47 protein-coding genes and 1 tRNA gene (1 of these 48 cut by a window edge) are annotated in these 53717 nt (G+C 70.0%); 28 read left to right on the top strand and 20 right to left on the bottom strand.

Annotated features, from left to right (window positions below; translation table 11 throughout):
- The 8 genes from IBL26_RS08975 to IBL26_RS08940 form a co-directional block, all read right to left on the bottom strand.
- Window positions 1–195 (bottom strand): hypothetical protein (locus tag IBL26_RS08975; protein WP_206684176.1); only part of this gene is annotated, 195 nt, incomplete at its 3' end.
- Between the two features lie 588 nt (window positions 196–783).
- A complete protein-coding gene (gene gpmI, locus IBL26_RS08970; protein ID WP_187784132.1) occupies window positions 784–2340 on the bottom strand; it encodes a 2,3-bisphosphoglycerate-independent phosphoglycerate mutase in 1557 nt (518 codons plus the stop codon).
- A gap of 255 nt (window positions 2341–2595) precedes the next feature.
- Window positions 2596–3408 (bottom strand): EAL domain-containing protein, encoded by an 813-nt coding sequence (locus IBL26_RS08965; protein WP_187784131.1) that lies wholly within the window; start codon window positions 3406–3408, stop codon window positions 2596–2598.
- Window positions 3409–3763: 355 nt separating this feature from the next.
- The gene (locus tag IBL26_RS08960; RefSeq protein ID WP_187784130.1) at window positions 3764–4129 is read right to left on the bottom strand and encodes a hypothetical protein; all 366 of its coding nucleotides are present in this window, start codon (window positions 4127–4129) and stop codon (window positions 3764–3766) included.
- Window positions 4130–4191: 62 nt separating this feature from the next.
- A complete protein-coding gene (gene ybaK, locus IBL26_RS08955) occupies window positions 4192–4665 on the bottom strand; it encodes a Cys-tRNA(Pro) deacylase (RefSeq protein ID WP_187784129.1) in 474 nt (157 codons plus the stop codon).
- 409 nt (window positions 4666–5074) lie between these two features.
- Window positions 5075–5905, bottom strand: a complete 831-nt coding sequence (locus tag IBL26_RS08950) for an ABC transporter permease (RefSeq protein WP_187784128.1) — start codon at window positions 5903–5905, stop codon at window positions 5075–5077.
- Between the two features lie 130 nt (window positions 5906–6035).
- Window positions 6036–6968 (bottom strand): ABC transporter permease, encoded by a 933-nt coding sequence (locus IBL26_RS08945; RefSeq protein WP_187784127.1) that lies wholly within the window; start codon window positions 6966–6968, stop codon window positions 6036–6038.
- A 363-nt stretch (window positions 6969–7331) separates the two neighbouring features.
- Complete coding sequence (locus IBL26_RS08940; protein ID WP_187784126.1) at window positions 7332–8996, bottom strand: peptide ABC transporter substrate-binding protein; 1665 nt, start codon at window positions 8994–8996, stop codon at window positions 7332–7334.
- Window positions 8997–9169: 173 nt separating this feature from the next.
- On the opposite strand from IBL26_RS08940, the gene IBL26_RS08935 reads away from it, so the two are divergent.
- A complete protein-coding gene (locus tag IBL26_RS08935; RefSeq protein ID WP_187784125.1) occupies window positions 9170–9751 on the top strand; it encodes a hypothetical protein in 582 nt (193 codons plus the stop codon).
- Window positions 9752–10055: 304 nt separating this feature from the next.
- On the opposite strand, the gene IBL26_RS08930 is transcribed toward IBL26_RS08935, so the two are convergent.
- Complete coding sequence (locus tag IBL26_RS08930; RefSeq protein ID WP_187784124.1) at window positions 10056–11564, bottom strand: lyase family protein; 1509 nt, start codon at window positions 11562–11564, stop codon at window positions 10056–10058.
- Window positions 11565–11851: 287 nt separating this feature from the next.
- Window positions 11852–12676, bottom strand: coding sequence for a sugar phosphate isomerase/epimerase family protein (locus IBL26_RS08925; RefSeq protein ID WP_187784123.1), 825 nt, complete (start codon window positions 12674–12676; stop codon window positions 11852–11854).
- 288 nt (window positions 12677–12964) lie between these two features.
- On the opposite strand from IBL26_RS08925, the gene IBL26_RS08920 reads away from it, so the two are divergent.
- Window positions 12965–14242, top strand: coding sequence for an MFS transporter (locus IBL26_RS08920; protein ID WP_187784122.1), 1278 nt, complete (start codon window positions 12965–12967; stop codon window positions 14240–14242).
- A gap of 311 nt (window positions 14243–14553) precedes the next feature.
- Here IBL26_RS08920 and IBL26_RS08915 read toward each other — a convergent pair whose 3' ends face one another.
- From IBL26_RS08915 to IBL26_RS08905, 3 genes are all read right to left on the bottom strand, one after another.
- On the bottom strand, window positions 14554–15627 hold the full coding sequence (locus IBL26_RS08915; RefSeq protein WP_187784121.1) for a tartrate dehydrogenase: 1074 nt from the start codon (window positions 15625–15627) through the stop codon (window positions 14554–14556).
- Window positions 15628–15699: 72 nt separating this feature from the next.
- Window positions 15700–17601, bottom strand: a complete 1902-nt coding sequence (locus tag IBL26_RS25885; RefSeq protein WP_187784120.1) for a DUF4214 domain-containing protein — start codon at window positions 17599–17601, stop codon at window positions 15700–15702.
- Between the two features lie 86 nt (window positions 17602–17687).
- A complete protein-coding gene (locus IBL26_RS08905) occupies window positions 17688–18626 on the bottom strand; it encodes a mitochondrial fission ELM1 family protein (RefSeq protein WP_187784119.1) in 939 nt (312 codons plus the stop codon).
- A gap of 54 nt (window positions 18627–18680) precedes the next feature.
- Between IBL26_RS08905 and IBL26_RS08900 the strand changes: the two genes are divergently transcribed.
- A complete protein-coding gene (locus tag IBL26_RS08900; protein ID WP_187784118.1) occupies window positions 18681–19406 on the top strand; it encodes an orotate phosphoribosyltransferase in 726 nt (241 codons plus the stop codon).
- 186 nt (window positions 19407–19592) lie between these two features.
- A complete protein-coding gene (locus IBL26_RS08895; protein ID WP_187784117.1) occupies window positions 19593–20945 on the top strand; it encodes an Nramp family divalent metal transporter in 1353 nt (450 codons plus the stop codon).
- Window positions 20946–21406: 461 nt separating this feature from the next.
- On the opposite strand, the gene IBL26_RS08890 is transcribed toward IBL26_RS08895, so the two are convergent.
- Window positions 21407–22405 (bottom strand): hypothetical protein, encoded by a 999-nt coding sequence (locus tag IBL26_RS08890; RefSeq protein ID WP_187784116.1) that lies wholly within the window; start codon window positions 22403–22405, stop codon window positions 21407–21409.
- A gap of 142 nt (window positions 22406–22547) precedes the next feature.
- Complete coding sequence (locus IBL26_RS08885) at window positions 22548–23063, bottom strand: adenine phosphoribosyltransferase (protein WP_187784140.1); 516 nt, start codon at window positions 23061–23063, stop codon at window positions 22548–22550.
- A 277-nt stretch (window positions 23064–23340) separates the two neighbouring features.
- On the opposite strand from IBL26_RS08885, the gene IBL26_RS08880 reads away from it, so the two are divergent.
- On the top strand, window positions 23341–23535 hold the full coding sequence (locus IBL26_RS08880) for a DUF2842 domain-containing protein (RefSeq protein WP_187784115.1): 195 nt from the start codon (window positions 23341–23343) through the stop codon (window positions 23533–23535).
- Between the two features lie 56 nt (window positions 23536–23591).
- On the opposite strand, the gene IBL26_RS08875 is transcribed toward IBL26_RS08880, so the two are convergent.
- Complete coding sequence (locus IBL26_RS08875) at window positions 23592–24350, bottom strand: TorF family putative porin (protein WP_187784114.1); 759 nt, start codon at window positions 24348–24350, stop codon at window positions 23592–23594.
- A gap of 192 nt (window positions 24351–24542) precedes the next feature.
- Window positions 24543–24619, bottom strand: a tRNA-Pro gene (locus tag IBL26_RS08870).
- Window positions 24620–24905: 286 nt separating this feature from the next.
- Here IBL26_RS08870 and IBL26_RS08865 point away from each other — a divergent pair.
- From IBL26_RS08865 to IBL26_RS08815, 11 genes are all read left to right on the top strand, one after another.
- Window positions 24906–26072, top strand: a complete 1167-nt coding sequence (locus IBL26_RS08865; RefSeq protein ID WP_187784113.1) for a LysM peptidoglycan-binding domain-containing protein — start codon at window positions 24906–24908, stop codon at window positions 26070–26072.
- Between the two features lie 55 nt (window positions 26073–26127).
- Window positions 26128–26838 carry a phosphatidylserine decarboxylase gene (locus IBL26_RS08860; RefSeq protein WP_187784112.1) on the top strand — a complete coding sequence of 237 codons (711 nt, stop codon included), beginning with the start codon at window positions 26128–26130 and terminating at the stop codon, window positions 26836–26838.
- Window positions 26838–27707, top strand: coding sequence for a CDP-alcohol phosphatidyltransferase family protein (locus IBL26_RS08855; RefSeq protein WP_187784111.1), 870 nt, complete (start codon window positions 26838–26840; stop codon window positions 27705–27707). Before IBL26_RS08860 ends, IBL26_RS08855 begins: the two co-directional genes overlap by 1 nt.
- Before the next feature lie 8 nt (window positions 27708–27715).
- On the top strand, window positions 27716–28114 hold the full coding sequence (locus IBL26_RS08850) for a protein-tyrosine phosphatase family protein (RefSeq protein ID WP_187784110.1): 399 nt from the start codon (window positions 27716–27718) through the stop codon (window positions 28112–28114).
- Between the two features lie 900 nt (window positions 28115–29014).
- On the top strand, window positions 29015–30919 hold the full coding sequence (locus tag IBL26_RS08845) for a proton-conducting transporter transmembrane domain-containing protein (RefSeq protein ID WP_187784109.1): 1905 nt from the start codon (window positions 29015–29017) through the stop codon (window positions 30917–30919).
- Entirely contained in the window at window positions 30916–31872 is a 957-nt protein-coding gene (locus IBL26_RS08840) for a formate hydrogenlyase (protein ID WP_187784108.1), read from the top strand. Before IBL26_RS08845 ends, IBL26_RS08840 begins: the two co-directional genes overlap by 4 nt.
- Window positions 31869–32516, top strand: a complete 648-nt coding sequence (locus IBL26_RS08835) for a hydrogenase-4 component E (protein WP_187784107.1) — start codon at window positions 31869–31871, stop codon at window positions 32514–32516. Before IBL26_RS08840 ends, IBL26_RS08835 begins: the two co-directional genes overlap by 4 nt.
- 10 nt (window positions 32517–32526) lie before the next feature.
- A complete protein-coding gene (locus IBL26_RS08830; protein WP_187784106.1) occupies window positions 32527–34413 on the top strand; it encodes a proton-conducting transporter transmembrane domain-containing protein in 1887 nt (628 codons plus the stop codon).
- Complete coding sequence (locus tag IBL26_RS08825; protein WP_187784105.1) at window positions 34410–35939, top strand: hydrogenase large subunit; 1530 nt, start codon at window positions 34410–34412, stop codon at window positions 35937–35939. Before IBL26_RS08830 ends, IBL26_RS08825 begins: the two co-directional genes overlap by 4 nt.
- Before the next feature lie 185 nt (window positions 35940–36124).
- On the top strand, window positions 36125–36652 hold the full coding sequence (locus IBL26_RS08820) for an NADH-quinone oxidoreductase subunit B family protein (protein ID WP_187784104.1): 528 nt from the start codon (window positions 36125–36127) through the stop codon (window positions 36650–36652).
- Between the two features lie 232 nt (window positions 36653–36884).
- The gene (locus IBL26_RS08815; protein ID WP_187784103.1) at window positions 36885–37865 is read left to right on the top strand and encodes a hypothetical protein; all 981 of its coding nucleotides are present in this window, start codon (window positions 36885–36887) and stop codon (window positions 37863–37865) included.
- Between the two features lie 490 nt (window positions 37866–38355).
- On the opposite strand, the gene ypfJ is transcribed toward IBL26_RS08815, so the two are convergent.
- On the bottom strand, window positions 38356–39240 hold the full coding sequence (ypfJ, locus tag IBL26_RS08810; protein WP_187784102.1) for a KPN_02809 family neutral zinc metallopeptidase: 885 nt from the start codon (window positions 39238–39240) through the stop codon (window positions 38356–38358).
- A gap of 793 nt (window positions 39241–40033) precedes the next feature.
- Window positions 40034–40498: a DUF1489 family protein gene (locus IBL26_RS08805; protein WP_367615396.1), complete on the bottom strand. Its 465-nt coding sequence runs from the start codon at window positions 40496–40498 to the stop codon at window positions 40034–40036.
- 55 nt (window positions 40499–40553) lie between these two features.
- Between IBL26_RS08805 and IBL26_RS08800 the strand changes: the two genes are divergently transcribed.
- The 7 genes from IBL26_RS08800 (at window position 40554) to IBL26_RS08770 (ending at window position 48307) form a co-directional block, all read left to right on the top strand.
- On the top strand, window positions 40554–42872 hold the full coding sequence (locus IBL26_RS08800) for a methyl-accepting chemotaxis protein (protein ID WP_187784101.1): 2319 nt from the start codon (window positions 40554–40556) through the stop codon (window positions 42870–42872).
- A 131-nt stretch (window positions 42873–43003) separates the two neighbouring features.
- Window positions 43004–44035: an aspartate-semialdehyde dehydrogenase gene (locus tag IBL26_RS08795; RefSeq protein WP_187784100.1), complete on the top strand. Its 1032-nt coding sequence runs from the start codon at window positions 43004–43006 to the stop codon at window positions 44033–44035.
- Between the two features lie 150 nt (window positions 44036–44185).
- The gene (locus IBL26_RS08790; protein WP_187784099.1) at window positions 44186–44518 is read left to right on the top strand and encodes a hypothetical protein; all 333 of its coding nucleotides are present in this window, start codon (window positions 44186–44188) and stop codon (window positions 44516–44518) included.
- Window positions 44519–44734: 216 nt separating this feature from the next.
- Window positions 44735–45178 carry a succinate dehydrogenase, cytochrome b556 subunit gene (gene sdhC / locus IBL26_RS08785; protein ID WP_187784098.1) on the top strand — a complete coding sequence of 148 codons (444 nt, stop codon included), beginning with the start codon at window positions 44735–44737 and terminating at the stop codon, window positions 45176–45178.
- 13 nt (window positions 45179–45191) lie between these two features.
- Window positions 45192–45587, top strand: a complete 396-nt coding sequence (gene sdhD, locus IBL26_RS08780; protein WP_187784097.1) for a succinate dehydrogenase, hydrophobic membrane anchor protein — start codon at window positions 45192–45194, stop codon at window positions 45585–45587.
- A gap of 107 nt (window positions 45588–45694) precedes the next feature.
- Window positions 45695–47506, top strand: a complete 1812-nt coding sequence (gene sdhA, locus IBL26_RS08775; protein ID WP_187784096.1) for a succinate dehydrogenase flavoprotein subunit — start codon at window positions 45695–45697, stop codon at window positions 47504–47506.
- Between the two features lie 15 nt (window positions 47507–47521).
- Complete coding sequence (locus IBL26_RS08770; protein ID WP_187784095.1) at window positions 47522–48307, top strand: succinate dehydrogenase iron-sulfur subunit; 786 nt, start codon at window positions 47522–47524, stop codon at window positions 48305–48307.
- Window positions 48308–48529: 222 nt separating this feature from the next.
- Here the strand turns inward: IBL26_RS08770 and IBL26_RS08765 are convergent, their stop codons facing one another.
- Window positions 48530–48793: a DUF2171 domain-containing protein gene (locus IBL26_RS08765; RefSeq protein ID WP_187784094.1), complete on the bottom strand. Its 264-nt coding sequence runs from the start codon at window positions 48791–48793 to the stop codon at window positions 48530–48532.
- A gap of 168 nt (window positions 48794–48961) precedes the next feature.
- Between IBL26_RS08765 and zapE the strand changes: the two genes are divergently transcribed.
- The 5 genes from zapE to sucD form a co-directional block, all read left to right on the top strand.
- Complete coding sequence (gene zapE / locus IBL26_RS08760) at window positions 48962–50149, top strand: cell division protein ZapE (RefSeq protein WP_187784093.1); 1188 nt, start codon at window positions 48962–48964, stop codon at window positions 50147–50149.
- A gap of 71 nt (window positions 50150–50220) precedes the next feature.
- Window positions 50221–50709 (top strand): hypothetical protein, encoded by a 489-nt coding sequence (locus tag IBL26_RS08755; RefSeq protein WP_187784092.1) that lies wholly within the window; start codon window positions 50221–50223, stop codon window positions 50707–50709.
- 450 nt (window positions 50710–51159) lie between these two features.
- Window positions 51160–52113: a malate dehydrogenase gene (gene mdh / locus IBL26_RS08750; protein WP_187784091.1), complete on the top strand. Its 954-nt coding sequence runs from the start codon at window positions 51160–51162 to the stop codon at window positions 52111–52113.
- A 93-nt stretch (window positions 52114–52206) separates the two neighbouring features.
- On the top strand, window positions 52207–53403 hold the full coding sequence (gene sucC, locus IBL26_RS08745) for an ADP-forming succinate--CoA ligase subunit beta (protein WP_187784090.1): 1197 nt from the start codon (window positions 52207–52209) through the stop codon (window positions 53401–53403).
- A 1-nt stretch (window position 53404) separates the two neighbouring features.
- On the top strand, window positions 53405–53717 hold the beginning of the coding sequence (gene sucD, locus IBL26_RS08740) for a succinate--CoA ligase subunit alpha (RefSeq protein WP_187784089.1). The gene runs 578 nt beyond the window's last position; only the first 313 of its 891 coding nucleotides appear in the window; it begins with the start codon at window positions 53405–53407; the stop codon falls past the right edge of the window.

The raw sequence follows: 53717 nt of genomic DNA, 5'->3' as shown, positions 1-53717 counted from the left end.
GGCCTCGGCGGCCACGGCCCGGCGGCCGGCCTGGGCGCGCTGTTCCGCCAGGGCCTCCTCGGCCGCCTGGGCCGCACGGGTGGCCTCCCGCGCCGCATCGGCGGCGGCCTGCGCCTCCCGCGCGATCCGCTCGGCATCGCGCAGGGTGCGCTGGGTGGGCTGGGCCTGCAGCGGCGCGGCAATGGCGGGGGCCAAAGCCAGGAGTGCTGCCAGGAGCAGGGCTTTTTGTTGGCTCAAGGGAAGGGAGGTCGGGGGAAGGAATTTCCCCACACCCCCTCCTTTCTTTGCGGCGTTTTGGGGGTGCGCGGGACGGGGAGGGCGCCTTCGGGGCGATGCGGGGTGGGGCTGACGGAGGCCCGCTGCGCGGAGGGTGACTGAAAGACTGGTCCAGACATCCGCTGGCTGGAGGCGCGGTCGGAATGTCTCGTGCCAGCCCGGAGGCGGCGCAGGTTCGATGCAGGGATATTTGGCCAATCCGCCGGCAAAACTGGCGCGGAAAGGGCCGCTGCGCCCAACCCGGCAGATTTTTGAAGCAATCCCAGAGAGAGGGTTGTGGAGGGCGGCCGGCTGAGGGCGTGGCAGGAACCTCCCCTGCCAGTGCGGCGCCAGCGCCGGTCCCGTGCCGGGAGGCCGGACCAAGCCGGTGCGGACATCGACGCCCCAGCCAACCCCACAGCGTCCCGAGACCACGTCTGGCTGAACAAAAAGCGAAGAAGAGGGGGTCTAGGGGAGAAGTCATTCTCCCCCGGCCTGAACCTCACCCGTCGAGGCCCCCCCCTCATCTCAAACGGCAGCCCCGATGAGGCTGCGCCCGGTCATCGCCGCCGGTTGCGGCAGGCCCATCAGCGCCAGCAGCGTCGGCGCCACGTCGGCCAGGCGGCCATCGTGCAAAGGCGCGCCGGCGGGGCCGCCCACCAGCACTACCGGCACCGGGTTGGTGGTATGGGCGGTGTGCGGGCCGCCGGTCACCGGGTCGCGCATCAGCTCGGCATTGCCGTGGTCGGCGGTGAACAGCAGGGCGCCACCCTGCGCCTGGATGGCCGCGACGATGCGCGCCAGCCCGGCATCCACTGCTTCGCACGCCTTGATGGCGGCCTGCAGGCTGCCGGTATGGCCAACCATGTCGGCATTGGCGAAGTTCAGGATGATCAGGTCGTACCGGGCCGAATCGATGGCATCCACCGCCTTCTGCGTCAGCTCGGGCGCCGACATCTCCGGCTGTAGGTCATAGGTGGCGACCTTGGGGGAGGGCACCATGACGCGGTCCTCGCCCGGGTAGGGCACTTCCTCGCCGCCGTTGAAGAAGTAGGTGACGTGCGGGTACTTCTCCGTCTCCGCCATCCGCAGCTGCGTCTTGCCGGCGCGGGAGACGACCTCGCCCAGGATGTCCCGCATCGATTGCGGCGCGAACAGCGTGGTCAGGAAGGGATCCAGCGCTGTCGAGTACTGCGTCATGCCGGCGGCGCCGACGAGCTTGGGCATGCCGGCGGAGCCGGCCAGACCTTTGCCGTCGCCACGGTCGAAGCCGGTGAAGGCGGGGTCCAGCAACGCGGCCAGCACCTGCCGCACGCGGTCCGCCCGGAAGTTGAAGCACAGCAGCGCATCGCCGTCCTTCATGCCCGCGTAGTCGCCGATGACGGCGGCGGGGATGAACTCATCCGTCTTGCCGGCGGCGTGCGCGGCCGTGATGGCGGCGGTCGCGGTGGCGGCGTGCTGGCCCTCGGCGCGCACCATCGCGTCCCAGGCCTGCTTCACGCGTTCCCAACGGTTGTCGCGGTCCATGGCGAAGTAGCGGCCGCAGACGGTGGCGATGCGCGCCTGGGGCGGCAGCGCCGGCTCGAACTGCGCCAGGAAGCCCAGGCTGGTGTCGGGACCGGTGTCGCGCCCATCGGTCCAGGCATGGATGGCGACGGGGATACCCGCGGCCGCGAAGATCTTCGCGAGGGCCAGTCCGTGGCGCTGGTGGCTGTGCACGCCGCCACCGGAGAGCAGGCCCATCAGGTGCAGCGTACCGCCGCTGGCCTTCAACTGGCCGATCAGCGCCTGCACCTGCGGGATGGTGGCGAGCGAGCCATCGGCCACCGCCGTGTCGATGCGCGGCAGGTCCTGCATCACCACGCGCCCGGCGCCGAGATTGAGGTGGCCGACTTCCGAATTGCCCATCTGCCCGTCCGGCAGGCCCACATCGTGGCCGCTGGTATGCAGGAAGGCGCGTGGCCCGGCGGCCCACAGCCGGTCGAAACAGGGGGTATTGGCCTGGCGTACCGCGTTGTCCGCCACTTCCTCCCGCCAGCCCCAGCCATCGAGGACGACGAACATGACGGGCTTCGGAACAGGCATGGCGGACTCTCCGGGCGGTGGTGCGTGCGCCAGGGATTAAACCCTGGGGGGCGGGTTTGGCCAGGGGAGGGGGCGTTTTGCGGCCTCGCCGCTCACGCCCGCCACCTTCACAGGGAGCCGGAGAAAGCAGCCTGCCGGCGGACGGGACCGGGATGGACACGGGCAACGAGCCCGAAGCGGCGGGGGCATTCTCGTGCAGTGGGCCTGCTCGGCGCTCCTGCGGCCGCCATGGCCCGGCGGCTGCCCTTCCCCCTGTCAGCCAGGCGGCAGCGCCGCCTTCGGCAGGTGCTCGAACCCCGGGCGGGCCAGCAGGTAGCCCTGGAACAATTCCACTCCGGCCTGTTGCAGCACGCGCAGTTCCGCCAGCGTCTCCACCCCCTCGGCCACCACGGCGATGCCGAGTTCCCGGCACATGGCTGCGGTGTGGCGCAGCATGGTGGCGCGGGCGGGCCGGGTATCGGCATCCCGTACCAGTCCCATATCCAGCTTCACCACGTCCGGCTGGAATTCCGCCAGCAGGCCGAGGCCGGAATAGCCCGCGCCGAAATCGTCGATGGCGGTGCGGAAGCCCATCTGCCGGTAGCTGTTGAGGATGTGCAGCAGGTGCGCCGGGTCCTCCACCCGCTCATTCTCCGTCACTTCGAACATCAGGGCGCCGGTGGGGAACTGGCTGCGGGCGGCGGCCGCCAGGGTGGCCCGGATGCAGGCGCGCGGCTCATACACCGCGTTGGGCAGGAAGTTGATGGACAGCAGCGCCCCCGTCCCCGGCAGGCCGAGCGAGGATGCCAGCTCGATCGCCTTGACGCGGCAGGCCTGGTCGAAGGCATAGCGGTTCTTGGCATTGACCTGCGCCAGCACGCTGCCGGCGCCTTCGCCTTCCGGGCCCCGCACCAGCGCCTCATAGGCGAACACGCCGGGCGCGCCGCCGCCTGGCAGGTGCAGGATTGGCTGGAACGCCATTGAGATCGGGATGCCGGACCCTTCGCCCTGGCGGCAGCCCTGGCACTGCCGGGGCGGGGTGGTCGGTGGCAAGGCGGGACGGCTGTCGAGCGGGCGAACGGAACTCATGCCGTAACAATGCTGCCGCGAAGGTTAAAGCTGCCATAGCAGACACTTTTCTTGCGCTGTCCTGCCGCGCTGTGTCCGCCGTGCCACATTCCGGCCACGGCGTTTCGCCAGCCGATCCTTCTGGAGGGAAGGCTTGGCGATAATGGGACCGAAACGGTGGGCGGCCCGCAATCCAGCAGACTCGGTCTCGCTGGTTGGCACCGTGCTTCAGGGCAGGACCACGAGGCTGGCGAACATCCTGTGGGCGCGGCGCGCCTGGGCGCTACCCGATCCACATCAATCATCTCGACAGTGGGGCCGGGGGATACTTTTTCCCCCGGCGCGCATCTCCCGCCGTCCGGCAGGTCCTCAATCCTCAGGCCTGCTCCGGCCTCTCGGTCAGCCGCATGGCTTGCCAGGTGGCCCAAAGGCCGAGCACCAGCATCAGGCTGAGGATGACGCTGTAGAAGACGCCGCCGGTCTTGGGGATGCCGTGGATCACGAAATCCAGGTTGATCATCAGCAGCAGCAGGTTCACCCCGCTGAACACGCCCCAACTGGCCACCAGCACCGCCGGCCCATGGTCCCGTGCCCGCCAGGCGGCCCAGAACAGCAGGGCGGCGACCGCCAGGTCATCCAACGCCAGCGGGATGAAATGCGCATCTCCCCAGCGCCGCGCGATCTCGCCGCTGGCTACCAGGAAGCCGATCATCACGGCCAGGACTTGCAGCAAGCCTTTCATGCGGGTCGCCTCTCGGACGGAATCGGACACAGCGTCAGCGCAGCGTAGGTCATGCCGTCACGTCACGCCATCACCGGGCCGGTGAGGGCGCGGAGGAACTGCCGCGCATCCTCCGGCCGCAGCGCCAGCAGCAGGCCGCGCTGGCCGGCATTGATGTAGACCCTCTCCTCCGCCATCGCGGTTTCCTCGATCGCGGTAGGAACGGCGCGCTTCTGGCCGAAGGGGCTGATGCCGCCGACATGGTAGCCGGTCAGCCGCTCGGCGGCGTCCGGCTTCATCATCTGCGCGTGCTTGGCGCCGAACAACGCCGCCAGCCGCTTCATGCTGACATCGTGGTTCGCCGGCAGCACGACGCAGACCGGCTTGCCGTCCGCCTCCGCCATCAGCGTCTTCAGCATGACCTGGGGCGCGATGCCCAGCGCGGCGGCGGCGGCCATGCCGATGCTCTCCGCGGCCGGGTCGTAGTCATAGGGATGCAGGGTGAAGGCGATGCCGGCCTTCTGCAGCGCCAGGGTGGCGCGTGTGGTCTTGGACATGGGCTACTCCGCCTCCACCAGACTTCGGCGCCGCGTTGCCGTCAATCCCGTGCGGAAGGGACGCGTGTTCAATACACCCTGGCGAGCCGGATGCGCCCTGCTGGGGTGGCGTTGGCTTGCGAGGAGCCTGCTCTTGGGCGGATCAGGAGTTAGTTGGCTTGGTAAGATCGAGGGGGCGCTGCCCCCTCAAACTCCCCCGGCAGGGGATACGATCCCCTGCACCCGCGATAGTTCGAGGCGGGGCGACGCAGGCCGGGCGGCCGCAATTACGATAAGGATTGTTTACGGTGTCTATCTTCGTCTGGCGCTTCCCCAAACCCGGGTTTCCAAAGGCCTCAGGCCTTTGGCGGGGAGAGTTTGAGAGGGGCAGCGCCCCTCTCAAGGCCACCGAAGCGAACGCCAGCGTCATCTAATCGCCCGACCGCCGGGCAATGCCATCCGCCACCAGCCCGCAGGCGGCCACCGCCAGCAGGATGGCCAGGCCCGGCCACACCGCCGCCATCGGTGCCGCGAACACCGCTTCCTGCGCGTTGGCCAGCATGTTGCCCCAGGACGGCGCCGGTGGCTGGATACCGAGGCCGAGGAAGCTCAGCACGCTCTCCGCCAGGATCGCCCCGGCCACGGCCAGCGAGGTCGCCACGGCAACCGGCGCGGCGATGCCAGGCAGCACGTGCCGGCGTAGCAGCCACAGCTCGGTCACGCCCAGGGCCCGGGCGGCCCGGACATAGTCGGTCGCCAGGACGGAGAGCGTGGCGGCGCGCGCCAGCCGCGCCACGCCGGCCCAGCCGAACACCACCAGGATGACGGTGATGCGCAGCATGTCCGTCCAGGCCTCGCCGCGTGGCAGGCCCAGCTTCGCGGGATCGACGGCCGCCAGCAGCACCAGCAGGGGCAGGGCGGGCAGCGCCAGCAGGCCATCGGCCAGCCGCATCAGCACCGCATCCACCCAGCCGCCGCGCCAGGCGGCCCACATGCCCAGCGCCGTGCCCAGTGCACTGGCCGCCAGCGCCGCCGCCAGGCCCACGGCCAGCGAGACCCGCGCGCCGTATAGCAGCCGCAGCAGGATATCCCGCCCCAGCTCATCCGCCCCCAGCGGGTGGGTGGCGGAGGGCGGCTCGTAACGCGTGAAGAGGTCGGGCTGGAACGGGTCCAGGCCCATCCAGTGTTGCGCCAGCGGCGCGGCCAGCGCGGCCAGTGCCAGCAGGGCGAGGAGGACGAGGCCGATGCGAAGGCGCGTCATGGGTGAAGGCCGGAGGGCTTAAGGCCGCGCCGGCTCCCGGTTGCCCGACGGGTGTGCCGCCCGGCGCGCGAAAGCGGGCCGCCAGCGTCACGCGCGTCGTGCGTCCGCAGGGCCACGGTCCGCACCCGCCTCATCCATCCCCCAGGCGTGGGTCCAGCCAGTGCTGTGCCATGTCGGCGGCCAGGGTGGCCAGCATGGTCACCAGCGCCACCAGCAGCAGCGCCAGCAGGGCGAGGTTGTAGTCATTGCCCATCACCGCATCGAACAGCAGCTTGCCCATGCCGGGCCGGGCGAACACCGTCTCCGTCACCAGCGCGCCGGAGACGAGGCTGCCTGCATCCAGTGCCAGCAGGGTCAGCAGCGGTACCCCGGCATTGGGCAGCGCGTGGCGGAACATCACCTGGCGTTCGGACGCCCCGCGCGCACGGGCGGAGCGGGCCCAGGGCTGGCGCAGGGCCTCGCTGAGCGCGGCGGCGGAATGGCGCGCATAGGCGGCCATCTGCCCGAAAGCGATGGTGGCGACTGGCAGCAGCAGGAAGCTGAGGGCGGATTGCCCTTCCCCCGGCAGGCCACCGGCAGGCAGCCAGCCCAGCTGCACGGCGAACAGGATGATCAGCAGGATGCCCAGCCAGAAGGAAGGCGTGGCCTGCGCCAGCAGCGCCAGCGCATCGACCAGCCGGCCCGCGCGCGGCCGCGCCGCCGCCAGCGCACCCAGCGCTACGCCGGCCACCGCCGCCAGCCCGACCGCCAGTCCGACCAGCACCAGGGTGGAACGCAGCGCTGGCCACAGCACGGCGGTAGCGGGCTGTGCGAACAGGCGGGAATAGCCGAACTCGCCCCGTGCCAGCCCCAGGGCCCAGGCGAGGTATCGCTGCATCAACGGCTGGTCCAACCCGTGCAGCGCGCGCAGGCGGGCCACGTCCTCCGGCGTCAGCCGCGGGTCGGACATCAGGGCGAGGGAGGCCGGGTCCCCCGGCATCAGCCCGATGGCCAGCCACGCAGCCAGCGAGAGCAGCGCCAGGGTCATGACGATCTGTGGCAGCCGGGCCAGCGCCAGCCTCATGCCGGCCGCCGCCCACGCTGGCGGGGGATGCCGTCGGGAACCAGTCCACGAATCCGGTGGCCAAGGAAGCGACCCGTTTTCCGCGCAGCGGCGCGACCTGGGTCTGTGGCTGAGGCTCCCAGCCGGGAAAACGGGGCGCGCGTCTGCGGCAGCCTCTCGGCCACCGGCCAGCCGCCATAGGGCGCGAGAGCGCGATGGCCTGAGGCGGGATCACCGAAAGCCTGAATCATACGACCAGCCAAAGACATGGAGCATTCGGTGTGAACGACTGTGGACGCATCGTGCTCTGGCCTGCCGGGGGCACCCCGCGCCGGGTCCACCCTCCGCTGGCGGCGCCCTGCCTGGCTGCTCATTCCCGCGCCCTCACGGCGCCACCCGCCACTCCGTCACCCACAGGGAAGAATAGTTCTGGTGGCCGGTGGGGCGGACGCCCTGCAGCCAGCGCGGCCAGACATGCGAATCAGCGCGGTGCCACAGCGGCAGGGCGGGCAACTCGGTCGCCACCAGCCGTTGCAACTGGGACCACAGCGGGCGGCGCCTGGCGGGGTCCAGCTCGATCGGCAGTTCCTCGATCAGCCGATCCGCCTCGGCATTGACGAAGCCAGGGTAGTTCTGGCCGGACCAGTTGCGCGCGGCGGTCGGGATCTCGTCACTGTGGAACAGCGTGCGCGGCACGTTTTCCGGGCTGCTGACCCAGGCGAACATCGCCATGCCTGTGAAGCGGCGCTGGCTGACCGTCTCGCCGAAGAAGACGCGGGCGGGCTCGTTGCGGATGCGCGCCTCGGCGCCGATGGCGCGCCACTGCCCGGCCAGGATCTGCTGCACCTGTTCCCGCGCCCGGTTGCCGGCGGTGGTCATCAGGTCGAAGGACAGGCGCTCCCCGGCCGCGTTGCGGCGGATGCCGTCCGGGCCGGGGCGCCAGCCGGCTTCCTCCAGCAAGGCCTTGGCGCGGGCGGGGTCGTAGGGCCAGGCGGGTGCTTCGGCGTCATACATCGGGTCGTCCGGATGCACGTTGCCCAGCGCCACCGGCTGCCGCCCGTCATACAGCCGGGCGACGATCTGCGCCCGGTCCGCCCCCATCAGCAGCGCCTGGCGCACGCGGCGGTCGGCCAGCACCGGGTTGTCCAGCCGCAGGTCGATATGCTCGTAGGTCAGGCCGGGGCGGTAGTTGAAGCGGAAGCGCTCGCCCGTGCGCTTCTCCAGCGCCACCGCCTGTTCCAGCGGCAGGCCCATCTCGCCGGCCACCATGTCCACCTGTCCGGCCAGCAACTGGGCCTCCATGGCGGCGGTGTTCTCCACCGTGCGGATGTTGATGCGGTTGAAGGCGGGGGCGGGGCCGGCCCAGTGCGCGTTGCGCTCCAGCGTCACGCCCGCGCCGGGCTGGGTGGCGGCGATGCGGTAGGGGCCGTTGTACAGCGCCGGGTTCGTCGTCCCCGTCTCATAGGTGCTGCGGTTCCGGTAATTGGCGCGGTCGGCTTCCCAGATCGGCCGTTCGATGCGCGCGGGCAGCGGCTGGAACTGGCCGAGCCCGGCGAAATCGAAGGTCACCTTGTCGAAGCGGATGGTGAAGCGCCGCGCATCCTCGGCGATGAACTCGTAGGCGGAGCGATAGGTCTCCGCCGGGCCGAAGCCGGTCTCGAAGGCGCGGCCGGCTTCCCAGGCGAAGCGCATGTCCTCCGCTGTCACAGGGGTGCCGTCGCCCCAGGCGAGGCCTTCCCGCAGCGTCCAGGTGATGCGGATGCCGGGCTTTCCGTCCGGCGTGTTCTCCAGCACCGCCTGGCCGTTCTCCAGGCTCGGCAGCTCGGTGCAGGAGAGGCAGGTGAGCTTCCAGGCATCGTCATAGGCGGTGACGGGCCGAAGCGCGAAGCCGAGGATATAGGCCTTGGCGGCCATGTTCTCGATATTCGGGTGGAAGTTGCCCGGGTACTGAGTGATGCCGATGGTCAGGCTGTCCCGCCCGCCCGCATTCTGCGCGGCGGCGGGAAGGGCAAGGAGCGAGAGGATGGCGGCGAGGACAGCATGGCGCATGCCGCGGATGATGCCGGTCCGCGGCGCGGCGCGGTAGGGCGAAAGCCACGCCTCACGCCGTTTCGCGCGCGGGTCAGCCTGTCCTGCCGGCACGGAGGATTGAAGGGCGAGGGGCGGTGCCCCTGGCTAGGCTCGGGCCTTCTCGCTCCCGCCTTCACAGGATGACTTGCCGCATGCGCCTTTTCTCCCGCCGCCTCGCACCCCTCCTGGTGGCCCTGGCCTGGCTGACGCTGGGCCCTGGCCTGATGGCGCAGCCGCTGCCGCAGCAGCTGGGCAGCTTCCAGAGCACCGGCGAGTTCACCGATTTCGAGCAGCAGCCAGGCGGCGCGGGCCTCGGCGTCTCCATGGGCTACGCCCGCAAGGACGGTGCCCGCGCCACGCTGTACCTGTACGACCGGGGCCGCCGCCGCGCGCCGGAAGGCGGCCAGAACCCGGACCTGCCGGCCGAACTGGCGCAAACGGTGCGGGAACTGACCGCCGCCATCAACCAGGGCTACTACACCGCCGTGACGCCGGCGGAGACCAACCTGCTGATCACCGGCAACGGCAACTACCCCGGCATCCGGTGCAGTAATTTCCGCCTGACGCGCAATGACGGCCGCCAGACCGGGGAGAGCGTCTGCGTCACGGTTCTGGCGGGCCGCTTCGTGAAGGCGCGCGTCAGCCTGCGCCAGTCCGACGACGTGCAGCAGGCGACCTTCGCGGCCATCGAGCTGATGGTGGAAATGCAACTCCGCGCTGCCCGCGGCGGGTGATGGTCGGCACGGCTGGTCGCGCCAGCCTTTCGCGGCAGATCGTCGTTGTAGATTGAGTGAGGAAAGGCCGGGGAAGAATTCCCCAGGCCCCTTCTTCTTCTTGTAATTTGGGGGTGCTCTGGGTGGCGTGCCACCGGCTTTGTAAGCAAGCTCGGCACAGTGGCCTTCGGCTGATGGTTCAGCCCGCGTAGCCCCTGAACATCATCAAGTCGCCGACTTTCCCCGTCTGGCACAAACCCAAAACCGCAGAAAAAAGATGGGGTCCAGGGAATTCCTTCCCCTGGCCTTGTCTTCCCATCGTCCTTTAGTTCGCCGCCGGCAGCAGCTTGCGGAAATCCGCGTCCAGCGAGGCCAGTGCGGTGGCGATGCGCGCGCGGTGTTCGCTGACCCAGCCGTTCTGCTGCGCCACGGCCGCGTCCGCCGCCGCCAGCATCCGCTGCATCTCGGCCGGCTGCGGCCCGCCGCTGGTGGCGCGGGCGCGGATGATGGCCACCGGGTCCAGCGCCGCGCGGAACTCGGCTTCGCTGATGGGCAGCGGGCCGCCTTCCACTTTCATCTCCTGTAATGTCTGGGCGTAGATTCGCTGCGCCTCGGCATAGGGGAAGTCGGTGGGGCGGATGTCGTGGTCCTTGGCGTAGTCGACGATCTCGGAGGCGAAGTGGTGGCCGACGCGGAAGGGCAGGCGGTACTGGCGCATCAGCAGGTCGGCCAGTTCCTGCGACGCCGTCCAGTCGCTGTTCAGCTCTTCCAGCGCCCGCTCGGGGCTGACGACCAGCGCGCCGAGGATCTTGTCCCAGTTCTGCAGCATGCGGAGGGTGGCGGTCACCATCGCCGTGTTGTCCCGCACGCTCTTGGGGTCGGACATGCCGGGGGTGATATTGTGCGCCTGCAGGACACGGCCGGTGGCCAGGGTGATGACGGTGGAGGCCTGGCTGCGCGTGTCGTTCAGCAGGCCCGGGTTGCGCTTCTGCGGCATGGCGCTGGAGACATAGGTGTTGCCGCCGCCTTCCTGCAGCAGCATCCATGGCCGTGGTTGCGCATACTGCGTCATGATGTCCTGGATGAAGGCGCCGGCATGCAGGGCGATGCTGGTGACGACGGCGCCCACTTCCACCGGCTGCTCGGCCGAGGAGATCTGCCCGGCGTCATAGGCATTGTCGACCAATGCGGCGAAGCCGAGATACTGCGCCATGCGCTGCCGGTTCAGCGGCCAGCTGGTGCCGTTCAGCACCGTGGTGCCCATGGGGGAGCGGTCGACGCGCGCGAAGGTCTCGCGGATACGGTCCGCATCCCGCTGCAGGCCAGCGGCGTGGCCCAGCAGGTAATGGCCGAAGCTGTTGGGCTGCGCGGCGACGCCATTGGTGTAGTTGGGCACGATGGTGCCTTCATGCTGCCGGGCCAGCCGCAGCAGCGTGGCGGTGGTCCTGTTCAGCTGGTCGGCCAGCGTCAGCAGATCATCGCGGATGATGGCGGCGCGGTAGGTGGCGTGCATGTCCTGGCTGGAACGGCCGGCATGCAACAGCGTGGCCTCCACGCCTGCGGCCTGGATCAACAGCGGCTCGAAGGTGATGACGGTGGAGGGGCGGCGCCCGCCCGGCTGGGCGCCGGCGCGCAGCACAGTGTCCAGCCCCGCGGCGATGCGCGGTGCCATGCCGCGCTCCAGCAGGCCTTCATCGGTGTTGATGACCGCCGTGGCCTTGTTGATCTCGCCCAGCCAGAAGAACTCGTCCCGCAGTGGTGCCGGCTGGGCCAGGGCGGGCAGGGCACAGGCGGAGAGGATGAGCGCGCCGATTCCGGCCTTGATTCGGGACATGGTTCCTCCGTTTGTCGCAGTTCCTGCCGGGGAGGATAGGCGCCGGGCGGCATATCTGGCCATCCGGCGGCGGAGATGCGGGCGGTGTTCGTGTGGTCGCCGGGGCATGCATACACGGAAGGGGGCCAGCTGCCCGCCGCCATGGCGTGCCGCGCGCGGCCTGAAGCACACGGGACCCGTGCCTTGCCTGGCAGCGCCGCCCCGCCCTGCCGGAGGCGCCCGGGCCCTACGAAAAAGGCCGGGGAATGATCCCCGGCCCTCGCTTCCGCCAAGCGCTGGAGAAAGACTTATTCCGCCAGGCCGAGCTGCTCCAGGAAGGCGGTGCCCTTCCGCAGCGTCGTCGCGTCCCGTACTTCCAGGATCAGGCGCGGGTTGGAGCCGAGGCGGGACAGGGCGGCGAAGACCGCCTGCCAGCGGATGGTGCCCTCGCCCGGGTTCCAGTGCCGGTCGGCATAGCCGTCCGCGTCCTGCAGGTGCACGTGGTTCAGCGCGTCGCCGGCCGCATGGACGTAGTAGTCCACCGGCGGCGCCGCCAGGCTGCCATGGGCGTAGTGGGCGTGGCCGGTATCGATGGAGACCTTCACCGCCGGGCTGTTGAAGGACGCCGCCAGGGCGACGCGCGCATGCGGGTCCCGGTCCTCGATATTCTCGATCACCAGCACCACGCCGCTTTCCGCCGCGCGGGTGACGGCGTCGCGCAGCGTCTGGTGCGTGCGCTCCAGCAACTCGTCCCGGCCGTGGCGGCTGTTGTCCAGGTTGTTGTAGTCCCAGGCGGTGTAGGGGGAGTGGATGACCATCTGCGTGGCACCCAGCGCGGCGCAGGCATCCAGCCCCTGCAGCAGCCGGCGGGTAACGATGGCGCGGATGGCCGGGTCATGCGAATCCAGCTTGAAGCCCCAGAAGGGGCCATGCAGGCCCAGCCGGCCGGTATGGCCATCCAGCAGCTTCCGCGTCTCCTCCACCAGCGGGCGCCAGTCGCCCTCCAGCGTCTCGGCGGTGTGGAAATCCTGCAATTCCAGGTCGCGCTGCTTCTCCAGCAGCCAGTCGCGGTGCTGGCGGATGCCGGCCAGCTTCAGCGCGGCACCCAGGATGGGGCGGTAGGTTTGGGACATGCGTGTCTCCTCCAGGCCGGGCGGCGGGAGGCAGCCCCGGGCGGCGGAGGGCTTAAGGCAGGGATGCTGCGGTTCTGTTGCAGGCTGGCGAACAAGCCGTGACGGGGCGCTGCCGCAACGACCGGCTTGATGCGGCGGCGCTGTGCGGGCAACCCTGGGTGCGCAAAATGCCACGCTTCGGCCGCGGCCGTAGCATCGTGGCGCGGCAGCATGGCACCCCGGTGTCGCCGCAGCAGAGAGACACCGCCCGATGCCCCGCTCGACCCACGCCATCCAACCGCCGGCCGCATGATGCGGAACGCCTTCTTCGGCTGGCACGTCGTCGGCGCCGCCTTCGTCATCGCGGTGTTCGCCTGGGGCATCGGCTTCTATGGGCCGCCGATCTTCCTGAAGACGTTGCATGCCACGCGGGGCTGGCCGGTCTCGCTGGTCTCGGCCGCCATCACCGCGCATTTCCTGCTGGGGGCGGTGGTGGTCGCCAACCTGGCCGCGTTGCACCGGCGCTTTGGCCTGGCGAGGGTCACGCAGGCGGGGGCGGTGCTCACCGCGCTCGGCCTGCTGGGCTGGGCCTTCGCCAGCCAGCCCTGGCAGTTGTTCCTGGCTACGCCCTTCAGCGCCACCGGCTGGGCACTCACCAGCGGTGCGGCACTGAATGCCATGGTCTCCCCCTGGTTCCACCGCCGGCGGCCGGCGGCGCTCGGCATGGCCTTCAACGGGGCCAGCCTGGGCGGCGTGGTGTTCTCCCCGCTCTGGGTCGCGCTCATCGCGGCGCTGGGCTTCGGTGGCGCGGCGCTGCTGGTCGCCGCCATCGTGACGGTGGCGGTCTGGCTGCTCGCCGCCCGCTACCTGCGGCAGACCCCCGCGCTGCTCGGCCTGGCGCCGGATGGCGAGGCCGCGCCCAGCCCCTCCAACCCCGCCCGCCCGGCCGCTGCCGCTGCCGCTGCCCACCCGCTGGCCTCCCCCTGGCGGGACCGTCGCTTCCTCACCCTGGCCGGCGCGGCCACGCTGGGGCTCTTCGCACAGATCGGCCTGGTGGCTCACCTGTTCTCACTGCTCGCCCCCCGCCTGGGCGAGGCCGGCGCCGGCCTCACCATGGGCGCCGCCACCGCCTGCGCCATCGCCGGGCGCAGCATCGTCGCCCGGCTGATGCCGCCCGGCACGGACCGCCGCAGCGTCGCCGCCGCCAATGTCGGCCTGCAGGCCGCCGGCTCCCTCGTGCTGCTGTTCGCCGGTCCGTCCGTGCCCATGCTGCTGCTGGGCTGCGGCCTGTTCGGTCTGGGGTTGGGCAACGTCACTTCCCTGCCGCCGTTGATCGCCCAGGCGGAATTCCGGCCCGCCGATGTCGGCCGCGTCGTCGCCCTGGTCACCGCCATCAGCCAGGCCGGCTACGCCTTCGCCCCCGCCGCTTTCGGCCTGTTGCGCGAACCCTTCCTCGCCACGCTGATGCCTGGCCCGGGGCCGGCGCCGCTGGTGTTCCTGGCGGCATTCGTGACGCAGGTGGCAGCGGCCTGCGTGGTGCTGGCTGGCCGGCGCGTCAGGGGGCGGGTGCTGGTGGCGCCGGGTTGAGGGCGGACGGTTCCGGGGGCGCCGGCCGAGGAAGAAAGGCCGGGGAAGGAATTCCCCGGACCTCTTCTTTTCTTTCTGCGAGTTCAGCGTCGTGCCTCAGGACTGAGAGCGGGCGCTGCTTGATGATTTAAATATGAGGACACACGGGCTGAACCGTCAGTCGCCCGAGGTCATGGACCTCTGGCGCACCCATCCGTCCTTCAGGCCCAACCCCTCAACAGCCACAGCCGGAAAACTCGAAAAGATAAAAGAAGGGGCCCGGGGATTCCTTCCCCGGCCTTCCTCTATTTTCCGAGTAACAGACGCCCCTCTCAGGCTCCGTTCGCCACCGCCTCAGCCAAGGCACGTCCCACATCCTCGGTCCCCGCCTGGCCGCCTAGGTCGCGGGTACGCGGGCCGCCTTCCGCCAGGTGGGTTTCGATGGCGCGCAGGATGGCGTCGGCGGCGTCCTTCTCGCCCAGGTGTTCCAGCATCATCGCGCCGGACCAGATCTGGCCGATCGGGTTGCAGATGAACTTGCCGGCGATGTCGGGCGCCGAGCCGTGCACCGGCTCGAACATGCTCGGATACACCTTCTCCGGGTTGATGTTGGCGGAGGGGGCGATGCCGATGGAGCCGGCCACGGCCGGGCCGAGGTCGGAAAGGATGTCCCCGAACAGGTTGGAGCCGACGACGACGTCGAACCAATCCGGATGCTGCACGAAGTGGGCGCAGAGGATGTCGATATGGAACTGGTCCGTGGTGATGCCCGGGTAGTTCTTGGCCATCTCGGCGAAGCGCTCGTCCCAATACGGCATGGTGAAGGTGATGCCGTTGGACTTGGTGGCGCTGGTGACCTTCTTGCGCGGGCGCGTCTGCGCCAGCTCGAACGCATACTTCATCACGCGGTCGACGCCGTGGCGGGTGAAGACGCTGTCCTGCGTGACGAACTCACGCGGCGTGCCCGGGAACATGCGGCCGCCGGAGGAGGAGTATTCACCCTCCGTATTCTCCCGCACCACGTAGAAGTCGATGTCCTTCGGGCCACGGTTCGCGAGCGGCGAGGTGGTGCCCGGCATCAGCTTGCACGGGCGCAGGCTGATATACTGGTCGAAGCTGCGCCGGATGGGGATCAACAGGCCCCACAGGGAGATGTGGTCCGGCACGCCGGGCCAGCCGACGGCGCCGAGGAAGATGCTGTCGCTCTTGGCCAGCTGGTCCAGGCCATCCTCCGGCATCATGCGGCCGGTCTGGGCATAGGTTTCGCAGGACCAGTCGTAATGGTCCAGCTGCAGGTCGAAGCCGAAGCGCCGTGCGGCCGCGTCCAGCACGCGCAGGCCCTCGGGCACCGTTTCCTTGCCGATGCCGTCCCCGGGTACGACGGCGATGCGATGGGTGCGGGACATGCGGAGCTTTCCTTCCTGCCTTGGGGCTTGCCCTGTCTGGCCTCAGGCGGCCGGAAGGGCAAGCCCGCCGCTTCAGACCAGCTCGGCCGCGAACTGGATGCCGTAGCGGGATGGGTCGTCGTTGTTGATCCAGCTTTGGGTCAGCAGCAGGTGCTCCCGGCTCTCGGAGATGCCGCTGACCACCGTCATCACCGACTCCGGGGTGTCGGCGGCGAGGATGCCGGTCCAGAAGGCCAGCCCGTCGGCATCGGCCTGGCGGCCCAGCGCCTGCTGGTAGAGCAGCTCCACGATCTGGTCGGGTTCCGGACCCTCATCGCCGAAGCGCTGCAGGATTTCCGGGGAGGTGAGCATGGAGTTGCCAATCTGGCCGAGCTCCATCCCCGCCGCTTTCTGCTGGCCCCAGAACATCATGCCGTCCACATCCGGCCGGCGGCCCAGCACGGTGTCGTAAAGCCGGGCGATCTGCGCCGCGCCCTCGTCCAGCGTCCAGATACCGGCGGCGACGGTGTCCGCGGTCGCTACGCGCTGCTCGGCGCTGTCGGCGAAGTAGAGCAGCACGGTGGGCCGATCCATTCCGGCGTCGAGCTGGCCGGTCCAGAACTGCTGTTCCTCCACCGAGGCGGCGGTGCCGCGCATATTGGCGTAGAGCAGATCGACGAAGGCGGCGTTGCTGGTGTCGCCGCCGAGGGAAGCGGTGAACTCCCGGCTCTGGACAAACAGGAAAGCGGCCTCGATGGCGTCCATGCCGCCGTTCAGCGCCTGGATCCAGAATTGCTGGCCGGAGCCTTCGGCGGCGCGGCCGAACGCGGCGTCATAGAGCCGCAGCGTCACCGCCGCGTTGCTGTCCGCCGTGAAGTCCAGCGAGCCATCGGCCAGCCAGATCCGCTCGATGCTGATGAGGTCGGCTTCCGCCAGGCCGCGTACCGCGATGTCGCTACCCGCGGACGCCACGGTGACGGCCTGCAGGTTGGCGTGCAGGCGGGCGGAGTCGAAGCCCGCGCCGCCATCCAGCGTGTCGAACCCACGGCCGCCGACCAGCAGGTCGTCGCCAGCGCCGCCGGAGAGGCGGTTGCCGGCATCGTTGGCGATCAGCACGTCACGGCCGCTGCCGCCAATGGCTTCCTGGATCAGCGTGCCATAGGCGATGGCGATGTTGCCACGCAGCCCGGCGATGCTGCTGAAGGCGCCGTCATGCAGGTCGATCACCGCATCCTGCGCGAAGCCGGAGGCATCGAGCGTGTTGAAGCCGCCGGTGTCGTAGATCGCCATGATCGGATGCTGGTTCACGGCGAAGTCGTAGACCTCGCGGTCGGCGGTGCTGTTGAAGCCGTAAACGGTATCGCCAGCCCGGGTCGTGGTGTTGGCGCCATAGAGTCGCTGGATGGTGTAGATATCGTAGAGCGCGGGCGCGATGGCGGACCACCGGTCATAATCCGCCCCGGTTTCCGTGGCCGAGACGTAGGACATGATCGTGTATTGCCGGGAATCGGTCCGCAGCACCGAGTCCTCCGGGTTGTTCGTGCCGTTGTAGTAGCCGGCATGGCCGAGCCCGAGGCTGTGGCCGATCTCGTGCATGACGGTGGTGAAGCCGTACTCGCCCTGCGTCACCAGGTCCTGCCAGCCAGGGGTCTGCGTATCGATCGAGACGATGTTGCTGGCGATGCGGCGCAGCAGCGGGTCCGCGGGGTCCACCTCGCCGAGGAAGGAGCCGGAATGGGCGGAATCCACCTCGTTCTTGATGAAGGCGATCTGTCCGCCATCGGCGACCTGGGTGAAGGAGATGTTGGCCAGGTCGGACCACAGGGAGAAGGCCAGGCTGGCGGATTGCCGCTCCTCCGCGCTCCACTGCTCGTTGAAGCTGTAGGTCACGGTGCTGCCCGGCTCCCACCGCCGGCCTGGCTCGTTGCCGCTGGCCCAGCTTTCCTGGATCAGGAAGTCGGCCATCTGAGCCGGGGTGCCAGAGAGCTTGGGCATAGCGAATGTTCCTCAGACCGGGGGGTAGGCCGACGATTCGGCTCACGTTCCGTTGATCAGAAGGAAATTACATTTCGCTTAGGTGCTCAAGCCGGGGCGAGTGCCATTGTGCGGATCTTGATGGCGACCCGGCCACTTTCATCCAGTGGCTGGTGTCGCGTGGCCTCCGCCGCCCGTGCCAGCGGCCAGGCCATCCCGGCCGCGTAGAGGCTGGCGGCGAGGGCGGCGTGGCGGCCCGGCTCCTCGCTGACCACCAGCACGGGCGCGCTGGTACCGCAGGCTTCGGAGAGCATGGAGACGCTGTCCCCCGTCACGGCGATGACATCCGCCCAGGCCAGGAAGCCCGCATAGGGGTTGGGGCCGGACTGGCCCCAGCGGAACAGCCGGTGCGGCGTGCCGGCTAGGTCGGCGGCGATGCGGTCCGCGGCGGCTTCCCCGGTGCGGCGGCTGGTGCTGGCCAGGATGGTGGCGCCGGGGAAGTGCCGCCGCAATGCCGGCACCAGGGTGGCGGCGGTGGCCATGTCCAGCCCTTCGCCACGCACCCGGCCGCCGACCATCAGCGCCACGCGTGGCCCGGGCAGCGCGCCCAGTTCCGCCCACTCCGCCCTGGCGGCCGCCAGCCGGGCCGGGGACATGCGGCTGGCGGCGCCGAGGATCGGCAGGACGTTGGGCGCCGGGCGGGGCCGGTCATGCCGGCCGATCACCAGCAGGTCGAAGCGCCCGGCGCCGAAGCCGGGCCGCATGCAGTGCACCGTGCGGGCGCCGTGCCGGCCCAGCCACAGCGCCACCGGCGCCGCCCGCCGCCCCGCCGAGATCACCAGCCGTGGCCAGGGTGGTGCGAAGCAGGCCCGTGCCGCCGGCGTCAGCCCGGCCAGGCTGGGCCACGGCCACGGCAGCGCCGCCAGCCGGCCCCATTGCAGCGCCACGGTGCGGAAGGGCACGTCCAGTCGCTCCGCGATGCCCAGCGCCTGGGCCGCCGTACCGGCGCGCGGGTCCGCCAGAACCCAGACAGGCGGGTTCGTCATGGACGTTGCAGCGCCCGGGCGTTACGAACCGCGCCAGAAGGAGAGCTCTTTGCCATGACCGCCACGCATCTTTCCGATTGGGACCGCGACGCCGCGCTCACCACCGCCCGTATCCTGTTGGAGATCAAGGCGGTCAACTTCCGGCCCGAGGAGCCCTACACCTATACCAGCGGCTGGAAGAGCCCGGTCTATATCGACTGCCGCAAGATCATCTCCTTCCCGCGCGCCCGCACCCGCATCTGCGACCTGGCTGTCGAGAAGATCAACCGCCACATCGGCTTCGAGTCGATCGAGGCCGTGACGGGTGGCGAGACCGCCGGCATCCCCTACGCCGCCTGGATCGCCGACCGCATGAACGCGCCGATGTCCTATGTGCGCAAGAAGCCCAAGGGCTTCGGGAAGAACGCGCAGATCGAGGGCGACGTGCCCGAGGGCAAGAAGACCCTGCTGGTCGAGGACCTGACCACGGACGGCGGCAGCAAGATCCGCTTCGCGCAGGCCATGCGCGATGCCGGCGTGATCGTGGACCACACCTTCGTGGTGTTCTTCTACGGCGTGTTCCCGGGCGCGCAGGAGAAGCTGGCGGCGATCAACCTGAACCTGCTGCACCTGGCCACCTGGTGGGACGTCCTGGAGGTGTGCCGCGAGCGCCCCTACTTCTCTGAGCCCGCGCTGAAGGAAGTGCGGAAGTTCCTGGAAGATCCCGTCAGCTGGTCCCGCGACCGTGGCGGCGTGGCGAGCATGGAAGAGGCCGAGGCCTACAAGGCGAAGGCCGGCTGAGACAGCCCGGCGGGCCGAAGCGACCGAGGGTCACGACCTTGTCGTGGCCCTCTTTTTTTGCCCAGGGCGGCGCCGGCATAGCCGCACGGCATCCGTGCCCGACATGTCCTTTTCGTCATCTTCATTGCCACGCCTTGAATGTAGCCTCGGCTACAGCCTCAATATGGAGCACGAGATGGATACAGGATGTACCGGACTCCCCCCGAGCTTTCGCCGACCAACGCATTGCCCCGCCCGGCTGACCTGACCGAGGCCGGGCCCGCCAGCCTCAGCGAGATCCACCGCAGCGTTGCCATACCAACCGGCGCCAGCTGGCTCCGCCGGCTGCTGGCCTTTGTCGGCCCCGGCTACATGGTGGCCGTGGGCTACATGGACCCGGGCAACTGGGCCACCGCCATCGCCGGCGGTTCCGCCTTCGGCTACACGCTGCTCAGCATCGCGCTGCTCTCCTCGCTGATGGCCATGCTGCTGCAGGCCATCTGCGCCCGCATCGGCATCGCCACCGGGCGGGACCTGGCGCAGCTATGCCGGGAGCGCTTTCCCCGCTGGGCCGCCATCCCGCTCTGGCTGATGGCCGAGACCGCCATCTGCGCCACCGACCTCGCCGAGGTCATCGGCACCGCCATCGCCCTGCAATTGCTGTTCGGCCTGCCGCTGCTGGAAGGCGTCATCCTGACGGTGCTGGATACGCTGCTGATCCTGTGGCTGCAGCACAAGGGCATGCGCTGGCTGGAAGCCTTCGTCATGGGGTTGATCGCGCTGATCGCCGTCTGCTTCATCGGGCAGGTGGTGCTGGCGGACCCGGCCTGGGGCGCGGTGCTGCGCGGCTACCTGCCCAGCGCCTCCATCGTCACCAACAGCACCCAGCTCTACCTCGCGCTCGGCATCCTTGGCGCCACGGTGATGCCGCATAACCTGTACCTGCATACCGCCATCGTGCAGTCCCGCGACACCGGGCAGGACATCGCCGCCAAGCGGGAAGCCATCCGCTTCGCCGGCATCGACAGCACCGTGGCGCTGGTCATCGCCCTGCTGATCAACTCCTCCATTCTCATCACCGCCGCCGCCGCCTTCCATGTGCGCGGCCAGACCGAGGTGGCCGAGATCGGCCAGGCCCATGCGCTGCTGGCGCCGCTGCTCGGTGCCTCCGCTCCCATCCTGTTCGCCGTGGCGCTGCTGGCCTGCGGGCTCAACTCCACCGTCACCGCCACCATCGCCGGGCAGGTGGTGATGGAGGGCTTCCTGCGCATCCGCCTGCCGCCGGCGCTGCGCCGGCTGATCACCCGCGGCATCGCCATCGTCCCGGCCGTGATCGTCACCTGGCTGTATGGCGAGAGCGGCACGGCACAGCTCCTGGTGCTCTCCCAGGTCGTGCTGTCCCTGCAACTGCCCTTCGCCGTCATTCCACTGATGATGTTCGCCGGGGACCGGGCCCGCATGGGCGCCCTCGCCACGCCCCGCTGGCAAATTGCCCTGGGCTGGGCCTCGGCCGCGCTGATCCTGGTGCTGAACGTGCTGCTGCTGAAGGACTTTTTCTAGCGGTCCCGCGGTGGGGATAGGGGTGAAAGCCGGGGAAGGAATTCCCCGGACCTCTTTCTTTTCTTTCTGCAAGCTTGGCGTGGCGCTGCCGGATTGAGGGCGGACGCTGCTTGATGATTTTAATAATGGGCCACCAGGGCTGAACCGTCAGTCGCCGGAGGTCCAAGACCTCCGGCGTACCCAGCCGTCTTCCAAGACCGCGCTTTCAACTGGCACACCTGGAAAACTCGAAAAAGTAAAAGAAGGGGCCCGGGGAATTCTTTCCCCGGCCTTCAGCTTGCCACCAGACGAACGGCCGCGTGGCCGGCGCGGCGTTTGCCAGCGGCGATCCTGTGGCTGCCAGCGCGTCTGGATGGGCCGCCTGTAACAGGCGGGATCGATGCCAAAGGAAGGTGCCCATGGCATCGTCGCTCAGGTCGCGGAAACCAGCAGCAAGCCCTGGCCGTCTCCGGCCAGCGCTGTCAGCCCGCCTGCCAGGACAGCCGCCGCAGCAGCCACTCACGGTAGGCCAGCACGCCTTCCGGCGGCGGGAACAGGGCGGACATGGCGGTGCGGGCTTCGGCGCCGACCAGGGCGGGCGCGGTGGAATCGGGGGATTCCTTCGCCTCATCCTCCTGCCAGCGCAGGGCGGCGCGGCGCCAGACGGCGACCAGGTCGGCCGAGGTCAGGGCGGGCAGCACCAGGGCGGCCCGCAGGCGCAGGGCGGCGAAGCCGGCCTGGGCGGCGGCCACCCGGGCCGGCGTGGCCTGTGTAATGACATCGGCCATCGCGGGCAGGGAAGGGACGTCGCGGCGGCCCGGCGTGTCCAGCTCCCGCCATGGGGTGACGCCGATGCGGGCGGCGTGGCGCAGCGGGGAAGGGGTGGAGATGACGATGGCATCCACTTCCCCCCGGGCCAGCGCTTGCTCGGCGGCGAAGGCATGCAGGCCGAAGACGGGCACGGCCGGGTGGCCGGCGAGGTCCAGCGCCAGCAGGGCGGAGGTCTCGGGAGCCTCGGGGCCGGGCAGGGCGATGCGCAGCGGGCGGGTGTGGCTGGCGGCGGGCATCGGGCCGCGCCCGGCCAGGATGGCGCCGTGCCAGGAGACGCAGAGCGGCAGCCAGCCTTCCATGGCGTAACGCGCGCGGCTTTCGCCGATCAGGCGGGCATGGGCGGCCAGGCCGGGCAGCACCAGCAGCATGCGGCCATCGCCGGCTTCCTGGGTGGCGAAGCGGTTGGCGGCGGTCACGCCATCCGGGCCGCCCAGCAGCACCGGGTGCAGCGCCACCGCGTGCGGCAGGCCACGGGCCAGGCCGGCGGCCACGCGCGCAGCCCAGACGGCAGCGCCGCCACCTTCCGGCCCCGGCATCAGCAGGGTGGCGGTATCGGCCGGCAGCCCCTGCGCCCGGATGGCCCGGGGAAGGCTTCCGGCAGCCACGAGGGCGGCGGCGAGGGCGGTCAGGCCACGACGGCTGATGGGCATGGCGGAGGCATGCCCGGCGCTCGCGGCGGAAAAAAGGCGGCGCGCGGCGGGCCTGGCCACGGCGACGCTGCCGCTTTTCTGTGCAGCCTGGAGCGCCGCCTGTCGCGAAGTCCGGCAGGTGAGGAGGCGGCGCAAACCGGCCTCAGGAATCGTAGGAGACAAGGGCCTGGAACGGCGCGTCCAGGCGCGCCCGGCCATTGAGGAAGGTCAGCTCGATCAGCCCGGCGGCCAGCGGCACTTCAGCACCGGCTTCCTTCAGCAGCTTGATCCCGGCGGACATGGTGCCCCCGGTGGCCAGCAGGTCGTCCAGCAGCACCACGCGGTCCCCCTTCTTCACGGCGTCGGCCTGAATTTCCAGCCGGTCGGTGCCGTATTCCAGGGCATAGTTGTAACCAATGGTGGCGCCCGGCAATTTCCGCGGCTTGCGGAGCAGAATGAAGCCCAGGCCCAGTTCCAGTGCCAGCGGCGCGGCCAGCACGAAGCCCCGGCTCTCGATGCCCGCCAGCATGGTGGGCTTGTAGGGACGCACCATGTCCGCCAGCTGGGTCATGGCGGCGCGGAAGGCCGGGCCGTCCCGCAACAGCGTGCAGATGTCGTAGAAGAGGATGCCGGGCTTCGGGAAGTCCGGCACGCCGCGGATATGCGCCTTCAGGTCGATGGCGGCAGGGGCGGGGGTCGGGCCGTTGTCGGGCATCCTGGATCCTTGGTGTCAGGTCTGCGGGCAGGGGTGCCGCATGAGCGGGGGCGGACACTAGAGCAGAACCTCCCCGCCCGGAAACCTCCGGCTGCGTGAATCTCTGCGGACGGGATTGGCTGGCGGTAAGCGCCCGCTCCTGGCGGCGCCGATGAATCGCTTGGGCGCGAGGGTGAAGTCAGGCTGCCAGGCCATGCCGTCGGGGCTTGGCGAAAGCGGCGCGGCCTGCCAAGAGCACGCCATGTCGCGCACGCCGCTTGCCCTGTTGATCGCGTTTGTCGGCCTGTCCGTCTACCTCGGCGTGGTGCTGTGGGTGGGGGACTGGGTGCAGACGCTGCATTGGGCGCTGCAGGTGCCCTTCTACGTCATTGCCGGCTTTGCCTGGGTGTTCCCGATCAAGGCGCTGATCTTCTGGGCGGCGCGCGTCCAGCGCTGAGCCGGCCCGGAAGGGTGGGAATGCTCCGGTGGCCCGGAGCACTCCCTCTCTCCACGTCAGAAGACGCGGCTCAGCGTGACCATGGCGCGCGCATCGCACAGCTTGGTGCCGGCGAAGCACTCGGTCTTGGACAGGTCGGTATCGTAGTAGCCGACGGTCAGGGTGAAGCCCGCGAACACTTCGCGCGAGACGGCGACGGACCAGTTGGCATAGTCCGGCGCGCCGTAGCGGGTATTGCGGTCGATCCATTGGTAGCCGAAGCGGCCGGCCAGGGTGAACGCGCCGGGCAGGGATACGTCCGCGCCGCCTTCCAGGTAGATGGCCGAGCCGCTCTCGAAGTAGAAATCGGGCGAGTAGGCGGCGGTGGCCAGGAACTTCACCGGGTCCAGCGTGTAGCTGGCCTTCGCGATGGCCTCGAAATAATTGTACTCGTAGCTGCCGGTCGGCTTGCTGTAGCCGGGGTAGGTGTAGAACACGCCGCCCAGGTCCACCGAGACGCCGCCGACCTCGAAGCGGTAGCCAGCCGCCAGGTCCAGCTCCTGCCGCGCATTGCTGCCCGGGAAGGTCACGTTGCTGGCGAAGGCGCCGATATAGACGCCGCTGTCGTGCTGCAGGTCCACCGTGCCCTGCACGGCCGGGCGGTTGCGGGTCTGGGAGATGCCGCGGAACAGGTAATCGCTGGCGATGGCCGGCGTCACCGTCAGGGTCAGCCCGCTGTCGCCCAGCGCCATCTGCGCCATGGCGGGGCCGGAGGGCGCGCTGAGCGCGGCGGCGCCCAGGCAGAGCGAAGTGGCAAGAGCCAGGCTAGGCTTCATCGGCAGGTTTCCTTCCGCCGGATGCGTCCGTGCACCCGTTGGTGAAGCGTACCAAGCAAAAATCGTGCAACTTTTCTGTGTGGATTGTCGGGCCAGCGCATCAAGGCGGCATAAAGACCGCCACGCGGCCAAGAAAAAACCCCGTTTCCCACCCTCGCAGGGGGAAACGGGGCTTGCCCATCCGGACCGATTTGGTCGGAGCGAGAGGATTCGAACCTCCGGCCCCTGCGTCCCGAACACAGTGCTCTACCAGGCTGAGCTACGCTCCGCCGTTCCGGCTAGGCAGGGCCGGCGTATATCCCCGCCCGCAGCGCCCGGCAAGTGGGTGAAGCGAGAAATCATGCGGGGCGGCGCCGCCAAGGTCATGGCGCACGCCTGTGCGCCTGGCGCGGCAGCGGACCTTCACCTGCTGCGCGCTGGCAAGGATGGCGACATCCTTGCCGCAGGGGATGAAGGACGATTCGTCATGAAAGCACGGATCGGGCCGGCGGGCTTGCTCTCGGGAAGGTGAAGGTATCATTCTTCACCGATCCTGAAGGGTAATGTTCCACTACCATGATTGAGCGCAAGCATACGGGCGTGGCCCTGGTTGGGGTGGCCGTGCTGGCGGCGGCAGGCGGCATGGCGTGGCAGGCCGGCCGGATGCAGCCTGCCCAGGATACGCGTGCGCCGGTTGCCCCGAATTCTACCGCCCCCACTTCCCCGCGCGCCGAGGTCCCTTCCGCCAACACTGGCAGGGCTGATGCCACGGGCCCCGCCGCCGCCAACGCGACCACGTCGCCACCCGCCAACGCGGCCGTGACGCCACCGGGCACCGCCAGCCCGGCGGCGTCACAGGGCCGGACAGGAGAGGCCGCGCCCACGGCCAACGGGCCGCGCTTCGACGTGGCGCGCATCGCCCCCACCGGCGGCACCGTCGTCGCCGGTCGTGCCACCCCGGGGGCCGAAGTCACGTTGCGGGACCAGGGTCGGGAGCTCGGCCGTGCACGTGCCGATTCGCGCGGAGAGTTCGTCATCGTACCCGACGCGCCGCTGGCGGCCGGGACGCACGAGCTCTCCCTGCAATCGCGGGACGCCGCCGGCCAGGCGCAGCGCGGCGGCGAATCCGTCGTGGTGATGGTGCCGGAGGCGCCGGGCCGTGGCCCCGCCGAAGCCGGCGCCGCGCGGCCCGAGGCCACCGGCCAGGCCATGGCGGTGCTGCTGCCCCCCGCCGGCTCCACCGCCCCGCCCCGCGTGTTGCAAGGCACCGACCGCGTGGCCGGCCGGCTGAGCCTGGACATCGTCGACTACGACGAGGCCGGCGGCATCCGCTTCGCCGGCTCAGCCCCCGCCGGGCAGCCGATGCGGCTGTATATCGACCAGCTTCATGCCGGCGATGCCGCCAGCGATGCTGGCGGCCGCTGGACCTTCAGCCCCGCCACGGCGCCGTCCCCCGGCCAGCACATGCTGCGGGTGGACCAGGTCGGGCCGCAGGGGCGGGTGGTGGCGCGGGTGGAAGTGCCCTTCCTGCGCGATGCCGCCGCCACGCCCGCCGCGCTGGCCAACGCCACCCCCGGCACGGACCGCATCGTGGTGCAGCCGGGGCACAGCCTGTGGCGCATCGCCCGTACCACCTATGGGCGCGGCATCCGCTACACGGTCATCCACAAGGCCAATTCGGACCAGATCCGCGACCCCGGCCGCATCTACCCCGGGCAGATTTTTACGCTTCCGACCCCCTGAGCAGGCCGCCCGCCGGTTGTTCCGGCGGGCGTGACGGACCATAACCGTGGGTATCATGGCGCTCATCGAAAGCATTCGTCTGGTCGTTGCCAAGCCGCATCCGGCCGGCAAGCCCTTCATCATTGGTGGCGCCGCTGTGGCGGTGGCCGGCGGCATCGCCCTCGGCACCTGGCTGTTCTGGCTGGGCGCTGCCTTTACCCTGTTCTGCCTCTACTTCTTCCGGGACCCGGAACGGGTGGTGCCCACACGCCCCGGCCTGTTCGTGGCGCCGGCCGATGGCCGCGTGGTCATGGTCGGCCCCGCCGTGCCGCCGGACGAGCTGGGCCTCGGCCCCAACCCGCGCTGGCGGGTGGCCATCTTCCTCTCGGTGCTGGACGTGCACGTCAACCGCAGCCCGGTGGACGGCGTTGTGACCCGCGTGGCCTACCGCCACGGGAAGTTCCTCAATGCCAGCCTGGACAAGGCGAGCATCGACAATGAGCGCAACGCGCTCGCCATGCGCCTTCCGGATGGGCAGGAGATCGCCGTCGTGCAGATCGCCGGCCTGATCGCGCGCCGCATCCTGTGCGACGTGAAGGAAGGGGACCGCCTGGAGCGCGGCCAGCGCTTCGGCATCATCCGCTTCGGCAGCCGCACCGACCTGTACCTGCCGGAGGGCGTCCGCCCCCTGGTGGCCGAGCATCAGTTGATGATCGGTGGCGAGACGGTGATCGCCGAGATGGTGCCCGCCGCCCAGCCTGTCCTGCACACCGATACGGGAATCTGATGCAACAGACCGCCTCCGGAGAACCTCGCCGCCGCTTTCGCTTCGCGCCAAGGCGGCGACCCCGTTTCCAGGGGCAGTCCTTCAACAAGCTGATCCCCAACATCATGACCATGCTCGGCCTCTGCGCCGGGCTGGTCGCCATGCGCTTCGCACTGGACCAGCGGTGGGAGCCGGCGGCGGCCATGATCATGGTGGCCGCCATCATCGACGGGCTGGACGGGCGCCTGGCCCGGCTGCTCAAGGCCACCAGCCGCTTCGGTGCCGAGTTCGACAGCCTGGCCGACTTCCTCTCCTTCGGCGTGGCCCCGGCCATGATCCTGTACATGTGGAGCATGGAGACCTGGCGGGGCGTGGGCTTCGTGCCCTGCGTGCTGTTCGCCGTCTGCATGTCGCTGCGCCTCGCCCGCTTCAACGCGGCGCTGGATGTCGGGCTGGCACCCAAGCCGGCCTATGCGCAGAGCTTCTTCACCGGCGTCCCGGCCCCGGCCGGCGCGGGCCTGGCGCTGTTCCCCATGTTCCTGTCGCTCGCATTCGAAGGCTGGGGCTGGACCCAGATGGCCTACGGCGTGCGCCACCCGGCCTTTGTCGGCCTGCTGCTGGTGGTGGTGGCGCTGATGCTGGTCAGCACCCTGCCGACCTGGTCGTTCAAGAACTTCAAGGTGCGGCGCGAAGTGGTGCTGCCGCTGCTCATCTCCGTCGGCGCCTACGCGGCGCTGCTGGTGGGCGAGCCCTGGGCCGCCCTGGCCGCGGCCGGGCTGATCTATATCGGCATGGTGCCGTTCTCCATCCTCTCCTACATCCGCCTGAAGCGGGAGGCGGAGGACCTGATCCAGCCCGTGCCCGCGACCGAGGCCACCGAAGCCCCTTGATCGGCACGGTGCCCCTGCCGCTGCCTGGCGGCGGCACCGCCTGGGTGGGCGGCGGGCCTTTCGAGGCCTGCCCGCCCGCCGTCTTCGGCGTCTGCCTCGAAGCGCGTGCTTCCAACGCCGCTCAGTCCCAGCTTCTTCTTCCCATCCCCGATTTTGGCCTGCCGGAGCTGCTGCCGTTGCGCGCCGCCCTGGCCACCATCCTGGCCGAGCTGCCGCACGGCCCGGTCTATATCGGCTGCCGCGCCGGGTTGGGGCGGACCGGGACGGTCATGGCCTGCCTCGTCCGCCTCTCCGGCATCGCGGAGGACCCTGTCACCTGGGTCCGCCGCCACTACGACAGCCGGGCCATCGAGACAGCAGCCCAGGAAGAGTTTGCCCGCCACGCGGTGCTTCACGCCGGAGGATGACCTGGAGAGCGGGGCGGGGTCGCTGGTCCTCCTGGCTCGCGTCGCTCGTCCACGGTTTCGCAAGCTAGGCGGAGTGGCGAATTCTCACTGGCTGACGTCTATCGCCCTGGTCGAGGCGCATTGCATGGAGAGTAATTGAACGGGCGCCGCCCCCTCGAACTCCCCCGGTAGGAGATACGATCCCCTGCACCCGCGATATGTCCGGCAGCGCCTTTCCGTTTGAGCGCTGGCGAGATGATACGGCATTTGAATCAATGTATTGATGGAATGCCAGCTGCATTTCAGAACCTGAGCAAGGGTTTCCAAAGGCCTCAGGCCTTTGGCGCGGCGAGTGCGAGGGGGCAGCGCCCCTCTCATCCCGCGACGCCTGCCACCCAGCGCTTTTGCACTCGGCGAAAGAGGCCGTGCAGATCCCGCGTCCAGTCCTGATCCACCGCCTGCGATGACACGTCCTGTTGAGCCTCAGGCCCGCTGGCGGCGGCTTGGCGATGTGGTCACAATGGCAGGGTGATGCCCGCTGCACTTCCTTGGCCGAGGCCGGCTGCCATGCCGGCCAAAGGCGCGGTAGCCTTTGTCCAGACAGATATCGCTGGGATGATGCCGCGCAACGCGTGGCTCTTCCTGACGTTCCGCAACGGCTTCCACGCAGGGCCAGCATTCCGTGTTTCTCTTGCGCGTCCTTTCCGCCGCCCAGGCCGACCCATGACCGGGTCACGCTCCACCGCTGGCGGTCGGGGCCGCCGGGCCGTGGCTGGGGGCGGGATTTGCCTGGGGATGTGGCCGCATGCCGCTTCACATGACCGCCGGCCGTCCGCGGCGCGGCTGGATTGATGGCATGAGCAGCCCCCTCTGCGGCATCCGTACCCTCTCCCTGGGCGCCTGGCTTGGGCGAGGGCGCACGTGATCACGCTTCTCCTGGCCGGAATCCTGGCCCTGCTGGCGCCGCTGGCCGTGCTGGGCGCGGCTGGGCGTGCGCGGGCGGTGTGGGGCGGCGTGGCCGTGCTGTCGGCGCTGCTGGCCATGCTGGCGGTGGCGGCGCTGGCGCAAGGTGGGGCAGCGCCGCTGTTGCTGCCGTTCGGGCCGCCCTGGGCGCCGCTGAGCCTGGCGGCGGATGGGCTTTCGGCCTGGTTCCTGTTGCTGCTGGGCGTGGCGGGGCTGCTGGGCGGTCTTGCCGGCTGGGGCTGGGGGGATGTCGCGCCGCGCCGGTTGATGCTGTGGCCGCTGCTGCTGGGCAGCATGGCGTTCACCGTGCTGGCGGCCGACGCCTTCGGGCTGCTGCTGGGCTTCGCGCTCGCGGGCTTCGCCGCCCATGCCCTGCTCTCGGCCGAGGGCGGCTGGCGGGACCGGCCGGAAACCGGTTGGCGGGACCTGCTGGCCACCTTGCTCTCCGTCGCCGCGCTGGCCGTGGCGGTAGGGCTGATGACCGGGCTGACCGGCGACCTCTCCTTCGCTGGCCTGCGGGCTGTGCCGCCGGAAGGCGCGCAGGCCGCTTCGGTGCTGCTGCTGGTGCTGCTGGCCGCCGGCGCCCGCGCGGTATTGCCGCTGCTGGCACCATTGCCGCCGGGGCCGACGCTGGTGCTGGTAGGCGGCGGCATGCCGGCGCTGGCGCTGTACGTGCTGGCGCGCCTGCTGCTCGATGTCAGCGGCCCGGCGCAGCCCTTGTGGTGGGGCGCGCCCCTGGTGGTGGGCGGCGCGCTGGCGGCACTGTCCGGCGCCCTGCGCGCGTTGCGGGAGGTCGAGCTCGGCCGGCTGCTGTCCGGTGTTGCCTTGCATCACCTGGGGCTGGCCGTTGTGGCGCTCGGTGTGGTGGCCGGCTTCCGTGCCGCCGATCTCGGCGCGCTGGCGGCGGTCGCGGGCGGTGCGGCGCTGCTGCATTTGCTGGCGCAGATCCTGTTCCTGGCCCTGCTGTGGCTGGCGGCGGCGGAGGTGGCGCACAATGCCGGTTCCCGCCAGCTGGACCGGTTGGGCGGGCTGGTGCACCCGATGCCGGTGGTGGCCTATGCCGCGCTGGCGGGCGTGGCGGCGGCGGCGCTGGTGCCGGCAATGTCCGGCTTCGCCGGCGGCTGGCTGCTGCTGCAATCGCTGTTCGCCGCGTGGCGGGTGGGGGTGCTGGGCTTCCAGATCCTTGTGGTGCTGACGGTGGCGGTACTGGGCGTGGCCATCGCCACGCTGGCGTCGGCGCTGCTGCGCTTCTGGGGGCTGACCTTCCTGGGCCGGCCACGCACGCCGCGCACCCTGGGCGCGCAGGAAGCGGCGCCGCTGCCGCGCGGCATCCTGGTGGCGCTGGCGGTGCTGGCGGTGGTGCTGGGCCTGCTGCCCGGGCCGCTGCTGCGCCTGGCCGAGCCCGCCCTGCTGCTGCTGACCGGCCATGGCGGCGCGCCCGACCTCGGCCTGCTGAGCGTCAGCCCCGGCCCGGCGGCGGCGGACTACACGCCACTGGCGGTCGGCCTGCTGCTGGCCGTGGTGCTCGGCATCGTCGGCGCCGCGATGCGCCAGGCCTCGCCGCGGGCACATGCCACGGTGCCGCTGTGGGATGACGGCTTCATCGCCCCGCCGGCGCACTTCCCCTTCGGCGACCCGGCGACCCAGCCTGGTGCCGCCAGCCTGGCCACCGCCATGCGTCCGCCCTTGCCGGCCATGCCGCGCTGGCCCTGGCCGCAGGCGGCGCGCTGGGCGGCCACGCTGCCACGCTGGCGCTTCTCCCTGCCCGGCGGTGGCGCGGCGCGGCGGGCGCTGCGGCTGTGCCTCGGCACCGTGGCGGCGTTGCTGGTGCTGCTGGCCTGGCTGGGGAGTGGCGGCCTGTGACGCTCCCTCTCGGCCTGTTCGCCCAACTGCTGCATCTGGTTTTGGTGCTGCTGGCGGCGTTGCTGCTGCCCGGGTTGCTGGATTCCGCCCGCGCGCGCTTCCAGGGCCGCCACGGCCCGCACCCGCTGCAGCCGGCGCTGGATTGGCTGGCCCTGCTGCGCAAGCAGCCGGTGGTGGCGGAAAGCGCCTCCGGCATCTCCTCCATCGCGCCCTATCTGGGCTTCGCGGCCATGCTGGCGGCGGTGCTGTTGGCACCCGGCTTCGCGCATGGCATGGCGCTTTCCTCCCTGACCGATCTTGTCGTGCTGGCCGGGCTGCTGGCGCTGGCCCGTGCCGCCAGGGCACTGGCGGCGCTGGATGCCGGCACAGCGACGGGCGGGCTGGCCGCCGCCGGGGGCATGGGCCTCGCCGGGCTGACCTTGCCGACCTTGCTGTTGGCGGCGATGGGCTTCTCCATCCTGACCGGCACCACCGGCGCGGATGGCATCGCCCAGTCCCTGCGGGAAAGCGTCCCGGCCTTCCGGGTGCCGCTCGGCCTGCTGGCGCTGGCGCTGCTGGCGGTGGCGCTGGCGGAGACCGGCCGGCTGCCGGCGGGGGACCCGGCGGCGGAAGCACTTGGCGATGGTGGGGACGATTCCGTCCCCGAAGCCTCCGGCCGGCATCTGGCATTGTGGCGCATGCAGTCGGCGTTGCGGCTGGTATTCTGGCTGTCCCTGCTGGTCGGGCTGTTCGCGCCCTTCGGCATGGCGGGCGCGGCCAGCGGCGCGCTGGGCTGGCTGCTGGCGCTGCTGCTGTGGCCGGTGAAGCTGCTGCTGCTGACCCTCGCTTTGGCGGTGGCCGAGGCGCGGCTGGCCCGCCTGCGCGCGGCACGGCTGGCGGAACTGCTGACCGCCGCGCTGCTGCTGGCGCTGCTGGGGGTGGTGTGGCTGTTTCTCTCGGCGGGGGTGGCATGAGCCTGGAAAGCATCTGGTCCAGCCTGTCCGTCTCCGGCCTCGCGCATCTGCTGGGCGGCGCGGTGCTGCTGCTCTCCTTCATGTTGCTGGTGCGGCGGCGGCCGATGCCGGCCATCAACGGGCTGGCGGCGCAGGGCGGGCTGCTGGCGCTGGTGGCGCTGTGCCACGCAGCGCTGCGCGATACCTCTCAATTGCTGCTGGTGGCGGGGCTGGTGGCGGTGGGGCAGGGGCTGCTGCTGCCGCTGACCCTGCGGGAATGGGTGCGGCGGCTGGGGCTGCGGCAGGGCATCTCGGTCGCCGCGGCGCACCGGCCGGGCGTCGGGCTGGCGGCGGGCGTCGCCCTGGTGCTGCTGGCGGTGCTGGCGCTGCTGCCGGTGACCTCCGGCGCCGCCATGGGCATGCGGGAGGACCTGGTGCTCTCGCTGTCCGTCATCCTGCTCGGGCTGCTGGTCATGGCGGCACGGCACAACCCGCTGGGGCAGGCGATCGGCCTGGCGGGCATGGTCAATGGCGCGCTGCTGGGCGTGCTGGCCACGCCGGGCCTGCCGCTGCTGCCGGCCGTGGTGCTGGTGGCCATGGCGGTGCCGCTCTCCACCGTCACCGCCTTCCTGGCCATGCGCCCGCCGGCCGGGGACGCCGGATGAGGCCGCGCCCATGATGCCCTGGTCCGACATACTGGCCTCCGGCGCGTTGCCCGACTGGGCCGTGACCTTGCTCTCCCCTTGGGCATTGCCCTGGCTGGTGGTGGCGCTGCCATGGCTGGGGGCGGCAGTGCTCTCCGCCCTCTCGGCCCCGCGCGTTGCGGCCTGGGTGAATGTCGGCGTCGCGGCACTGACCTTGGTGGCGGCGACCGTGCTGCTGGCACTGCCGGCCGAGGCGACCGGCTTGCTACGGGCAGAAGCGCTGAACCTGCCGCTGCTGCTCTTGGCGGCGCTGGTCGGGCTGAGCGGCGCCGTCGCCCTGGCGGTGCTGCCGCCGCATGAGGGCACGGCGCGCGCCTTCACCGCCGGCTACCAGCTGCTGCTGGGCGCCACGCATCTGGCCGTGCTGGCGGACGATTTCGCAGTGATGTGGATGGCGCTGGTGCTGGCGGTGATGACCGTGGCGATGCTGGCGGCGCTGACGCGCGGCCCCGCCGCCTTGGCCGCCGCGTGGAAGACGGTGCTGCTGGGCGGTGCCGGCGCCGGGCTGGCGCTGCTGGGCACCATGGTGCTGGCCATGGCGGCGCAGCCGCTGACCGGCGATGCCAATGCGCTGTCCTTCGACGCCATGCTGCGCGTGGGGCGGGAGGCTGAAAGCGGCCTGCTGACCCTGGGATTCGTGCTGCTGCTGGCCGGCTACGGCGTGCTGGCCGGCCTCGTGCCGCTGCACGCTTGGCTGCCCGATGCGCAGGCTGAGGCACCGACGCCGCTGATGGCCATTCCCTGCGCCCTGCTGGGCAATGCGGCGCTGCTGGCGGTGCTGCGGGCCCAGGCGGTGGCGTCGCTGAACCCGGCCTGGCTGCCGCCGGGCGTGTTGCTGCTGCTGGCCGGTCTGGCCGGTATTGGCTTTGCCGCGGCGGCGCTGTGGCGCCAGCGGCAGGTCGGGCGCTTCCTGGCCGTCTGCGCCATCGGCCAGACCGGGCTGGCCGCCTTCGCCTTCGGGCTGGGCGGGCCGGCGGTGATGGCCGGGCTGTTGCAGATGATGGCCGCCACCCTGGCCCTGTCCGCCGCCGCCTTCGCCATCGCCCGGGCCTCCGCCCTGCGTGGCGGGGCGGATGGCATGCATGCGCTGTCCGGCCTGGCCACCACCGATCCCCGGCTGGGCTGGGGCCTGGCGGCGGCGCTGGGCGCGCTGGCCGGCCTGCCGCCGCTGGCGCAGTTCGTCAGCGAGTTCCTGCTGGTGCAGCAGGCGGTCGCGCGCTTGCCGTGGATGGCGCTGCCGCTCGGCATCGGGCTGGTGGCGCTGGCCATCGCCACGCTGGCGCGGCTGCGCGGCCTGTGCTTCGGCCCGGCGCCTGAGGGCGCACGGACAAACGTTGCAGGTGCTGCCCGCCCCCGCACGCAGGAGGGTGCGCGTCTCCACCCCTCCCCGGACCATCGCTTCAGGGCAGCGGAAGGCACACGACGCGAGCCTACCCTTCAGCCGGCGGCAGGCGCGCTCTCCGGTATCGCAACGGCCGGGCACGCCGCTCCGCCGGGCGACGATGCCCCGGCGACCAGCCCGGCCGGGCTTCGGGCGGAACTGCCAAGCGGCCTGCGGGTGAACCCGCCGGCCCAGGCCCGCGCCGAGACGCTGGCGGACCCCCAGGCCCCCGCGCCGGAGCCGACGCCATTGGATGCCCCGGCCTTGCCGCCCAGCCTGCCCGACAGCGCCCGGGCACATGCGTTGGCCGCCATCCGCGCCAGTGAAGCGGAGGAGGCCGTGCCCCTCCACCCTGCCGGAGGCGAGGCGGTGTCCATCCTGATCCTTTTGCATCTGCTGGCGCTGCTGGCGCTGGGGCTGTTCCTGCCCGGCCCGCTCGCCGCCCTGCTGGCCGAAGCGGCGAAGGTGGCCGGATGAACGCCGCCACCCGCCTGATCCTGGCCGCGCCGCTGGTCGCGCCAGGCCGCCACCTGCTGGAGGCCAGCGCCTGGGCCGCCCTGCCGGCCGCCTTGCGGCAGGAGCCGGAGCTGGACCTGCTGGCCTTGTGGGCCGAGCCCGGGATGATCCACGTCGCCTTCCTGGCGCATGACGACCGGCATGAGCTGGGGCGGGGCCGGCTGCTGCTGGCCAGCACCCCGGTGCCCGCCGGCCGTTATCCCGCGCTCTCCCCCGCCCGGCCGATGGCGGCGTGGTTCGAGCGGACGATCGCGGACCTGTGGGGCCTGCTGGCCGAGGGCGGCACCGATGGCCGCCCCTGGCTGGACCATGGCCGCTGGCCGCTGGCCCGCCCGCTCTCCGCCCGCCCGGTGGCGCAGGGGGGCGAGCCGCCGCAGCCCGTGTTCCTGCCGGTCGAGGGCGCCATGGATGCGGAGGACGTGTTCCAGTACCCGCTGGGTCCCGTGCTGCCCGGTGGCAACCCGGCGCATCTGCGGGCGCATCTGCGCGGCGGCACCGTGCTGCGGCTGGAGGCTCGGCTGGGCTACGGCCACAAGGGCCTGTTCGCGCTGATGCACGGCAAGTCCCCCCGCGCCGCCGCCCGGCTGGTCGCGCGGCTGGCAGGGGATGCCACCGTGGCGCATGCCTGGGCCTTCGCCCTGGCGGCCGAGGCCGCCACCAACACCCCGGCGCCGCCCCGTGCGGCACTGCTGCGCGCCGTGATGGCGGAGGCCGAGCGCATCGGCAACCATTTGCTGGACTGGGGCGAGACCTGCGCCGCCGCCGGCTTCGGCTGGGCCCAGGCCCGCAGTCTGGTGCTGCGCGAGCGGCTGTTGCACGCCAACGAGCTGGCCTTCGGCCAGCGGCTGCTTCTGGACCGCGTGGTGCCCGGCGGCGTCTCCATCGACATCGCCGCCAGCGGGGCCGAGGCGATGCTGGAGGCGTTGGTGGTGATCGAGGAGGAACTGCCCGCCTTCCAGTCAGTGCACGAGACCCATGCCGGCCTGCAGGACCGTATCTGCGCCGCCGCCGTGACGCCGGCCGCCGCTGTGGCGCTGCTGGCTGCCGGTGGCGTTGCCGGGCGCTCCGCCGGCCGGCGCTTCGATACGCGGCAGGGCGCGCCCTATGCGCCGTATCCCTCGCTCGGCTTCAGCGTGCCGGGGCACGCCACCGGCGATGCCGATGCGCGGCTGCGGCTGCGGCTGCAGGAGATCGTCGAGAGCCTGGGGTTGATCCGTGCCGCGCTGGCCCGGCTGGAGCCGGGCCCGACCCTGGTGTCGCTGCCCGTGCAGGCGGGCGAGGGTACCGGGATGGTCGAGTCGCATCGCGGGGAGGCGCTGCACTGGCTGACGCTGGACGAGGCCGGGCTGATCCGCGCCTGCTTCGCCCGCGATGCCTCCTGGCCGCTCTGGCCGCTGCTGGAAGCGGCGATGCAGGGCCAGGCGGTGGCGGACCTGCCGCTGTGCCGCGCCTCACTCAACCCTTCCAGCCACGGGGTGGATCTATGAAGCAACGTCCCGGCCCCGCCACGCCCATGCCGCGTCCCGGCCAGACTGCCAGGGCGCTTGTGGCGTGCCATCTTGCCGGCCCCGGGCTTGGAACCCCGTCATGGGGTGCACGGCAGGGGACGGTGGCTGCCGGCGGCATCCCGGCCGCTGCTGCGTCGGCTTCCGGCACGGGGCACGCCTGAACGATGCTGTGGCCGAAGCTCGCCCGCAGCCTGCTGCACCGTTCCCACGCCACGGCGCCCGCACCGCATCCGGATACCGTGGCCGCGCTGGCGGAGCGGATGCGCGCCGCCGGCCAGACGCGCCTCGGGCGCAGCCTGCGTATCCTGGTGGTGGAGAGCGGCGGCTGCGGCGCCTGTGCCCTGGAAGTCCGCGCCCTGGCCGGCGCCGCCTATGACATGGAGCGCTACGGCCTGCACTTCGTCACCACGCCGCGGCAGGCCGACATCCTGCTCGTCACCGGCCCGGCCACCCGCAACATGACCGAGGCGCTGCAGCGCGCCTGGGCCGCGATGCCGGAGCCGAAATGGGTGGTGGCGGTGGGCGACTGCGCCGGCGGCACCGGTCCCTTCCAAGGCAGCTACGCGGTGGAGGATGGCGGCGTGAACGCGGTGCTGCCGCTGGACCTGGTGGTGCCCGGTTGCCCGCCCGCGCCGACGCTGGTGCTGGAGGGATTGCTGGCCCTGCTGGAAGCCCAGGCCAGCCTGGGCTAGCCGGCGCCACTGCTGAAGCCCGGCTGGTCTGCCCAGATGGGTTGATCGAATCGTAATGTTTATGCGCTGATGGCGGTAACGACGCGCCCGGCCAGCGGACCAGGCGCCAATGCGGGGAAGGGGTGGTCGCCAGCGGCCGGACCAGGCCGGGGGCGGGAATCACGCCGGATAACAGGGCCCGGGCCGGTGCACCGCCAGCGGTGGCCAGCATGGCGCGGGGTGGGGATCGGCCATGGCGCCACGGTTGAGCGGAATGGCGGGCAGCTGGCTGGGGGCCGCGTTGCTGGGCTGCTTGGCGGCCAGTGGCGCCCAGGCGCAATCGTTGCGGGACGTATTCCGCGGCCAGGCCCGGGCCAGCGATTTCGCCAGCGGCTTCCAGGCCCTCAGCATCTTCGGCGGCACGCCGGGCATCAGCGCCGCCACCTACAATGGCGATGAGATGGACCTGAACAGCTACAAGATCCCCATCAGCCAGAACTTCGCACCGTTCGAGAGCGGCCTGCTGGCCGGCGTGGCGCCCTATGCCGAGTTGACGGTCAGCTACCTCAACGCGCGGCAGAACACCTATCTGGGCGATACGCCGGGCCTGCCCACCTACGCCAACCTGCGCTTCAACACCTTTTCCGGCCTGGCCGGCGTCGGGCTGGATATCCCGCTGGGAAGCCGGACGGTGCTGCGGCCGATCCTGATGGGCGGCTATGCACGCATCGAGAGCGATACGCATTTCTTCGGGTCCAATGCCGCCGCCTTCCAGGAAGCGACGCGCGGCGTTCTGGCGGATGTGCAGATCGACAGCATCCTGCTGGGCGGCGGGCTGATGCTGGAGCACATCCGGGACATCGCGCCCGACACCAACCTGACCGCCAGCCTGCGCTACAACCGCATCACCGACATCAACTACAGCGCCAGCGACCCCAGCCTGGAATCCACCAACCGCTTCACCGCCAGCACCGCCAAAGTGGAGGTGAAGGGACCGACGGGAATGACGTTGCTGGATTACCCGTTGCGCTGGATCGCCTTCACCGGCGGCACCTGGATGATGGGCCGCCACCGCAACGCCCTGGGCTTCAACAGCTTCGCCGAACTGGGCGGCGGCATCGAACTGGAAGACGACACGCTTCTGCGCGGCCTGGAAGGCGTCAGCCTGCGCGCCTCCGCCCTGGTGGGGGAGCGGGTGACGGGGTGGAGCCTGGGAATTTCACTGTCGTTCTGACAGCAGCGCGTGCTGAAGCAGGAAGGCTGGGGAAGGAATTCCCCAGACCCCATCTTTTTTCTGCGATTGTTTTACGGTGGCTATGGAGGCGTCAGCCCGTGCAGGCCATGGCGGCGTGAGGCTGAAGGTTGAGCCTGGAGTCTGTTATCGACCTACGCGTAAGCGTGTAATCCAACAGTTTTTCTGCCGACGGCCGCTCCAATAATCCTCAATAGAATCAGGGATTTTTAGGTCATCCGTCACATTTTCCAGCTGCGTCGTGCTGTCGCTCATGGCCGCACTACCAATCCCGCCCACGCACCAACTGACAGAAAAAAGAAGGGGTTTCAGGGGAATTCTTTCCCCTGACCTTTCTTCCCGCCCGAAGCCGAATGTCGATCGGTTCCAGGGCCGGGACAAAACCCTCAGGCGCTCCATGGGAAGGTCTGTGCCCCACACGGCCAGCCAACCATGTCCAAGGGGGGGCGGGCGGCCCCCCCCCGGCACAGACTCAGGGCTGGTTGCCTGCCGGCAGGCCGGCGAAGGTGTTGCAGGATGCCAGGTCGCCACGGTCCAGGCCGGTGCGGAACCAGCGCACCCGCTCGGCGGAGGAGCCGTGGGTGAAGCTTTCGGGCCGTACGCGGCCGCCGGCCTCGCGCTGCAGGCGGTCGTCGCCCACGGCGGAGGCGGCGTTCAGGCCTTCCTCGATATCGCCGGATTGCAGGATCTGCCGCGCGTCGTTGGCGCGCTTGGCCCACAGGCCGGCGAAGCAATCCGCCTGCAGTTCCACCCGCACCTGGATGGCGTTGCCGTCCTCCTGATCCGACTGCCCGCGCATGCGCTCGGCCAGTTGCAGCACGCCCAGCTGGTTCTGCACGTGGTGGCCGACTTCATGCGCGATGATGTAGGCGGCGGCGAAATCGCCCCGCGCGCCCAGCCGCTGCTGCAGCGAGGCCATGAAGTCCAGGTCGATGTAAACCTTCTGGTCCGCCGGGCAGTAGAACGGCCCGACCTGCGCCTGCGCGCCGCCGCAGCCGGACTGGGTGGCGCCGCTGTAGAGCACCAGCGTCGGGTCCTGGTACTGGCGGCCGAGGCGCGAGAACTGCTCCCGCCACACCTGCTCGGTCTCGCCCAGTACCTGGGCGGCGAAGCGCCGGCCGGCCTCGGCATCCGGGCTGGCCTGGCGGCTCGTCTGGCTCTGCTGGGTCTGCGGGGTGGGGGAGGAGCCGTCGCCCAGGATCATCGACGGGTCGATGCCCAGGAACAGGCAGATCACCAGGATGGCGACGCCGCCGAGCCCGCCCACGGCGATGCCACCGCCGCGCCGCCCGCCGAAGCCGCCACCTTGGCCACGCCGGTCTTCGACATTGTTACTCTCGGGGCCATCCAGCCGCATGATCGCCTCTTATTCCAAAGCATGGCCGCGCCCGGCGAGAGTGCCGGGGGCGTGCAACATGCGGTCCAATACAAGTGCATGGTCGCCACGGGTCGAAGCACGGGAAGCGAGCAGCATGCAGGCGGAACGCGGCGCGTGATCGCTGGTCGCGGCATCGCCGGCAGCATCGGCCACGCGGTCGGGGCCGGCTTTGCCTGCCCGGGGCGATGCGGATGCGGCCTGGATCATGCGGTCAGGCCGCCATCGGTCCGGGGCCAACATACGCCTTCCTGCTCAACATGCTCCATCACCGTAACAATCGAACAAAAACGCCAAGACGCAGGTCTTGGTTGCAGCGGGATGTGCCGGATCAGGGTGCGATGGCAAGAGCCTCGGCGGCGGTATTGCGGGGAAAACCGGCATTGGTGGGAGGGCCTGTCCTGGGCCGCCATAAAAGAGGGCCGGCTGGATTGCTCCAGCCGGCCCAGAGGCCTGCCACGAAGGCTCGGCCGATCGACGTTCCGCCTGCCGGGAAGAGGCGGTCCGCCGAAACTGGTGGGGCGGTGGCCGTGTGGCGCGCCGCTCCATAACCAGCACCATGCGGTGTCCCACCTCACCAGCCGATGGGCCGGCGCTGAATTAACCGTAACTTAGAGGCGGATATTGGCCGGTCCCGCCGCTGGCATCTGGCAAGCCAGGGCGTCGCGGCATGGCGAGATTTCGTGGGATGTGGCCAGCGGCGGCGTCCCAGCAACGGGCCTTGCCCGTGGGTCTTTGCTGGAGGGTCCCTTCGGCAGCCACCGCGCCGCGCGGTTCAGAGGAGGCAGAGGGCCTTCAATTCCCGCAGCAGCGCCGGCGGCAGGTCCTCGATGCCCTGGGCCACGGTGCCGGCGCCGATATCGGGCGGGATCGCACCGCCCTCAAGGTAGCGCCAGCCCTGGAAAGGCTTCATGCGGCGCGCCTCCACTGGCACCAGGGTTGGGTCGAGGATCAGCGCGGCGTGGTCGGTGCCGTCCTTGCCCGGCTCGGTGCGAATATCCAGCAGCCGCTGGCGGACGCAGAGCAGCCCGGCCACCACCCAGTAGATGGAGCCGCCATCCAGCAATTCCTCCGCCCGCTTCGGCATCATGCGGGTCAGGTGGCGCAGGGGCGGGTCCGCCTGCACGCGGCGTTCCTGGATGACGCGGAGCGCGCCTACGTCCTTCGGGCCGACGGAAAGCTTGATGAGGTGCAGCACCCCCCGCATCTGCCGCCGCGCCGCGCGGGCCGCAAGCTTCACTGTTGCTTAAAGTCGGTCGCGCAGAATGCACGGCAGAGAATCCGGGGGGCCGTCCATGCGCTTTTTCCTCAATCTGTCGGTCGGCATGAAGCTGGCGCTGGCCGCTGGCCTGGCGCTGATGCTGGTCGGCGGGCAGGCATGGCGGACCCAGGCGCGCATCGGAGACGTGGTGGCGCTGAACGCGACGCAGAACACCATCTCCCAGGCGAACGAGACTCTGCAGGCGGCGCTGACCGAGGCGGTGCGGGCCGATGTGCGCGCCCTGGCCGCCGCCACCGCACAGACCAGCGCCCGATTCGCCCCCGCCGCCAACCAGGCGAGCGAGAGCCTGGAGGCCGCCCGGCAACGGCTGCGCCAGGCCGCCGACGTGGCGGGACGGACCGGGGCGGCGCGGATGATCGAGGCCGCCTTGCCGCTCTCCGCCACCTATGCCGCCGCTTTGGGGGAGGGGATGCAGGGCCGGCAGCGCATGCTGCAATTGCGGGACGGACGGCTGTTCAACGCCCTGAGCACCTACGACCAGCAATTCGAGGGCGTGATCAGCAACCTGCCTTTCGAGGTCAGTGGCGCCGAGCGGCAGGAGGATCTGCGGACCCGCCTGCTGGCCTACCACGCCTCGGTTGGCGATCTGCGGATGAGCATCCAGCGCTACCTGGCGGCGGAGGAGCCGGACCAGGCGCGGCGGGTCCGGCGTGCCATCGCGCAGCAACGCGTGCACGGGCGCGGCGTGCGCGGCGTCGAGGTCTCCACCCGGCTGAGCGAGGATCTGGGCCGGCTGGTGACCACGGTGGAGGAACTGGCCGCTGTCTCCAACGAGTTGATCGGGCTGATCGAAGGCGCCACGGTGCTGCGCGCCGACAAGGTGGAGCCGGCGCGGGAGGCGCTGGAAGGCGCGATGGCACAGGCGGCGCGCCTGCTGTCCGCCCAGGTGGAGGCGGATGAGCGCCAGCGCCAGGCGGTGCTGGAGAGCACGCGGAGCGAGGCGCTGATGGTGGCCGGGCTGGTGGCGCTGGTGCTGGTGCTCTCCGGTTGGGCGACGGCGCGGACGGTGGGCACGCCGCTGCGGCGGCTTTCCGCCGTGTTGCAGCGGATCGCCCAGGGCGACGCGGCGGTGACGGTGGCGGATCGTGGCCGGCGGGACGAGATCGGCATCATCGCCGAGGCGGTAGAGGAGCTGCGCGGCACGGTGGGCGAGGCCTTCGCCCAGCGGCAGATGATCGAGCAGCTGCCGATCGGCATCATCCGCTGCAACCCACGCGACGAGTTCCGCATCGACTATATGAACACCGAGATGCTGAAGATCCTGCGCGCCGTGCCGCAGATTCTGCCCTGCGCGCCGGACGAGGTGATGGGCAAGAGCGTGGACATCTTCCACCGCAAGCCGGAGCACCAGCGCGCCTTGCTGGCCGATGGCAGCCGCCTGCCGTACCACGCCCGCATCCGCGTGGCGGACCAGGTGATGGACCTGGATGCCTCTGCCATCCGCGACAAGGACGGCGCCTATCTTGGCCCCATGCTGGTCTGGACCATGGTGACCGAGCAGGCGAAGCTGGCCGATACCTTCGAGGTGGAGATGGGCGGCGCCGTGGACGGCGTGGCCAACCGCACCGCCGAGCTGCAGGCGGCGGCGCGGCAGCTGGCCAATGCCGCCGCCACGTCGGGCCAGGAGGCCTCGGCAGTGGCGGAGGCGGCCGGGCGGGCGGATGCGGACGTGCAGTCCGTCGCGGCGGCGGCCGAGCAGATGGCGGCCTCGATCGTCGAGATCACCCGCCGCGTCAGCGAATCGGCCTCGGTGGCCGGGCAGGCGGTGCAGGAGGCGCGGGCGACGGATGCCACCATGCGCGGCCTGTCCGAAAGCGCGGCGCGCATCGGCGACGTTATTAGCCTGATCAACGACATCGCCGGGCAGACCAACCTGCTGGCGCTGAACGCAACGATCGAGGCGGCGCGGGCGGGGGAGGCCGGCAAGGGCTTCGCCGTGGTGGCCAGCGAGGTGAAGAACCTGGCCGGGCAGACGGCGCGGGCGACGGAGGAGATCTCCGGCCAGATCGCCGGCATGCAGGCGGCGACCAGTAAGGCGGTGGAGGCCATCCGCGGCATCGGCACTACGGTGGAGCGGACCAGCGACATCGCCACCGCCATCGCCGCCGCGGTGGAGGAGCAGGGGGCGGCGACGCAGGAGATCGCCCGCAGCGCCGCCCAGGTGGCCGAGGCGACCGGTACCGTCAGCCAGCGCATCGCGCGCGTCCGCCAGGTGGCGGCGGAAACCGGCAGCGCGGCCAGCGGCATGCTGGGCGCGGTGGAGGAACTGGCCGGGCAGGCCGGGGTGCTGCGGGAGCGTTCGGGCGCCTTCCTGCAGGCGGTGCGGCGCTGAACCCGGCGCCCGCCGCGCTGGCCTGAGCCGGCGGGCACGACCAGGCCGCCCAGCATTTCCTTGCGGCGGCCGTCGTTTCGGCGCTAGTGCGGGCCGGTTTTTGCCCCGTCACGGGAAGAAGGAAGCGCATCATGGGCTACAGGGTCGCGGTCGTCGGCGCCACCGGCAATGTGGGGCGCGAGATGCTCAAGACCCTCGCTGAGCGGGCATTCCCCGTCAGCGAGGTGATCGCCCTGGCGTCCGGCCGCTCCACCGGGCGGGAGGTCTCCTTCGGCGAGAAGGACGTGCTGAAGGTCCAGAACTTGGAGACGTTCGACTGGAAGGGCGTCGATATCGGCCTGTTCTCCCCTGGTGCCGCGGTCTCGGCCGTGCATGCGCCGAAGGCGGCGGCGGCGGGCTGCGTGGTGATCGACAACACCAGCCAGTTCCGCATGGACCACGACGTGCCGCTGGTGGTGCCGGAGGTGAACCCGCAGGCGCTGAAGCACTTCCGCAAGCGCAACATCATCGCCAACCCGAACTGCTCCACCATCCAGCTGGTGGTGGCGCTGAAGCCGCTGCACGAGGTGGCGCGCATCAAGCGGGTGGTGGTCTCCACCTACCAGTCGGTCTCCGGCGCGGGGAAGGAGGCGATGGATGAGCTGTTCACCCAGACGCGCGGCATCTACGTCAACGATGCGGCGACGCCGGAGCAGTTCACCAAGCCCATCGCCTTCAACTGCATCCCGCATATCGACAAGTTCATGGATGACGGCTTCACCAAGGAAGAGTGGAAGATGGCCGTCGAGACCCGCAAGATCCTCGACCCCGACATCCAGCTGGTGGCCACCGCCGTGCGCGTGCCGGTCTTCATCGGCCATGGCGAGGCGGTGAATGTGGAGTTTGAGAGCCCCATCACGGTCGAGCAGGCCTGGGATGCGATGCGCGAGGCGCCGGGCCTGACCGTGCTCGACCGTCGGGAAGACGGCGGCTACGCCACGCAGATCGAGATCGCGGGCGAGGACAGCGTGTATGTCTCCCGCGTCCGCGCCGACACCACCGTGCCGCATGGCCTGGCCTTCTGGTGTGTAGGCGACAACCTGCGCAAGGGCGCGGCGCTCAACGCCGTGCAGATCGCCGAGGAACTGGTGCGGCAGGGCCTGCTGGCGCGCGCGGTGGCCTGAACCGGAGCGGGCGAGGCGGGGCGCGGCCTTGTCACGTCCTCACGCTTCTGTGTTGGATTGGGGCGGCGCGGCCTTCGCGCCGCCCCATTTTCGTCCGGCATCCCGCCGACCCTTCCCGCGTTGAGACGACATAACGGAAGGAACGGCATCATGCGGAAGACATTCGGAAAGCTGGGCACCGCGGCCGCGCTGACGCTCCTGCTGGGCGCCGCCGCCTGCACGGACCCGTCGAATCCGGGCCAGCGTGCCATCGGTGGGGGCGTGCTGGGCGCGGGCGCGGGTGCGGGCGTTGCAGCCCTGACCGGCGGTAATGCCGGGACTGGCGCGCTGATCGGCGGTGGCCTGGGCGCCGTGGGCGGCCTGGTGACCACGCCAGACCGGGGCGAGTACGGCCCGAACGGCGGGTACCCGCCCCGTGGCTACCAGGACAATGGCGGTTATCCGCCGCGCGGGTACCGGGGCAACGGTGGCTACGGCTACTAAGCTCCTCTTCGACAGGAACAGGCTGGACCGGCCGGGGCGAAGGCTCCGGCCGGTTCGGTTTGTGTCTGGGAAATGACGGTTAAGGCACGAAGGGCGGTCGCGCCGCGTTGACCTTTCACGGCAGCGCACCATAAAAGGGCCAGAGCCGCCCTGACCCCGCCGCTGCCCCGGCGCTGCGCAGAGCGCGGCCTACAATTCGCGGAGCGGGATCGGCCCATGTCCATTACAGAAGACGCGCGCGAGGCGGTCATGACCGGCCGTCGGACCGACGGGACGCGCGTGCGGCGCCCCTTGTCGCCGCACCTGCAGGTCTATGACATGGTGCAGATGACCTCCGGCATGTCCATCGCCAACCGTGGCGCCGGCATCGCCTGGACGATCGGCATGGTGTTCCTGGTGTGGTGGCTGGTGGCCGCCGCCGCCGGGCCGCAGGCCTTCGCCAACGCCCAGTGGTTCTTCGGCTCCTTCCTCGGCATGCTGGCGCTGGCCGGGCTGACGGCCGTTGCCTGGTTCCACACCTTCGCCGGCCTGCGCCACCTGTACTGGGATTTCGGCAAGGGCTACGACCTGCCGGCGGTGCACAAGACCGGTTACATCACCCTCATCGCCACGGGCGTCATGACGGCGCTGACCTGGCTCATCGCCATTGTCTCTTGGTGAGGAGCACGCACCCATGAGCGAACAACATTCCGCCATCCGCCTGCAATCGGCCCTTGGCCGCGTCCGTGGCTACGGCTCCGCCCGTGGTGGCACGCATCACTGGTGGGTGCAGCGCGTCACCTCCATGGCGCTGCTGCCGCTGACGCTGTGGTTCATCCTCTCGGTGGCCGGCCATACCGGCGCGACGCATGCCGAGATCGTGCTGTGGATCGGCCGCCCGCTGAACGCCGTGCTGCTGCTCTCCTTCATCGCCATCTCCTTCCAGCACGCCGCCTCCGGCATGCAGGTGGTGCTGGAGGATTACGTGCGCGGCGAGATGAAGCGGGTGATGGCCATCCTGGTGGTGAAGGCCCTGTGCTGGATTCTCGGCCTGCTCGCCGCCCTGTCGGTGCTGCGGATCGCCATCTGAATCGCGTGGCCGGCCTGCCCGCCGGCCTGAGTGTCTGAAGGAAGACGGCGGCCCCTCTCCCAGGAGGGCGTGCGCCGCCGCAAAGAAGTAACGGACGGATCGGGACGATGAACGCGATCACCATGCCCTCCCAGGGTGCCTACCGCATTGTGGACCACACCTATGACGTCGTGGTCGTGGGTGCGGGCGGCGCTGGCCTGCGCGCCACCTTCGGCATGGGCGCGGCAGGGCTGAAGACGGCCTGTATCACCAAGGTCTTCCCGACCCGCAGCCACACCGTGGCCGCGCAGGGCGGCGTCGGCGCCTCCCTCGGCAATATGGGCGAGGATAACTGGCGCTGGCACATGTACGACACCGTGAAGGGGTCGGACTGGCTGGGCGACCAGGATGCCATCGAGTACATGTGCCGCGAGGCCGTGCCCTCGATCATCGAGCTGGAGCATTTCGGCGTGCCCTTCTCGCGCACTGAGGATGGCAAGATCTACCAGCGGCCCTTCGGCGGCCACATGCAGAACTACGGCAAGACCCCCGCGATGCGCGCCTGCGCCGCCGCGGACCGCACGGGCCACGCCATCCTGCACACGCTGTACCAGCAGAGCCTGAAGCATAACTGCGAGTTCTTCGTGGAGTACTTCGCGCTCGACCTGATCATGGACGAGGAAGGCGCCTGCCGCGGCGTGATGGCCTGGAACCTGGAGGATGGCACCATCCACCGCTTCCGTGCCCAGACCGTGGTGATGGCGACGGGCGGCTATGGCCGCGCCTACTTCTCCTGCACCTCCGCCCATACCTGCACGGGCGATGGCGGCGGCATGATCCTGCGCGCCGGCCTGCCGCTGCAGGACAACGAGTTCGTGCAGTTCCACCCGACCGGCATCTACGGCTCCGGCTGCCTCGTCACCGAGGGTGCGCGCGGTGAGGGCGGCTACCTGACGAATTCTGAGGGCGAGCGCTTCATGGAGCGCTACGCGCCGACGGCGAAGGACCTGGCGTCCCGCGACGTCGTCTCCCGCGCCATGTCGATGGAGATCCGCGAGGGTCGTGGCGTCGGTCCGCACAAGGACCACATCCACCTGCACCTGGAGCACCTGGGCGCCGAGCTGCTGCACGAGCGGCTGCCGGGCATCTCCGAGACCGCCAAGATCTTCGCCGGCGTGGACGTGACGAAGGAGCCGATCCCGATGCTCCCGACCGTCCACTACAACATGGGCGGCATCCCGACCAACATCCACACCGAGGTGCTGAACCCCACCAGCACGGACCAGGACCGCGTGGTCCATGGCCTGATGGCGGTGGGTGAGGCGGCGTCCGTCTCCGTGCACGGCGCCAACCGCCTCGGCACTAACTCGCTGCTCGACCTTGTGGTGTTCGGCCGCGCCGCCGCGTTGCGCGCCGCCGAGACCATCAAGCCGGGTGCCACGCAGCAGCCCCTGCCGGCCCGCGCCGGCGAGAAGGCGCTGGACCGGCTGGACCGCGTGCGCCACGCCAAGGGCAGCACCTCGGTCGCCGAGCTGCGCATGAACATGCAGCGCACCATGCAGACCCACGCCGCCGTGTTCCGCACCTCCGAGCTGCTGAAGGAAGGCTGCGAGAAGATGGCGAAGGTGGCCGCCACCTATTCCGACATCAAGATCGCCGACCGGAGCCTGATCTGGAACAGCGACCTGGTGGAGGCGATGGAGCTGGACAACCTGATCGGCAACGCGCTGACCACCGTGGTCGGCGGCGAGGCCCGGAAGGAAAGCCGTGGCGCCCATGCCCAGGAGGATTATCCGGAGCGCGATGACGTGAACTGGATGAAGCACACCCTGGCCAAGGTCGACGACAACTACAACGTCACCCTCGACTACCGCGACGTGAAGATGCGGACCTTGACCAACGAGGTCCAGGTCTTCCCGCCCAAGCCGCGCGTGTACTGAGGAAGGAGCGGGTTCATGGCCACTTTCACGCTGCCCAAGAATTCCACCATCGGCACCGGCAAGACCTATAAGGCCGAGCCGGGCGCCACGAACGTGAAGTCGTTCAAGATCTACCGCTTCGACCCCGATACGGGGGAGAACCCGCGCTACGACACTTACGAGCTCGACCTCGACAAGTGCGGCCCGATGGTTCTGGACGCGCTGATCAAGATCAAGAACGAGACGGACACGACGCTGACGTTCCGTCGTTCCTGCCGCGAGGGCATCTGCGGTTCCTGCGCGATGAACATCGACGGCATGAACACGCTGGCCTGCCTGAAGCCGATCGAGGACGTGAAGAAGGCGGATGTCCGCATCACCCCGCTGCCGCACATGCCGGTGGTGAAGGACCTGGTGCCGGACCTCAGCCAGATCTACGCGCAGCTCCGCTCGGTCGAGCCCTGGCTGAAGTCCGACACGGCCCCGCCGCCGGATGGCGAGCGGCTGCAGTCCAAGGAAGAGCGCGCCAAGCTGGACGGGCTGTGGGAGTGCATCCTGTGCTTCTGCTGCTCCACCGCCTGCCCGTCCTACTGGTGGAACGGCGACCGCTACCTCGGCCCGGCCGTGCTGCTGCAGGCCTATCGCTGGATCGCCGATTCGCGCGACGAGGCGACGGGTGAGCGGCTGGACAACCTGGAAGATCCGTTCCGGCTGTACCGCTGCCATACCATCATGAACTGCACGGCGACCTGCCCGAAGGGGCTGAACCCCGCCGAGGCCATTGGCAGCATCAAGTCGATGATGGTCGAGCGCCAGAGCTGAGCCACCCTCACGGGTCGGCCGAAAAAGCCCCGCCGGATGCAAATCCGTCGGGGCTTTTTCATGCCCGGGAGGCGCGCTTTCCGGGATGCCGCATCACGGCGGCGATGTCAGCAGCAGCCCTGGCTGCAAGGCGAAGTGGCTGCGCTCACGGTCTTGGCCGGCACGCGGCACGAAAGAAAAGGCGAGGGGCCGACGATATTTCTACCCCGCCCTTGGGCCGCTTCAGACGGCGGCGAAGCCACCGGCGCCGGATTCCGGTCGGTCCTGCAGCAAAGACAACGCAGCCTTGTGGTTCATCGTAGTGACCACTTTTTCTCCGTCGACATCCGCGACGGCGCTCAACGGCAGGTAATGGTGTTGCCCGTCGGCGGAATCGTTGCGGGTCAACTTGATGAAATCACCTTCGAGGTGATCGACCGTCCCGACATGATTGCCGCACGAGCCGACGATTTCAGCGTGTTCCTGGATCTTCGTCTTGTCGATCATGGTGAATTCCCTTTTATTATTCTCAACGGATGATTAACCATTGCCGGTGCCGATAGATGCATCACCGGCATGAGAGCGGCTAAGTTTCCTTTTTGAGCAACGACTTCGCAGGCGGTCTTCATGCATCACGGTTGCCGGATGCCGGCCAAGAGGCTATGCCGCAACGCGATGGATGGCCCTATCACGCCGGCGGAGGCCCAGCGCCTCCCGACGACAGCAGAAGGACCACTGCCCGCTTACCGCGCGAGGGTAGCGGCCGGGGTGCTGCGCGCCGACAGCGCCCAGGAGCTGGCCGCGGAGACCTTGCAGGATCTCTGGCGCCGCCTGCGCGGCTACGAGCCCCGGCAGGAAGAACCCGACAAGCCTGGCGGCGGTTTCATGAGCCGCTTCTTCCGCCGCAAGCCGGTCGACGAAGCGCCGGGCAACGCACCGCAGGGCCTGTACATGGTTGGCGAGGTGGGGCGCGGGAAGTCCATGCTCATGGACCTGTTCTTCGATTGCGCCGACGTGCCGCGGAAGCGCCGCATCCACTTCCACCAGTTCATGCAGGAATGCCACGCCCGCATCCATGCCTGGCGGAAGCAGAACGGCCACGATGCCGACCCGATCCCGCCGCTGGCCGACAGCATCGCCGATGATGCCGCGCTGCTGTGCTTCGACGAATTCCAGGTGCATGACATCACCGATGCCATGATCCTCGGCCGGTTGTTTGAGGCGCTGTTCGCCAAGGGCGTGGTGATGGTCGCCACCTCCAACACCGCGCCGGCCGACCTGTTCAAGGGCAAGCCGGGGCGCGATGCCTTCCTGCCCTTCATCCATCTGATCCAGCAGAAGGTGGCGGTGCTGTACCTGCAATCGGCGCAGGACTACCGGCGGGACCGTATCCACGGCCTGCCCACCTGGCACGTGCCGGCCGATGGCCGCGCCGAGCGGGCGCTGGACAATGCCTTCTACGAGCTGACCGGGCAGCGGCACGGCCAGCCCAAGACCCTGGCGGTGCTGGGGCGGCAGATCGAAGTGCCCCAGGCGGTCGGGGGTGTCGCGCGCGCGGATTTCGACGCGCTGTGCGGCAAGCCGCTGGGACCGGCCGACTACCTGGCCTTTTCGACGCATTACCACACCCTGGTGCTGGACGGGGTGCCACGGCTGGGGCCGGATAATTTCGACCGGGCCCGCCGCTTCATCACGCTGGTGGACACGCTCTACGAACACCGGTGCAAGCTGGTCGCCTCCGCCGCGGCGGTGCCGGACCAGCTTTACGAGCAGGGAGAGAACGCGGCGATGTTCCAGCGGACAGCGTCGCGCCTGATGGAGATGCAGAGCCAGGATTATCTGGGCTTGCCGCACCTCACCTGAGGCGTGGGCGGCCTGCCGGTCCCGGGGGGGACCGGTTGATCCTGGGAAACGAGTTTTTGGGGGTATTTGCCATGCGTTGGATTGCTGTCTGCCTGTTCAGCCTATTCGCCATCACGATGGCGGCGCCGTCCGCCGATGCCAGCAGCCGCCGGCCGGAAGCGCGGGCCGGTAAGGTCGTGAAGCCCGTGCAGGCTTCGTCCACCCGCACCGCCAGCCGGCAGGCCGCGGCGCCGCAGCGCGCGGCCGCCCGCACCACCTCCCGCCCGCAGGCGACGGCGCGGCAGGTGACGTCCCGCGTGGCGCGCCCGGCCACCCGCCAGCAGCAGCAGGCGACGGCCCGCAACAACAACCGCCGCGTGGCGAAGGCCACCGGCAACAGCAGCCGCAACAGCCGCACCGTTACGGCGCAGCGCTCCGGCATGACTTCGGGCGGCGCGCGGCTGACCTCCTGGCAGTCCGGCCTGCCGACGGCCTCGGGCGAGCAGCGGGACTGCCCGGCGGGCACCATGTCCACCCTGGCGCGCGGCCATGACGACATCGTGCGGTGCATGCCGCTCTGACGCACGCCGCTTCGCGGATGTGACGATGGCCGGCGGAGGCGACTCCGCCGGCCTGGTGCCTGCCCCCGCCACGGCCGGGGCAGGCCGCCGGCATCGGGTCACGGTGCCTGGCCGGCGCCGCTGCCATATTGTTCCACTGGAACCGAGCCTATCCGCCGCCGGCACGGCGGCACGATACGCTTGACGCCTTGTCCCGGCTCAGCCGTGGCAGGCTTTCAGCCATTCCTGAAAAGTCGGCGGGGCAGGGGATGAATCGGCCCGCCCGGCCTTCCGGTTCCCGGCCAGCGGCGGCATGCTGCCTGCCTGCTGGGCATTCGCCCCGGTCGTTCCTGCACTGCGCCGCACAAATCGGCACCGGCCCCGGCTTGTCGGGGCTGGCGGGGCGGAGTACGAAGCCCGCGCGAGATACCGGATATCCCCATCCCCCGTAGCCTCGGGAAGGAACAGTCTATGGCCCGCAAGAAAATCGCCCTCATCGGCGCCGGCAATATCGGTGGCACTCTGGCCCACCTGATCGGCCTCAAGGAACTGGGCGACGTCGTGATGTTCGACGTGTTCGGTGGCGTCGCCGCCGGCAAGGCGCTCGACATCATGCAGTCCAGCCCGGTCGACGGCTTCGACAGCCACATGACCGGCGGCAGCGACTATGCCGCCATCGCGGGCGCGGACGTCATCATCGTCACCGCCGGCTTCCCCCGCATGCCGGGCATGAGCCGCGACGACCTGCTGACCAAGAACGCCGGCGTGATGGGCCAGGTCGCCGAGGGCATCAAGCAGTATGCCCCCGACGCCTTCGTCATCTGCATCACCAACCCGCTGGACGTCATGGTCTGGGCGTTGCAGCAGAAGTCCGGCCTGCCGGCGAACAAGGTCGTCGGCATGGCCGGCGTGCTGGACAGCGCCCGCTTCCGTACCTTCCTGGCCGACGAGTTCAAGGTCTCGGTCGAGGACGTGACGGCCTTCGTGCTGGGCGGCCACGGCGACACCATGGTGCCGCTGACCCGCTACTCCACCGTCGCCGGCATCCCCGTCCCCGACCTGATCAAGATGGGTTGGACGACGCAGGAGAAGATCGACGCGATCGTGCACCGCACCGCCAATGGCGGCGGTGAGATCGTGAAGCTGCTGGAGCGTGGCTCTGCCTTCTACGCGCCGGCGGCCTCCGCCATCGCGATGGCCGAGTCCTACCTGAAGGACAAGAAGCGCGTCCTTCCCTGCGCCGTGATGCTGAACGGCGAGTATGGCATGAACGACTTTTATGTCGGCGTACCGGTCGTGATCGGCGCCGGCGGCGTCGAGAAGATCGTCGAGGTTGAGTTCACCGGCGAAGAGAAGGCTGCCTTCGACAAGTCGTGCGACGCGGTGAAGAAGCTGGTCGAAGACTTCAAGAAGCTCGGCGTCTGATACCGACTTCGAACCCCTGGGGGCTGGGGCTGACGCCCCGGCCGCCTTCTCGGCCGGGCTTCGGTCGTACAGCCCCATTCAAAGGGTGAGCGGATGAATATTCACGAATACCAGGGCAAAGAGCTGCTGAAGCGCTACGGCGTCGCAGTGCTCGAAGGCCATGTCGCCTGGAACGCCGCTGAGGCGGAAGAGGCGGCGAAGAAGCTGCCCGGCCCCGTCTATGTCGTGAAGTCGCAGATCCATGCCGGTGGGCGTGGCGCAGGCCGCTTCAAGGAAGACCCGAACGGCAAGGGCGGCGTCCGCGTCGTCAAGTCGGTCGCGGACGTGAAGGCGGCGGCCGAGGCGATGATCGGCAAGACGCTGGTGACCAAGCAGACCGGCGAGGCCGGCAAGCAGGTCAGCCGGGTCTATGTGGAAGACGGCTGCGACATCAAGCGCGAGCTGTACCTCTCCCTGCTGGTCGACCGCGACACCTCGCGCATCGTCATCATGGCGTCCACCGAGGGCGGCATGGAGATCGAGGAGGTGGCCGAGAACCACCCCGAGAAGATCCTGAAGGCCGTGGTCGACCCCGCCTCGGGCGTCTCCGGCTTCCATGCCCGCAAGCTGGCCTTCGGGCTCGGCCTGGAAGGCAAGCAGGTCGCGTCCTTCACCAAGTTCGTGCTGGCCCTGTACAAGGCCTTCATCGAGCTGGATTGCGCGATCGTCGAGATCAACCCGCTGGTCGTGACCGGCGCGGGCGACATCGTGGCGCTGGACGCCAAGGTGTCCTTCGACGATAGCGCGCTGTTCCGCCACAAGGACCTCGAGGCCCTTCGCGATGACAGCGAGATGGACCCGAAGGAACTGGAAGCGGTCAAGAACGACCTGAACTATGTGGCGCTCGATGGCGAGATCGGCTGCATGGTGAACGGTGCGGGCCTGGCGATGGCCACGATGGACATCATCAAGCTCTACGGTTCCAGCCCCGCGAACTTCCTCGACGTCGGCGGCACCGCCACGGCCGAGCGCGTGACCGAGGCCTTCCGCATCATCACGTCCGATTCGAACGTGAAGGCGCTCCTGGTCAACATCTTCGGCGGCATCGCCAAGTGCGACATGATCGCCAACGGCATCGTTGAGGCGGCGAAGACGCTGACCCTCTCCGTGCCGCTGGTGGTGCGCCTCGAGGGCACCAACGTCGACCTGGGCAAGAAGATCCTGGCCGAATCCGGCCTGGCGATCATCCCGGCCGACAACCTGGCCGACGCCGCCGAGAAGGTCGTCGCCGCCGTGAAGGGAGCCAAGTAATATGGCCATTCTCGTCGACGCCAATACGAAGGTGATGACCCAGGGCTTTACCGGCTCTCAGGGTACCTTCCACGCCGAGCAGGGCATCGCCTACGGCTCCAACTATGTGGGCGGCGTGACGCCGGGCAAGGGTGGCCAGACCCACCTGAACCTGCCGGTGTTCAACACCGTGGCCGAGTGCGCGGAACAGACGGGCGCCAACGCCTCCGTCATCTACGTGCCGCCGCCGTTCGCCGCCGACTCCATCCTGGAGGCGATCGACGCCGAGATCCCGCTGATCATCTGCATCACTGAGGGCATCCCGGTGATCGACA

It is taken from the genome of Teichococcus aerophilus (assembly GCF_014490485.1).
GTDB classification, from domain to species: domain Bacteria; phylum Pseudomonadota; class Alphaproteobacteria; order Acetobacterales; family Acetobacteraceae; genus Pseudoroseomonas; species Pseudoroseomonas aerophila.
The sequence above is the reverse complement of the archived record's forward strand: the minus strand, read 5'-3'. Positions and strand labels throughout refer to the sequence as shown.

Bases quoted from the DNA above. Each gene is read 5' to 3' on its own strand.
- gpmI (WP_187784132.1), bottom strand. From the start codon at position 2,340: ATGCCTGTTCCGAAGCCCGTCATGTTCGTCGTCCTCGATGGCTGGGGC.
- IBL26_RS08965 (WP_187784131.1), bottom strand. From the start codon at position 3,408: ATGAGTTCCGTTCGCCCGCTCGACAGCCGTCCCGCCTTGCCACCGACC.
- IBL26_RS08960 (WP_187784130.1), bottom strand. From the start codon at position 4,129: ATGAAAGGCTTGCTGCAAGTCCTGGCCGTGATGATCGGCTTCCTGGTA.
- ybaK (WP_187784129.1), bottom strand. From the start codon at position 4,665: ATGTCCAAGACCACACGCGCCACCCTGGCGCTGCAGAAGGCCGGCATC.
- IBL26_RS08950 (WP_187784128.1), bottom strand. From the start codon at position 5,905: ATGACGCGCCTTCGCATCGGCCTCGTCCTCCTCGCCCTGCTGGCACTG.
- IBL26_RS08945 (WP_187784127.1), bottom strand. From the start codon at position 6,968: ATGAGGCTGGCGCTGGCCCGGCTGCCACAGATCGTCATGACCCTGGCG.
- IBL26_RS08940 (WP_187784126.1), bottom strand. From the start codon at position 8,996: ATGCGCCATGCTGTCCTCGCCGCCATCCTCTCGCTCCTTGCCCTTCCC.
- IBL26_RS08935 (WP_187784125.1), top strand. From the start codon at position 9,170: ATGCGCCTTTTCTCCCGCCGCCTCGCACCCCTCCTGGTGGCCCTGGCC.
- IBL26_RS08930 (WP_187784124.1), bottom strand. From the start codon at position 11,564: ATGTCCCGAATCAAGGCCGGAATCGGCGCGCTCATCCTCTCCGCCTGT.
- IBL26_RS08925 (WP_187784123.1), bottom strand. From the start codon at position 12,676: ATGTCCCAAACCTACCGCCCCATCCTGGGTGCCGCGCTGAAGCTGGCC.
- IBL26_RS08920 (WP_187784122.1), top strand. From the start codon at position 12,965: ATGATGCGGAACGCCTTCTTCGGCTGGCACGTCGTCGGCGCCGCCTTC.
- IBL26_RS08915 (WP_187784121.1), bottom strand. From the start codon at position 15,627: ATGTCCCGCACCCATCGCATCGCCGTCGTACCCGGGGACGGCATCGGC.
- IBL26_RS25885 (WP_187784120.1), bottom strand. From the start codon at position 17,601: ATGCCCAAGCTCTCTGGCACCCCGGCTCAGATGGCCGACTTCCTGATC.
- IBL26_RS08905 (WP_187784119.1), bottom strand. From the start codon at position 18,626: ATGACGAACCCGCCTGTCTGGGTTCTGGCGGACCCGCGCGCCGGTACG.
- IBL26_RS08900 (WP_187784118.1), top strand. From the start codon at position 18,681: ATGACCGCCACGCATCTTTCCGATTGGGACCGCGACGCCGCGCTCACC.
- IBL26_RS08895 (WP_187784117.1), top strand. From the start codon at position 19,593: ATGTACCGGACTCCCCCCGAGCTTTCGCCGACCAACGCATTGCCCCGC.
- IBL26_RS08890 (WP_187784116.1), bottom strand. From the start codon at position 22,405: ATGCCCATCAGCCGTCGTGGCCTGACCGCCCTCGCCGCCGCCCTCGTG.
- IBL26_RS08880 (WP_187784115.1), top strand. From the start codon at position 23,341: ATGTCGCGCACGCCGCTTGCCCTGTTGATCGCGTTTGTCGGCCTGTCC.
- IBL26_RS08875 (WP_187784114.1), bottom strand. From the start codon at position 24,350: ATGAAGCCTAGCCTGGCTCTTGCCACTTCGCTCTGCCTGGGCGCCGCC.
- IBL26_RS08865 (WP_187784113.1), top strand. From the start codon at position 24,906: ATGATTGAGCGCAAGCATACGGGCGTGGCCCTGGTTGGGGTGGCCGTG.
- IBL26_RS08860 (WP_187784112.1), top strand. From the start codon at position 26,128: ATGGCGCTCATCGAAAGCATTCGTCTGGTCGTTGCCAAGCCGCATCCG.
- IBL26_RS08855 (WP_187784111.1), top strand. From the start codon at position 26,838: ATGCAACAGACCGCCTCCGGAGAACCTCGCCGCCGCTTTCGCTTCGCG.
- IBL26_RS08835 (WP_187784107.1), top strand. From the start codon at position 31,869: ATGAGCCTGGAAAGCATCTGGTCCAGCCTGTCCGTCTCCGGCCTCGCG.
- IBL26_RS08830 (WP_187784106.1), top strand. From the start codon at position 32,527: ATGATGCCCTGGTCCGACATACTGGCCTCCGGCGCGTTGCCCGACTGG.
- IBL26_RS08825 (WP_187784105.1), top strand. From the start codon at position 34,410: ATGAACGCCGCCACCCGCCTGATCCTGGCCGCGCCGCTGGTCGCGCCA.
- IBL26_RS08820 (WP_187784104.1), top strand. From the start codon at position 36,125: ATGCTGTGGCCGAAGCTCGCCCGCAGCCTGCTGCACCGTTCCCACGCC.
- IBL26_RS08815 (WP_187784103.1), top strand. From the start codon at position 36,885: ATGGCGCCACGGTTGAGCGGAATGGCGGGCAGCTGGCTGGGGGCCGCG.
- ypfJ (WP_187784102.1), bottom strand. From the start codon at position 39,240: ATGCGGCTGGATGGCCCCGAGAGTAACAATGTCGAAGACCGGCGTGGC.
- IBL26_RS08800 (WP_187784101.1), top strand. From the start codon at position 40,554: ATGCGCTTTTTCCTCAATCTGTCGGTCGGCATGAAGCTGGCGCTGGCC.
- IBL26_RS08795 (WP_187784100.1), top strand. From the start codon at position 43,004: ATGGGCTACAGGGTCGCGGTCGTCGGCGCCACCGGCAATGTGGGGCGC.
- IBL26_RS08790 (WP_187784099.1), top strand. From the start codon at position 44,186: ATGCGGAAGACATTCGGAAAGCTGGGCACCGCGGCCGCGCTGACGCTC.
- sdhC (WP_187784098.1), top strand. From the start codon at position 44,735: ATGTCCATTACAGAAGACGCGCGCGAGGCGGTCATGACCGGCCGTCGG.
- sdhD (WP_187784097.1), top strand. From the start codon at position 45,192: ATGAGCGAACAACATTCCGCCATCCGCCTGCAATCGGCCCTTGGCCGC.
- sdhA (WP_187784096.1), top strand. From the start codon at position 45,695: ATGAACGCGATCACCATGCCCTCCCAGGGTGCCTACCGCATTGTGGAC.
- IBL26_RS08770 (WP_187784095.1), top strand. From the start codon at position 47,522: ATGGCCACTTTCACGCTGCCCAAGAATTCCACCATCGGCACCGGCAAG.
- IBL26_RS08765 (WP_187784094.1), bottom strand. From the start codon at position 48,793: ATGATCGACAAGACGAAGATCCAGGAACACGCTGAAATCGTCGGCTCG.
- zapE (WP_187784093.1), top strand. From the start codon at position 48,962: ATGGATGGCCCTATCACGCCGGCGGAGGCCCAGCGCCTCCCGACGACA.
- IBL26_RS08755 (WP_187784092.1), top strand. From the start codon at position 50,221: ATGCGTTGGATTGCTGTCTGCCTGTTCAGCCTATTCGCCATCACGATG.
- mdh (WP_187784091.1), top strand. From the start codon at position 51,160: ATGGCCCGCAAGAAAATCGCCCTCATCGGCGCCGGCAATATCGGTGGC.
- sucC (WP_187784090.1), top strand. From the start codon at position 52,207: ATGAATATTCACGAATACCAGGGCAAAGAGCTGCTGAAGCGCTACGGC.